This is a genomic window from Hyphomicrobiales bacterium (assembly GCA_039989895.1).
GTDB lineage: Bacteria > Pseudomonadota > Alphaproteobacteria > Rhizobiales > JACESI01 > JACESI01.
The window spans coordinates 173,014-230,684 of record JBDXGY010000004.1 but is presented as its reverse complement, the minus strand read 5'-3'; the positions used below and the strand labels follow the sequence as shown (position 1 = coordinate 230,684).

General features: G+C 47.8%; 52 protein-coding genes and 1 tRNA gene (2 of these 53 only partly in view). 23 read left to right on the top strand and 30 right to left on the bottom strand.

The genetic code is table 11. The features are described 5' to 3' along the window. The 12 genes from ABJ081_04425 to lgt form a co-directional block, all read right to left on the bottom strand. A protein-coding gene (locus ABJ081_04425) for a hypothetical protein (protein MEP6355908.1) crosses the window boundary here: on the bottom strand, positions 1–438 show its 5' end (the start). The gene continues 1,647 nt to the left of window position 1, outside the view; only the first 438 of its 2,085 coding nucleotides appear in the window; the start codon lies at positions 436–438; the stop codon falls past the left edge of the window. Position 439: 1 nt separating this feature from the next. After that, positions 440–3,253, bottom strand: a complete 2,814-nt coding sequence (locus ABJ081_04420; protein MEP6355907.1) for a DUF4159 domain-containing protein — start codon at positions 3,251–3,253, stop codon at positions 440–442. Continuing rightward, entirely contained in the window at positions 3,253–4,164 is a 912-nt protein-coding gene (locus ABJ081_04415) for a DUF58 domain-containing protein (GenBank protein ID MEP6355906.1), read from the bottom strand. Before ABJ081_04415 ends, ABJ081_04420 begins: the two co-directional genes overlap by 1 nt. Further along, complete coding sequence (locus ABJ081_04410) at positions 4,164–5,174, bottom strand: MoxR family ATPase (protein MEP6355905.1); 1,011 nt, start codon at positions 5,172–5,174, stop codon at positions 4,164–4,166. The genes ABJ081_04415 and ABJ081_04410 overlap by 1 nt, the downstream gene beginning before the upstream one ends. 222 nt (positions 5,175–5,396) lie before the next feature. After that, positions 5,397–5,783, bottom strand: coding sequence for a YchJ family metal-binding protein (locus ABJ081_04405; protein MEP6355904.1), 387 nt, complete (start codon positions 5,781–5,783; stop codon positions 5,397–5,399). After that, positions 5,783–6,511, bottom strand: a complete 729-nt coding sequence (gene pth / locus ABJ081_04400) for an aminoacyl-tRNA hydrolase (GenBank protein MEP6355903.1) — start codon at positions 6,509–6,511, stop codon at positions 5,783–5,785. The genes ABJ081_04405 and pth overlap by 1 nt, the downstream gene beginning before the upstream one ends. A 27-nt stretch (positions 6,512–6,538) precedes the next feature. After that, on the bottom strand, positions 6,539–7,192 hold the full coding sequence (locus ABJ081_04395; protein ID MEP6355902.1) for a 50S ribosomal protein L25/general stress protein Ctc: 654 nt from the start codon (positions 7,190–7,192) through the stop codon (positions 6,539–6,541). Positions 7,193–7,377: 185 nt separating this feature from the next. Next, complete coding sequence (locus tag ABJ081_04390) at positions 7,378–9,720, bottom strand: nitrate- and nitrite sensing domain-containing protein (protein MEP6355901.1); 2,343 nt, start codon at positions 9,718–9,720, stop codon at positions 7,378–7,380. A gap of 299 nt (positions 9,721–10,019) precedes the next feature. After that, complete coding sequence (locus tag ABJ081_04385; GenBank protein MEP6355900.1) at positions 10,020–10,952, bottom strand: ribose-phosphate pyrophosphokinase; 933 nt, start codon at positions 10,950–10,952, stop codon at positions 10,020–10,022. 214 nt (positions 10,953–11,166) lie between these two features. Next, on the bottom strand, positions 11,167–11,952 hold the full coding sequence (pgeF, locus tag ABJ081_04380; protein ID MEP6355899.1) for a peptidoglycan editing factor PgeF: 786 nt from the start codon (positions 11,950–11,952) through the stop codon (positions 11,167–11,169). Then, complete coding sequence (locus ABJ081_04375; protein ID MEP6355898.1) at positions 11,942–13,003, bottom strand: SAM-dependent methyltransferase; 1,062 nt, start codon at positions 13,001–13,003, stop codon at positions 11,942–11,944. Before ABJ081_04375 ends, pgeF begins: the two co-directional genes overlap by 11 nt. Beyond that, positions 13,000–13,821: a prolipoprotein diacylglyceryl transferase gene (gene lgt / locus ABJ081_04370; protein ID MEP6355897.1), complete on the bottom strand. Its 822-nt coding sequence runs from the start codon at positions 13,819–13,821 to the stop codon at positions 13,000–13,002. Before lgt ends, ABJ081_04375 begins: the two co-directional genes overlap by 4 nt. A gap of 101 nt (positions 13,822–13,922) precedes the next feature. On the opposite strand from lgt, the gene ABJ081_04365 reads away from it, so the two are divergent. The 5 genes from ABJ081_04365 to ABJ081_04345 all read left to right on the top strand — a co-directional run bounded on the left by ABJ081_04365 (position 13,923) and on the right by ABJ081_04345 (position 17,120). Beyond that, entirely contained in the window at positions 13,923–14,177 is a 255-nt protein-coding gene (locus ABJ081_04365) for an accessory factor UbiK family protein (protein MEP6355896.1), read from the top strand. A 501-nt stretch (positions 14,178–14,678) separates the two neighbouring features. Beyond that, positions 14,679–15,182, top strand: coding sequence for a YbjN domain-containing protein (locus ABJ081_04360; protein ID MEP6355895.1), 504 nt, complete (start codon positions 14,679–14,681; stop codon positions 15,180–15,182). Between the two features lie 15 nt (positions 15,183–15,197). Then, complete coding sequence (proC, locus tag ABJ081_04355) at positions 15,198–16,028, top strand: pyrroline-5-carboxylate reductase (GenBank protein ID MEP6355894.1); 831 nt, start codon at positions 15,198–15,200, stop codon at positions 16,026–16,028. 76 nt (positions 16,029–16,104) lie between these two features. Continuing rightward, positions 16,105–16,782, top strand: a complete 678-nt coding sequence (locus ABJ081_04350) for a TetR/AcrR family transcriptional regulator (GenBank protein MEP6355893.1) — start codon at positions 16,105–16,107, stop codon at positions 16,780–16,782. Continuing rightward, positions 16,779–17,120, top strand: coding sequence for a tRNA-binding protein (locus ABJ081_04345; GenBank protein MEP6355892.1), 342 nt, complete (start codon positions 16,779–16,781; stop codon positions 17,118–17,120). The genes ABJ081_04350 and ABJ081_04345 overlap by 4 nt, the downstream gene beginning before the upstream one ends. 13 nt (positions 17,121–17,133) lie before the next feature. Here ABJ081_04345 and ABJ081_04340 read toward each other — a convergent pair whose 3' ends face one another. From ABJ081_04340 to ABJ081_04330, 3 genes are all read right to left on the bottom strand, one after another. Then, the gene (locus ABJ081_04340; GenBank protein ID MEP6355891.1) at positions 17,134–18,432 is read right to left on the bottom strand and encodes an ATP-binding protein; all 1,299 of its coding nucleotides are present in this window, start codon (positions 18,430–18,432) and stop codon (positions 17,134–17,136) included. 158 nt (positions 18,433–18,590) lie between these two features. Then, the gene (locus ABJ081_04335; GenBank protein ID MEP6355890.1) at positions 18,591–19,292 is read right to left on the bottom strand and encodes a response regulator; all 702 of its coding nucleotides are present in this window, start codon (positions 19,290–19,292) and stop codon (positions 18,591–18,593) included. A gap of 137 nt (positions 19,293–19,429) precedes the next feature. After that, entirely contained in the window at positions 19,430–19,942 is a 513-nt protein-coding gene (locus ABJ081_04330) for a MarR family transcriptional regulator (GenBank protein MEP6355889.1), read from the bottom strand. A 205-nt stretch (positions 19,943–20,147) separates the two neighbouring features. Here ABJ081_04330 and ABJ081_04325 point away from each other — a divergent pair, with 205 nt between their 5' ends. After that, on the top strand, positions 20,148–21,026 hold the full coding sequence (locus ABJ081_04325; protein MEP6355888.1) for a branched-chain amino acid aminotransferase: 879 nt from the start codon (positions 20,148–20,150) through the stop codon (positions 21,024–21,026). Between the two features lie 66 nt (positions 21,027–21,092). Here the strand turns inward: ABJ081_04325 and ABJ081_04320 are convergent, their stop codons facing one another. The 4 genes from ABJ081_04320 to uvrB form a co-directional block, all read right to left on the bottom strand. Further along, positions 21,093–21,641, bottom strand: coding sequence for a BA14K family protein (locus ABJ081_04320; protein MEP6355887.1), 549 nt, complete (start codon positions 21,639–21,641; stop codon positions 21,093–21,095). Positions 21,642–21,902: 261 nt separating this feature from the next. After that, positions 21,903–22,283, bottom strand: coding sequence for a hypothetical protein (locus ABJ081_04315; GenBank protein MEP6355886.1), 381 nt, complete (start codon positions 22,281–22,283; stop codon positions 21,903–21,905). A gap of 200 nt (positions 22,284–22,483) precedes the next feature. Next, complete coding sequence (locus ABJ081_04310) at positions 22,484–22,882, bottom strand: hypothetical protein (GenBank protein ID MEP6355885.1); 399 nt, start codon at positions 22,880–22,882, stop codon at positions 22,484–22,486. Positions 22,883–23,316: 434 nt separating this feature from the next. Then, complete coding sequence (uvrB, locus tag ABJ081_04305) at positions 23,317–25,962, bottom strand: excinuclease ABC subunit UvrB (protein MEP6355884.1); 2,646 nt, start codon at positions 25,960–25,962, stop codon at positions 23,317–23,319. Between the two features lie 163 nt (positions 25,963–26,125). On the opposite strand from uvrB, the gene ABJ081_04300 reads away from it, so the two are divergent. Next, positions 26,126–26,959 (top strand): DUF4105 domain-containing protein, encoded by an 834-nt coding sequence (locus tag ABJ081_04300; GenBank protein MEP6355883.1) that lies wholly within the window; start codon positions 26,126–26,128, stop codon positions 26,957–26,959. A 54-nt stretch (positions 26,960–27,013) separates the two neighbouring features. Here the strand turns inward: ABJ081_04300 and ABJ081_04295 are convergent, their stop codons facing one another. Together ABJ081_04295 and ABJ081_04290 are read right to left on the bottom strand one after the other, a co-directional pair. Next, positions 27,014–27,538 (bottom strand): DUF1499 domain-containing protein, encoded by a 525-nt coding sequence (locus ABJ081_04295; GenBank protein ID MEP6355882.1) that lies wholly within the window; start codon positions 27,536–27,538, stop codon positions 27,014–27,016. A 44-nt stretch (positions 27,539–27,582) separates the two neighbouring features. Continuing rightward, on the bottom strand, positions 27,583–28,743 hold the full coding sequence (locus tag ABJ081_04290; GenBank protein ID MEP6355881.1) for a PQQ-dependent sugar dehydrogenase: 1,161 nt from the start codon (positions 28,741–28,743) through the stop codon (positions 27,583–27,585). A gap of 240 nt (positions 28,744–28,983) precedes the next feature. Here ABJ081_04290 and ABJ081_04285 point away from each other — a divergent pair, with 240 nt between their 5' ends. The 3 genes from ABJ081_04285 (at position 28,984) to msrP (ending at position 31,797) form a co-directional block, all read left to right on the top strand. After that, positions 28,984–30,186 (top strand): pyridoxal phosphate-dependent aminotransferase, encoded by a 1,203-nt coding sequence (locus ABJ081_04285; GenBank protein MEP6355880.1) that lies wholly within the window; start codon positions 28,984–28,986, stop codon positions 30,184–30,186. Between the two features lie 9 nt (positions 30,187–30,195). Further along, entirely contained in the window at positions 30,196–30,633 is a 438-nt protein-coding gene (locus tag ABJ081_04280) for a GNAT family N-acetyltransferase (protein MEP6355879.1), read from the top strand. Positions 30,634–30,777: 144 nt separating this feature from the next. Continuing rightward, a complete protein-coding gene (msrP, locus tag ABJ081_04275) occupies positions 30,778–31,797 on the top strand; it encodes a protein-methionine-sulfoxide reductase catalytic subunit MsrP (protein MEP6355878.1) in 1,020 nt (339 codons plus the stop codon). Between the two features lie 106 nt (positions 31,798–31,903). Here msrP and ABJ081_04270 read toward each other — a convergent pair whose 3' ends face one another. From ABJ081_04270 to carB, 4 genes are all read right to left on the bottom strand, one after another. Continuing rightward, positions 31,904–32,794, bottom strand: coding sequence for a LysR family transcriptional regulator (locus ABJ081_04270; protein ID MEP6355877.1), 891 nt, complete (start codon positions 32,792–32,794; stop codon positions 31,904–31,906). A gap of 21 nt (positions 32,795–32,815) precedes the next feature. Continuing rightward, complete coding sequence (trxB, locus tag ABJ081_04265; GenBank protein MEP6355876.1) at positions 32,816–33,778, bottom strand: thioredoxin-disulfide reductase; 963 nt, start codon at positions 33,776–33,778, stop codon at positions 32,816–32,818. A 321-nt stretch (positions 33,779–34,099) separates the two neighbouring features. Next, positions 34,100–34,576: a transcription elongation factor GreA gene (gene greA / locus ABJ081_04260; GenBank protein ID MEP6355875.1), complete on the bottom strand. Its 477-nt coding sequence runs from the start codon at positions 34,574–34,576 to the stop codon at positions 34,100–34,102. A 43-nt stretch (positions 34,577–34,619) separates the two neighbouring features. Then, entirely contained in the window at positions 34,620–38,027 is a 3,408-nt protein-coding gene (gene carB / locus ABJ081_04255; GenBank protein MEP6355874.1) for a carbamoyl-phosphate synthase large subunit, read from the bottom strand. Positions 38,028–38,404: 377 nt separating this feature from the next. Here carB and ABJ081_04250 point away from each other — a divergent pair, with 377 nt between their 5' ends. Beyond that, positions 38,405–39,340, top strand: coding sequence for a neutral zinc metallopeptidase (locus tag ABJ081_04250; GenBank protein ID MEP6355873.1), 936 nt, complete (start codon positions 38,405–38,407; stop codon positions 39,338–39,340). Positions 39,341–39,390: 50 nt separating this feature from the next. Further along, positions 39,391–39,894: a DUF2937 family protein gene (locus tag ABJ081_04245; protein MEP6355872.1), complete on the top strand. Its 504-nt coding sequence runs from the start codon at positions 39,391–39,393 to the stop codon at positions 39,892–39,894. Between the two features lie 438 nt (positions 39,895–40,332). Here ABJ081_04245 and carA read toward each other — a convergent pair whose 3' ends face one another. Next, positions 40,333–41,532 (bottom strand): glutamine-hydrolyzing carbamoyl-phosphate synthase small subunit, encoded by a 1,200-nt coding sequence (gene carA / locus ABJ081_04240; GenBank protein MEP6355871.1) that lies wholly within the window; start codon positions 41,530–41,532, stop codon positions 40,333–40,335. 306 nt (positions 41,533–41,838) lie between these two features. On the opposite strand from carA, the gene ABJ081_04235 reads away from it, so the two are divergent. The 8 genes from ABJ081_04235 (at position 41,839) to ABJ081_04200 (ending at position 50,726) form a co-directional block, all read left to right on the top strand. Continuing rightward, positions 41,839–42,288 (top strand): GatB/YqeY domain-containing protein, encoded by a 450-nt coding sequence (locus ABJ081_04235; GenBank protein ID MEP6355870.1) that lies wholly within the window; start codon positions 41,839–41,841, stop codon positions 42,286–42,288. Positions 42,289–42,295: 7 nt separating this feature from the next. Next, entirely contained in the window at positions 42,296–42,742 is a 447-nt protein-coding gene (locus tag ABJ081_04230) for a hypothetical protein (protein MEP6355869.1), read from the top strand. Positions 42,743–42,855: 113 nt separating this feature from the next. Beyond that, a complete protein-coding gene (gene dnaG / locus ABJ081_04225) occupies positions 42,856–44,835 on the top strand; it encodes a DNA primase (GenBank protein ID MEP6355868.1) in 1,980 nt (659 codons plus the stop codon). A 303-nt stretch (positions 44,836–45,138) separates the two neighbouring features. After that, positions 45,139–47,115 carry an RNA polymerase sigma factor RpoD gene (gene rpoD, locus ABJ081_04220; protein MEP6355867.1) on the top strand — a complete coding sequence of 659 codons (1,977 nt, stop codon included), beginning with the start codon at positions 45,139–45,141 and terminating at the stop codon, positions 47,113–47,115. 37 nt (positions 47,116–47,152) lie between these two features. Then, positions 47,153–47,446, top strand: coding sequence for an HlyU family transcriptional regulator (locus tag ABJ081_04215; GenBank protein MEP6355866.1), 294 nt, complete (start codon positions 47,153–47,155; stop codon positions 47,444–47,446). 142 nt (positions 47,447–47,588) lie between these two features. Further along, entirely contained in the window at positions 47,589–48,068 is a 480-nt protein-coding gene (locus ABJ081_04210) for a TerB family tellurite resistance protein (GenBank protein ID MEP6355865.1), read from the top strand. A 172-nt stretch (positions 48,069–48,240) separates the two neighbouring features. Continuing rightward, positions 48,241–48,771 (top strand): hypothetical protein, encoded by a 531-nt coding sequence (locus tag ABJ081_04205; GenBank protein MEP6355864.1) that lies wholly within the window; start codon positions 48,241–48,243, stop codon positions 48,769–48,771. A gap of 155 nt (positions 48,772–48,926) precedes the next feature. Beyond that, positions 48,927–50,726, top strand: a complete 1,800-nt coding sequence (locus ABJ081_04200) for a hypothetical protein (protein ID MEP6355863.1) — start codon at positions 48,927–48,929, stop codon at positions 50,724–50,726. A gap of 48 nt (positions 50,727–50,774) precedes the next feature. Here the strand turns inward: ABJ081_04200 and ABJ081_04195 are convergent, their stop codons facing one another. The 4 genes from ABJ081_04195 to ABJ081_04180 form a co-directional block, all read right to left on the bottom strand. Further along, complete coding sequence (locus ABJ081_04195) at positions 50,775–51,920, bottom strand: type III PLP-dependent enzyme (protein ID MEP6355862.1); 1,146 nt, start codon at positions 51,918–51,920, stop codon at positions 50,775–50,777. Then, positions 51,917–52,810: a polyamine aminopropyltransferase gene (gene speE / locus ABJ081_04190; GenBank protein ID MEP6355861.1), complete on the bottom strand. Its 894-nt coding sequence runs from the start codon at positions 52,808–52,810 to the stop codon at positions 51,917–51,919. Before speE ends, ABJ081_04195 begins: the two co-directional genes overlap by 4 nt. Before the next feature lie 3 nt (positions 52,811–52,813). Beyond that, on the bottom strand, positions 52,814–53,410 hold the full coding sequence (gene speD, locus ABJ081_04185; GenBank protein MEP6355860.1) for an adenosylmethionine decarboxylase: 597 nt from the start codon (positions 53,408–53,410) through the stop codon (positions 52,814–52,816). Between the two features lie 163 nt (positions 53,411–53,573). Next, entirely contained in the window at positions 53,574–54,356 is a 783-nt protein-coding gene (locus tag ABJ081_04180) for an SIMPL domain-containing protein (GenBank protein ID MEP6355859.1), read from the bottom strand. A gap of 221 nt (positions 54,357–54,577) precedes the next feature. Here ABJ081_04180 and ABJ081_04175 point away from each other — a divergent pair. The 3 genes from ABJ081_04175 to ABJ081_04165 all read left to right on the top strand — a co-directional run. Next, positions 54,578–54,654: transfer RNA gene (locus tag ABJ081_04175), tRNA-Ile, on the top strand. Between the two features lie 170 nt (positions 54,655–54,824). Further along, positions 54,825–55,610, top strand: coding sequence for a hypothetical protein (locus ABJ081_04170; protein ID MEP6355858.1), 786 nt, complete (start codon positions 54,825–54,827; stop codon positions 55,608–55,610). Positions 55,611–55,814: 204 nt separating this feature from the next. Next, positions 55,815–57,671, top strand: the 5' portion of a protein-coding gene (locus ABJ081_04165; protein MEP6355857.1) for an alginate lyase family protein. 393 nt of this gene lie beyond the right edge of the window; 1,857 of the gene's 2,250 nt are visible here — the first part of the coding sequence; the start codon lies at positions 55,815–55,817; its stop codon lies beyond the right edge, outside the window.

Genomic DNA, 57,671 nt, shown 5'->3' with positions numbered 1-57,671 from the left:
CAAAAGAATTGCGCCTGCTATCCGATCTGGTGGCACGTCGGAAAACTCGCGTTCCAACGCACCAAATAAAGCGGTGCCTTCACGCGCCTTATCGCGCCCATTCGTTTCAACAATACGCACATCAAGGTTTGGAATAGCTGCCAGCCGTGTTTCCAGTTTCTTGACTGCTTCATCGGTCTGGCTTTTACGATCATCAAGGCTTTGGCTGTCTGAACGATCAATTACAACTGCTGCAACGCTTGTGAGCGGCTCGCGGTCTTCTTGTATCAAGACAGGGTTTATGAGTGCCAATACTCCAAACGATAAGGCAAGCGCTCGCAAAAGGGCACCACGGGTGCGTGTTAAAATAAGCAAGCTAGCAATCAGGATAGCGATTAAGGCAATTATGCCGATATAGGGCCAAGCCAAGAGAGGGTCGATGTCCATGCGCCAGATCATGTTATTGACCCAATCGTTCGAGCAGTGCGGGTATGTGAACCTGATCTGCTTTGTAATTGCCTGTGAGCGTGTACATCACAATATTAACGCCAACGCGGAAGGCATAAATGCGTTGATTTGGATTGTTGGGCAGTGTGGGCAAAAGAGGCTGAGCGTTTTCGTCCGTCGCCCATGCGCCAGCGAAATCATTCGCGGTGATGATGATTGATGAGACACCATCAGCTTGAGAACGACTTCCTTGATCTTCGGTGTCGCCGTTTTGCGTTGCCTCAACCCACAAAGGACTGCCCTGCCAACGACCGGGAAACTCTTGTAGCAGGTAGAAGGCGCGGGTGAGAACATGATTTGAGGGTACGGGTTCAAGTGGCGGAATATCGAGATTTGCAACGATCTGGCGCAATTTTGCATTGGCGGGTGTGACACTGGTGATGCCAACATCGAGTTGATCACGGGTGTCAAACAACACCGTGCCGCCCTGTTTCATGAAGGCATCAACACGTGCCATTGTGTTGGTGTCGGGTACTTCTGCGCGGGCATCAATCGGCCAATAGAGGAGCGAGAAGAAGGCGAGTTCATCTTTAGAAATATCAACCCCAATGGGTGGCCCGGGTTCTAAGGCGGTGCGCAGGCCTAAGAAATTGGTCAAACCGAAAAGCCCTGCCTGACTGATCTCATCGATAGCATCATCGCCGGTGACAACATAAGCAAGGCGGGTTGTTAAAGTTGCATCAAAAGATATGTCGTCGTTTACTTGCTGCGCGTGGGTCTCGATTGCATTTTGCGTGATGAGAAAAAAGCTGCCCAAAAGCAACGTCGAGGCCAGTGGCCGCATGCGCTGGAGTATGCCACGCGAGAACAATCCTGCCATCGCTGCTACAATGAAGCTGTCGAGTAATAATAAAAGCAAAGCAATGGTGAAAAAGGCGGGCCGCAGATCCTTTGTTCCTTCTTCTTGAATGGATGAAATTGCTGCCGTGGAAATTAAGCTCTGTGGTTCAAGCATTTCGAGCTTTGTATCCTTTTTTATAAGATTAACAGCAATCAAGCTTTCTGATTTTCCATAAAACCCTGGCGGCGTTGTACGAGTGGCTGTTACATCCCTAAGCTTTGACAGCTCAATGGGTTTGGCGGTTTCAATCGGTGCGGTGAGGTGGCCATAAGCATTGAGTGTTTGGAATGGTGGAAAGGTTTGCGTTTGATTTGTGCGTTCATCCGCAATAGCGCTTGCAGGCACTGATGAGAAGGCTGTTAGTTTGACCAGCATATCGACAAAAGCGCCCGATATAGGAAGGTTCGACCATGTGGCATCAGCGGTGACATGGAATAAAACGAGCCAGCCTTCGCCCACCTGTTCAGCGGTCACAAGCGGCGTGCCATCTTCAAGCTCTGCCCATGTCTTCTTTAATAAATCAAAATCAGGTTCTGCCAAAACCTGACGAGTGACTTCAATGTCATCGGGCAAATTCATGCCTGCGAAAGGACCAGCTTCAGAAAATCGCGCGAGCTTTTGTGGTTCTTCCCATGTGAGAGAGCCGCCAAGATTGCGGTCGCCAGCGCGCAAGCGCACAGGTGTCAATTTATCTTCTGATGCCGCCAAACGCGGCCCTGCAAAGCGCACAATTGTGCCGCCCTTACTCATAAATTTGCGCAAGCGGTCTGTCTGATCCACAGGAATAGTGCCAACGTCTGCTAGCACAATCATTGAGACACCTGATTGAAGCAGTTCGGGTATGGCCTCAGTCAAATTGGGTGTTCCTGAATCACGAATATCTGTGAAAGGTTCCAGCGCGCGGCGAATATAATAAAGCGGCGAGAGCAGGGGTTGTTGTGCTTGATCGTTTTTAACGCCAGAGACCAGACCTATTGAACGCCTGCGTGAGCGGTCATCAATCAGATAGGTCGCACCGATGCTTTCTATTGTATTGCCGTCCTCCCCAATCAGGTTAAGGCGTGTGATTTGATTTCTCAACTCAATCGGCAATTCGATATCAGCATGGGTTTCCAAGGCACTGTCTTTAAAAAATACTGGCACATCGGCTAATGATAGGTTGTCTTTATCGAGCGCGCGCAAAGTCGCTGGGCGGGTTGTTAGTGCGGATCGCTTGATGGTTATATTGAGCGCACTTGCGCCATTCCCCGCATGGGTGATCGCAAACCGGCTTGAGGGCTCAAAGCGGATGGCGACATCGCCGATTTGGCTCAATACTGTCGCAAGCACATCATCCCCTTGGGTTTTAAGGGGGCTTGCAAGCCAAATGACATCAACATCACCCAAGGCGCTCGTCGCGGACTTGAGGCGTGTGGCGGTTGTTGCTCGATCTTCTGGGTAGGGGGCAGGGGCTTGAGCGGTTAGGCTTTCGAGCGCTTTTTCCGGTTCTATCAGGCGTACCTCGGCATTTTCAGGTTCCGTTGTCATAACAAGGGCCACCGGTTTTTGCAGCCGAATGGCATTTTGGACAATGTTGCGGGCAGCTTTGGCGCGTTTGGGCCAATCGCGCGCGGTGGTCCAGCCATTATCAACGACGAGAAGCAGCGGCTTGTCGCTTGACGTTGCAACTGGGTTTGGCTGCCAGAAAGGGCCGGCCAGCGCAATAATAGCAAGGGCTGCAAGGCACAGGCGAATAGCCGTGAGCCACCACGGGCTTTTGTGCGGTGTATCTTCTTTTTTTGTCAGCTCTGCCAAAAGCCTTGTTGGTGGAAAGTCTTGGCGTTGCGGGCGTGGTGGCGTGAGACGCAAAAGCCACCAGATCACTGGCAAAAGAATCAGCGCGCCAAGAATCGCGGGACTTGCAAAAGAAAGCGCGGTACCAAACATTAAACGCGCCCTCCTGCCAAGCGATGATAAAGAGTCAAAACGGCTTCGCTGGCTGGCCGATCAGTATGATGCACCAAAAATGTCCAGTCTAGTTTATGACATAAATCCTTGACCGCTTGACGGCGGCTTTCCAAGCGTTCGCGATATTCATCGCGGTAAGACTGGGCGCGGCTTGCGGTTATCTTTTGACCACTTTCAGGGTCTTGAAATTCAACGCGGCCCGTATAGGGAAAACCTTCTTCTACCGGATCAAGTACCTGTACCACATGGCCGCGTGTTCCGGCTCGTGCGATTTGATGTATAAATTTTTCGAGTTCTGTGATGGGGTCAAGAAAATCACCAAACAAGACAACTTCGGAAAACCGATTGATGCCTTCGGGCGCAGGCATGCCTTGATCAGAGGGCAGCACATTCGCGCGTGAAATGCGTTCAGCGTAAATTTCAGCTGCGTTGCGCCGTGTGGTGGCGCGGGTATGACCCAAAAGGCCAGTGCGCTCGCCACCGGCTGTGAGAAGCTCGGTGATGGCAAGAGTGAGAACAATCGCACGGGCGCGTTTTGTGACGCCAGCGAGCGATGAGCCAAATTGCATTGATTTTGTCAGATCAAGCCACAGCCATGCGGTTTGGGCGGCTTCCCATTCACGATCACGCAAATAAATACTGTCCTCACGGGCGGAGCGGCGCCAATCGATCGCGGCGGCATTTTCGCCTTCCACAAAGGGACGAAATTGCCAAAAGCTCTCGCCGGGGCCTGCCATGCGGCGGCCATGCCAGCCGGACATGATGGTGCGTGCAACACGACGTGCTTCCAGCAGCAGATCCGGCAATGTCTCAGCCGTTTTCTGCGCCTCGCTCAATAGGGTGAACGGGGCGTCTGTTGCCTGCTCTAAAGTGCCATTTGCACTTACCATTAGCCAATCTTGCCTTTCAAGGATGCAATGACATCGCGCACAGAAACACCATCAGCGCGGGCGGAGAAAGACAGCGCCATACGATGCTGAAGAACTGGTTCTGCCAAAGCCAGTACGTCATCCAGCGATGGCGCAAGGCGACCTTGTAACAAGGCGCGGGCGCGCACGGTTAGCATCAGGGCTTGCGAGGCGCGTGGCCCAGGCCCCCATGCGATGTGTTTTGTCATCTCATTATTTGACTCTAGATCTGGCCGTGCAGAACGGACCAGCTCGAGGATGGCTTCCATCACGCTTTCGCCAACGGGCATCTTGCGCACAAGTAGCTGGATGGCGCGTAATTCTTTTGCATCTAAAACCGGTTTTGCAACATCAGAATTTGCGCCGGTTGTTTCCGTCAAAATACGGCGTTCAGCCTCCAGTGTTGGATAGAGCACATCGATCTGCATCAAAAAACGATCAAGCTGTGCTTCTGGCAATGGGTAAGTGCCTTCTTGCTCTAGCGGGTTTTGGGTCGCCAGCACATGAAATGGTTCTGGCAGGTCATAGCGCTGGGAGGCCACCGTGACATGGTATTCTTGCATCGCCTGCAAGAGGGCGGACTGGGTGCGCGGGCTGGCTCGGTTGATTTCATCAGCCATTAAGAGCTGTGTGAAAATTGGTCCTTTGATAAAACGGAAGGCGCGTTTTCCTTTGTCGTCTTGGTCCATCACTTCAGAACCTAAAATGTCTGACGGCATCAAATCCGGCGTAAACTGAACGCGGCCTGCATCAAGCCCCAAAACCGTGCCCATGGTTTCAACAAGCAAGGTTTTTGCAAGCCCTGGCACACCGACGAGTAAGCCATGGCCACCGGCTAAAATAGTCGTGAAAGCCCGTTCAACCACGGTTTCTTGACCAAAAATAACAGTTCCAATAGCATCGCGTGCAGCCTGAATGCGCACAGCGGCGGCGTCGGCCTCTTCGACGATATCACTGATTATCTGGGAATGCGTTTTGTCTACCGCGCTCATTCGACGCTCCTATTAATCTATTCGAATATGTTGCCAAAAATTGTATCAGTATTCTTTGCCTAATTGTTACAACTCACTGGCTTTTCAACACCATCATTTGAGTATGTGGAGGAATTGTATCCAATGTCTATGGTCAAGACCCAATGAATCCAAAAGAACCAATCAAGATTGTGGCATAATGTTGTGTACGCTCATTACTTTTAGCGTGTCTTGGCTCTCAGTTTAATCAATTTGCTCAACATAGTACCAGCGGCCCGCTTTTTTCTTGAAAAGGCTTTTCTCGCGCTGTTTGTTAATCGAGCCTTGTGTCATTGATGTGGCAACAAAGGTGACGGTACCTGTGGTCTCAGCGCTTTCGCCACCATCAGTGGCCTCTATCTCCAGCCCTAGCCACGTGCTGTTTATTGCTCGCGCACGGTAGCTGGCCTCATCAAAATCACGTTGAAATTTTGGCCAATAGGTGTCTTTGAGATAGGTGATTTCAGCTTTTACAAAGGCTGAATAGCGCGAACGCATTAATTTTTCTGCTGTTTGAGGTAAAGCTTCGCCTTTATGAAATGGCGCGCAGCAAGCGTCATAATTGCGCTTCGTACCGCAGGGACAGATCATTACTCTTTTCCGCCGAATAGTTTTTTCAACATATCTGACATCGGGCCGGATTTTGGTATATTTTTTTGATTGTTTTTTCTTGCCTGATGAATATGGCTTTGATTTTTTTTCTCGTGCTTTGCGGCTTTGTTTGTTTGTCCGCGCGCGCTTGGCGGTTCATTGGAATTTAGCTTGAGCGCCAATTTGTTGGTAAAATTGATATCTTCCCCATTGGCCAATGTGTCCATGGTGAGGGCAAGGGTGTCAAGCAACGGTTCGAGCCATGCATGATCTGCTTTGGCAAAATCACCCAAGACATAGCCTGAGACACGATTTTTATCGCCGGGGTGGCCAATGCCAAGCCGTACGCGGCGGTAGTCTTTACCGATGTGCGCATCAAGTGATTTGATACCGTTGTGTCCGCCAGAGCCGCCTCCCTTTTTTAGCTTCACTTTGCCCGGGGCAAGATCAAGCTCATCATAAATGACGACAATATCTTCAAGCGGAATTTTGTAAAACTGACAGACTTCACGAACACAGCGGCCAGAATCGTTCATGAAGGTTGTTGGTTTTATAATGAGAGTTTTGACACCATCAATGGAGCCGTCTGCGACCATGCCTTGAAATTTGGAGCGATAGTCTGAAAAGCCATGGCGGCGATGAATTTCATCTGCCGCCATGAAGCCAATATTATGGCGATTTTTGGCATATTGAGCGCCCGGATTGCCCAGTCCTACAATGAGAAACATGGTTCACTCCTATGCTCGAAAAGAGAATTACTCTTCGCCGTCTTCTGATGCGTCACCTTCTTGATCTATTGCAGCGACTTCATCTGATTCTGCATCGTCGTCTTTGAGGTCTTCTTTGATGCCCGCTGGTGTTGCGATCGTTGCGATGGTGAAATCACGATCTGAAATTGCCGAGACAATTCCTTCAGGAAGATTGACGTTAGAAATATGGATGCCATCACCGAGATCAAGCCCTGCAAGATCGACCACAATATTTTCAGGAATGCTTTCAACAGGACAGTTGAGTTCGAGTGTATAGCGAACCACGTTTAAGACGCCACCTTGCTTGATGCCTGGTGATTCTTCTTCGTTCTCGAACAATACAGGCACTTCAACCGTGATGGTGGCGCCTTTGGTGATCCGTAGAAAATCGACGTGAATTAGGAAGTCTTTGACGGGATCAAGTGCGTAATCTTTTGGGATCACTTTAATTTTTTCACCATTCACATCAATGGTTCCAACCGTGGACATAAAGCCACCGGAATGCAACTTGAGGAAGGTTTCTTTGTAATCGATGGCGATCGGTACAGCAGGTTTTTTGTCGCCGTAAATTACAGCCGGAACTTTTTTGTCCCGACGTAAAGCACGAGCGGCCCCCTTGCCAACCCGGTCGCGCATCTCGGCTTTGAGTTCATAGCTCATGAGATACACTCCAAATTGTCTGGTATTAAATGCGAAGCGGCCAATGATAAATGACACGCTACGTGCTGGTTCCTCCAGGGGTGAACAACAGCTTCGCGGCTTATACTGTAAGGATAAAATAAATGCAAACGGGGTCGCCGTGAAATATACCGACGACCCCGTTTCTGGATTTTATTTTTTGGTTTTTATGCCGCTACTTCTTCTGTTTGCTCAAAGAATTCCTTGCTTTTAATTGCTTCAGCAAATTGTATGCCCATGTCACAGTCGTTTTCGCGCACAAGAACGCCTTGAATGATACGGCCACTGGAGAATTCTATCGATAACTTTGAACCAATATTCAAACCATCGATGCGCTCAATAGCCAAGCCAGTGTCACTGACATTGATTGTTGCTGACTGCAGGCGACGGCCATCATTGTTGATTACAACAATTTTCTTCATTTGAGTTCTAAGCGCTGTGCGTCTCTCCTTGACATCTGTTGTGATGTCTTTGAGGAAAATAGTTACTTCTTTAGAGAGCTTTTGTGTGAGGGCTGATAGTACTTCGGAGGCCTTTGTAAGGCCATCTGCTTCAGCGGACGTTTTTTCTATAGAATGCGTTACAGATTCGACATTCGTGGCCACTTTCCCGGTGTCATCGGATACGGAATTGATGGACTGGGCTATTTCTTCCGTCGCGCTTTGTTGTTCGGACACGGATGATGCGATGGTCTTTGTTAGTGTCGTTATATTTTCCATTGCTTCTGTGATGCTGCGGATTGAGGTCACAGCATTTTGAGTGGAACCTTGAATGCCGGATATTTTTTCAGAAATATTCTGTGTTGCATTTGCTGTCTGGTTTGCGAGGCTTTTAACCTCGGAGGCGACGATGGCAAAACCTTTACCCGCTTCGCCGGCACGAGCAGCTTCAATGGTCGCATTAAGTGCAAGCAGGTTTGTCTGCTCCGCGATGTCACTGATCAAACTAACAACTGAACCTATTTCATCGGCAGCATGTGATAGATCAGAGACGTTTTTGTCGGTCTCATTTGCCTGTTCTGAAGCAGAGGTCATTAGTGTGCTAGCGCGGTTTGTTTGTGAAGTGATTTCGCGAATTGAAGCTGATAATTCTTCAGTTGCTGCCGCAACTAACTCTACATTTTGTGAGGCGTTGTTTGTTGCGCCATTAGCGCTTACGGCTTCTTCTGTTACTGATTGTGCCACTATTGAAAGTCGGTCAGCTGAGCCATTCAAGTTCTTGGTTTGGCTTGCGACTTCAGTGATGGACTCATTGATAGTCTCTCTAAATTTATCGACAATCTTTTCAATATAGCTTTGGCGTTGATCTTCTTTTTCACGTTCAAAACGGACATTTTTTTCCAGCTTGCCGCGTTCGATGATATTGATTTTAAAAGTATTGACAGCTTTGGCCATGCTTCCAATTTCATCTGTCCTATTAATATCACCAATTTCAACATTGGTGTTGTTTTTCGCAAGTTCCAACATGGTGCTAACAAGGCGTTTGATCGGTGGAGCAATTGATGAGTAAACGAAGTAGGAGATGAAGCAGGTTAATGCAATCAAGCCCACAAGAATCACGATCAAAATCCAGAATGATTGCATCGCGGCATCTGCTTTGTCGTGAATGTAAATTTCTATGTCATCAATCACAACATCTTCGACCGTTTTAATGGCTTCAATACGTGCTGTGCTTGCTTTAAACCATTGTGGTGCAGTGACCGCGGATATATCGGCACCATAAGGTGCTCCAAAAGCTATGTTGCGAAGTGCCGCGACATCATTCACGACTGAACCCGATAATACCTTTTCCATCAGTTCTATTTTTTGGTCTGTCGCATATGTTTTGAATGTATTAAATTGAACATCCTGTATAGCGCCGAGGCGGATAAACTTCCGATATATGCCCTCTTTAAAGATGCCAGCGCCAAACCCAGCAGCACCCATTGCGCGTTCAATGCCTGATTTCTCTTTGGCTTGTAAGAGGGCGGTATAAGCTAACGTCAACCTTAGAACACTGGCATCTTGCATGATATAAGTTGTATCTTCAATCATGCTGAGCAACTGGTTTATCAAGGGCGTATAATATTGTGCCATTTGCGGCACAGTTAGCTCGAAGCGATCAATTCTTCCGCGCATTGCCTTTAGTTCGCCGAGTTCTTTTTTGATACTAAAGTAAGTTTCCTTATACTTTGGAACGTCATGCACTTCCTCAGCGATGAGGGCATTGAGATTAAAGTCATTCAGTTTTGAATCTGTAAGTTTTCTCTGCTGACCAATTTCAGATGCAAAGTTTTTCCCCTTTGAACTGATAAAGCCTGCAGATACTCCACGTTCTCTTTGCAGTTCATGGACTGCATTGGAAATGAAAGGCGCCGCCTCAAGAATATGGGCGATGGTGGTGGCTTGGCGGGCTTTGTCATATTCGCTTGTAAGTTTGGATGTGCTTACGATTATAAGAGCTACGATCGGGAATAGACAGACGAGTGCAAGACGAAAGACGATGGATTTATTGAGTAAAGCTCGGGACATAATTAAGTTCACTTCTCAGTTTATTAAATATATCTAATATCGAATTTTGCATTTCTCATTCGTCACGTGTTTGGATTTCAACATCATGGAATTAGAAATTAATTTAAAGCGTGATTGGGCTATATGGAGTCTTAAGGTCTGGTATTATTTTTACTGTATAATTAGGGTCGATAAATTCAATTTAGATATATGAATGTGTTTAATTGCAAAATTAGGTAGTCTTATTAGTAATAATAAGAGGGTGTATTATTGTAGTTAATTAATCATTACGAATGTAGATTTTTTAAATCAGTTTCATTTTATTTGAACAAGGAGCTTATCGATTGCTCTTCATAGGTACGGTGAATTGCTTCACCTAATAGAGGCGCGAGTGAAATTGCGCGAATATTAGGTGCATCCGATACGGCTTTTGTTGGTTCAATGGAGTTTGTAATTGCCAGTTCTTTGAGTGCCGACTTGCCAATTCGCGCCGCAGCACCGCCAGAGAGGACACCGTGGGTGATATAAGCTGTGACGGATGTCGCGCCTTCGATCAACAGGGCCTCTGCAGCATTGCACAAGGTGCCGCCGGAATCGACGATATCGTCAACCAATATACAATCTCGGCCTTTGACATCCCCAATGATGTTCATGACTTCGGACTCGCCAGCTTTTTCACGGCGCTTATCAACGATTGCCAGTGGTGCGTCTAGGCGTTTTGCCAAAGCGCGCGCACGCACAACGCCCCCTACATCAGGGGAGATAACCATGGCTTTGCCGGTTTCGTAACGTTCTTTAATGTCTCGTGCAAAAACGGGGGCAGCGAAAAGGTTATCTGTTGGAATGTCGAAAAAGCCCTGAATTTGCCCCGCGTGAAGATCAAGCGTTAAAACGCGATCTGCGCCGGCTTCAACTATCAGGTTGGCAACGAGTTTAGCGGATATAGGCGTGCGGCCTGATGTGCGGCGATCTTGACGAGCATATCCGAAATAAGGAAGCACTGCAGTCACGCGTTTTGCTGATGAGCGGCGCATGGCATCACATAGAATAAGCAGCTCCATGAGATTGTCATTGGCAGGATAGCTTGTCGATTGAACGATGAACACGTCTTGTCCGCGAACATTATCTTGCACTTCGACAAATATTTCTTGATCGGCAAAGCGTCTGACATCGCAGCCCACCAGTTCCGTATCGAGATATTTGACAATATCTGCTGCAAGGGTGCGATTGGCATTTCCACAGACGATTTTCATGACGACTGGCTCACTTTGCGTTACACTGCTGTGAGGGACTCATACCCTCGAAGTTATCGGCGTTTAACCATGTGCGAAGGCGGCTGTAAACTATCAATGATATAGAATTGTCATAATCCCCGTTTTCACGTTAAAAAATGCTATTTTGTGCGGAAAATGGGCCTTTATGTCGGATTATTGAGACAACAAAGGGGTTGGGGTTCAAGCTCGCACATCATGTCTTTAATACAATCGCGCTGAGCAGACGGCCATAATCTTTTTCATGTCGGTGGGTGGTGCGTCGGTACGAGTAAAAGCGCTCATCGTCTTCATAGGTATCAAGCCCAAGATCATAAGCACCTTTGATTCCATTTGCGCTCAATCGGTCTATGATATAGCGCGGCAAATTGAACAAGGCATGGTCGGCGCGGGGGCTGGGTTTTAAGTATTGGGTGTTGTTGGGGGCAAGTGCGGTTAGGGCATCAGTAAATTCCGGCCCCACTTCATAGGAAGCCTGAGCAATGGTAGGACCGAGGACGGCGACGATATTTTGACGTTTGGCTCCGAGCTTTTCCATGGCATTAAGGGTACTTTCCAACACACCGCCTGTTGCTCCGCGCCATCCTGCGTGAGCCGCTCCTATGACACGGGCTTTATCATCAGCAAAAAGAACTGAGCCGCAGTCGGCGGTAGCAATACCAAGCATGATGCTGGGGCGATCGGTCACCAGACCATCCGCTTTGGGGCCTTCACCGGCGGGCCAAACGTCAGTGACCGCAACAACATCACTGGAGTGTATCTGATAGGGGGTTGCGAGTTGGTCGGCACTCACACCAAGGTCGGCTGCACAGCGCGCGCGGTTTTCAAGCACGGCTTCACGGTTGTCATCTGATCCAAGCCCTATATTTCTGCTGGCATAAATGCCGTTTGATGCCCCGTCTTGACGGGTGAAATAGGCATGATCTATGCCGCTTAATGCTGACAGCGCATCTGCTCTTATGAAAGAATTTTTAGAAACCATGAGGAGTGATGTCGCTTCTTGTGATTGTCATTACCTTGAATAGGTTCCCCATTTTTTCTGGAGCTGCAAGTCGTTCGACGTCGGTTTTGATCTTTTCCTGTTGTCGCGTGGTCAAATTTGCGCCAAGCGCGCCAGCGCGTTCTAATAATCCCATAGCGAGTAAAAAAGAACCCTGTGTTGTTGCCTTTGCACGTAAGCCTGCTTTTGCTGCGATTTGTTGAAAGGGGTCAAAATCCACATGGGCGGTTAGGTCTGCGCTACCTGGGTCTTCCAGCGGATTGGCATAGGCATGATTTTTTATGGCTTGAAATGTATCGCCAAAGCCGCTTTTTAGATGGCCGTAATCGATCAAGAGGGCGGCGCCATTTTGTGTTTTGATACGCTTTGAAAGATCAGCCACTATTTTTTGTGCGCTCATTGATGTCTCGAATATATCATTGAGCTTGGGGTTCAGCGTTGTATTAAATTTTGATGGTTTCAAGCCCCACGTGAAAGTGTTTTTTGGTGATAGTCCGATAGCGCGTTCGGCCCATTGTCCTTCAACGAATTGGTATTGATTGATCGGCAAGGCGTCAAAAAATTCATTGGCGATTAAAATGAATGCATCATCGCCGATGTCATCAGTGTTTTCATGCCATGTCAGAGGAGTGTCAAATACGGATAATTTGTCTTTTTGTATTGTTTTCAAGGTCGGGCTTATCTCAATTAACCGGACATGCGCGGCCTTGGCGCAGGGCGTGCTTAGTTTCGTTATGGTGCGCAGGATATCAGCCATCAAGGTGCCGTGCCCTGGACCAGCTTCAATTAGATAAAAAGGAGAAGGGCCACCCAGCTTTTGCCAGGTGTCGATGATCCATATGCCAATCAATTCGCCGAAGAGTTGGCTGATTTCCGGTGCCGTGATGAAGTCACCCTTGCGGCCTATTGGTTTCTTGGTTGTGTAATAACCATGGTTAGGGTCCGTGAGGCAGATCTGCATATAGGTTGCCAGATCGAGCGGCCCTTCATCTTGTATGAGGCTTCTAAGGCGATCATTGAGCTTTATCGTCATGCGGATTTTTGGCCAGATTTTTTTGATGCTATAATAAGGGCAATGCCACCGATTAAAACCGGCGTGGATAATATCATGCCCATGGTGATAAAATCACCAAATAGGAAGCCAAGTTGCTGGTCTGGCTCACGATAGAATTCAACGAATATGCGCGATGCTGCGTAGCCAATGCCGAAAACACCTGCAACAAGGCCAGGGCGGATTAGGCCGCCTTTGCTATGGGTGAGGGTGCGAATAACAAGCCATAGAACAATACCCTCTAGTGCGGCTTCATAAAGCTGGCTTGGATGGCGCGGAAGGTCGCCGCCACCTGGAAACACAAAAGCCCATGGTACATCTGTCGTGCGGCCCCACAGCTCTGCATTGATGAAATTGGCAACGCGCCCGAAAAAGAGGCCAAAGGGAGCCGCTGTCGCCATCACGTCGCAGAATGATAAAAAGGAGAGGCTATGCTTGCGGGTGTATAAAATGATCGCAACCACCACACCAGCAAGCCCGCCATGAAATGCCATGCCGCCGTTCCATACTTTGAAAATTTCAAGAGGGTTTTGAAGATAGAAGTCGGCATTATAAAACAGCACAAACCCCAATCGTCCGCCGACGATGACGCCAATCCCAGCCCATAGAAGAAAGTCTTCGATGTGCTCGCTTGTGATGGATGAACCTTTTTCACCCCATAATCGCTCGGTGTTGCAAATGCGCTTCGCGTAGGCGTAACCCAGTAAAAGTCCAGCAACATAGGCCAAGCCATACCACCGGATGGCTATAGGGCCAATTTCAAGGGCAATGGGATCAATAATGGGATAGGGAAGAGACATGAGCGCCTTTATGAAATAAGTGATTAGAAGTATTGGCAAGCATTGATTGAATGGTTTAGACAGTTTGTTTATAATCAAGCAAGAGACAATGAGGAAACTTGATGGTCCAGCCAACAAATAAAGTTCTCGATGAATTCGCGAAATTGATGACTGACGCTGCTGATGTGGCGCAAGGATTTAAGCGTGAAGCAGATACAGTGGTCAAATCACAACTTGAGCGCTTTTTAAGTGAGCTCGATCTTGTGACCCGCGAAGAGTTTGACGCGGTTCGGGCTATGGCCATAAAAGCGCGCGAAGAAAATGATGCGCTCTCCGAGCGTTTGGCTGCTCTTGAAGCTAAGCCCACAAAAAAATAATATTTAAAGAAATAAGTCCTAAAACTGATCCAACCGTGTTGGACCGTCTCGATGATGGCGACTGCGCGCACGGCCTTTGTGCTACCCCCACGGAGCGTTTGGCTTTAGCTGAACTGTCGTAAGTGCGAATTATCAGCATGTTTGGCGATCATTGAAGAAAAATGAGTGAAAAAATAAATTCTAAATTATTTTTATAAAATCGTTGGTGAGCCTCGCTTTCGAGTCTCACCTATGGTTGCAGGGCGATCGTGGTGCACTTTTTAAAAGTTAATTTCCACAGGTTGTCGACGTTTTTCTACGAAAGCCATTGCCCGCGAGTCCGCGTGAATCCTATATTGGGTGAGAAATTGATTCGCGATTCCAGTTGGTTAAGTGGATCATATTATTATTTGCTGAAAAGCCAGGCTTTAAGCGAATCAGTAGCGTTGCGTTTAAAATAAATTCTCTAACTGATGCTGTGTTCGATGGGAAACCGTTGGTGCAGATAGGAAATTTGACCCTATGAGCCTACTTGACCTTCACTTTGAAGACCGTCCTACCCATCCCGTTGACGTTATTGAGGCTGTTGCCGCCGTTCATGACTGGGCTTTTGAGCGCGCTGCTGATGATGAAATCACTATTTGTGTTTCTGGAAAATGGGCAGAATATCACGTTTCTTTTTCGTGGATGCCAGAAATTGAATCGCTGCATGTTGCCAGCTCGTTTGATTTGAAAACGAAGAATTGCCGCAATGATGAAGTTGTCCGTCTTCTAGCCTTGATCAATGAGCAGATGTTATGTGGCCACTTCGATTTGTGGAGTAAAGAGGGATTGGTTATTTATCGCCAATCACTGTTGCTCGCAGGTGGGGCTTTGCCAAATTCGGAGCAAGTCAAAAGCATGTTGAATTCTGCACTTGAGGCATGTGAATGCTACTTTCAAGCGTTTCAATTTGTACTTTGGGCTGGCAGTGATGCTAAAGAGGCGCTAACTTTTGTTATGTTTGAAACAGAAGGTGAAGCCTAAGGGCGGACACATCCAATGACACTTATTAGTTCTGATCGTCCTGTCGTTCTTGTTGGGGCCGGAAAAATGGGCGGAGCGATGCTTTCAGGCTGGCTGAACAAGGGCACGCCTGGTAATCATTTCTCGGTGGTTGACCCTTATCCTTGTGATGAAATGCAGGCGATGTGCCGAGCTAAAGACGTTGCTTGTCTGTCGAGCGTGCCGGATGATTTGACGCCCAGCGTTGTAATTGTCGCGGTTAAGCCGCAGATGATGCAAGATGTTTTGCCAAGCCTCACCCCTTTGGCTAAGGCTGATCCTGTTTTTGTTTCTGTTGCTGCGGGCATATCAAGTGCCAGCTTTGAAAAAGTATTTGGTGGCACGGCGGCGATTGTGCGCGCTATGCCTAATACGCCCGCACAAGTAGGGCGCGGGATTACAATCGGCTATGCGACCGCCCATGTGAATGAGGCTCAAAAAGAAGCTGTTGCTGATCTTTTAGCGGTTTCGGGTGCTTTTGATTGGGTTGAGGCGGAGGCTTTGATTGATGCGGTAACGGCGGTGTCTGGTTCCGGTCCGGCGTATGTTTTTTATATGGTTGAAGCAATGGCGGCGGCTGGCGTGAAAGCGGGCCTTGCGCCTGATCTTGCCATGAAGTTGGCACGAGCCACGGTGGAAGGGGCAGGGGAGCTTCTTTATCAATCTGATCTTGATGCGGCCACTCTTCGGCAAAATGTTACATCCCCAGGCGGCACAACGGCCGCTGCCCTCAATGTTCTGATGGCTGAAGGTGATGGTCTTGGGCCTCTCATGACCAAGGCCATTGGAGCTGCCAAGAAGCGTGCAGAGGAACTTGGCGAAGAGTGATTGTTTGCCAACACCATTGATATTGCCGTCTAAACGCTTAGGTTTATGATATATCCGTTAAAACGAAGGTGTATCTATGGCCACTGCAAAAACCTGTGCGAAAATTATTACAAACTTTCTCGATTTATTGGCAACTCATAGTTGGGATGAGGTCACGCTTGCGAAAATTGCTGAAGCTTCAGATGTGAAATTATCGCAATTGCGTGAAACTTTTGACGGTAAAGTGGCTATCATTGAAGCTTTTACACGCCAGATTGACACTGAAGTGCTTGATAATATCGATGAAGATATTGCCGAAGAATTACCACGTGAGCGGTTGATGGATATTCTTTTGTCACGGTTTGATGCACTGGCTCCTTACAAAGCTGCCAGTGCCTCGCTGGTCAGTGCCGCGCGTCGCGATCTTTCTCTTGCTGCGCAGTTAAACCGCGTGACTCTCATTTCCATGACATGGATGCTGAACGCCGCCAATATTGATACTTCGGGTATCGACGGTGCGATGCGAGTACAGGGGACAGCGCTGGTTTTTGCCCGTGTTATGAATGTTTGGCTCAAAGATGAGGAAGGGATGGCTAAGACCATGGCGGCCCTTGATCGTGAGCTGCGGGCTGGTGAGCGCAATATGCAGCGCTTGAACAGTTTGTCGCGTGTGTTTTCACCTCTAAAACGTTTTAACACCCGCCGTGGTGCTAGCTCTGTTCACTCACAAAGCCCTGTTGATGCGGTTATGGAGGAAAGTTCTTCTGTGTCATGAGCGATGAGATTACATATGATGACTTTTTAAAAATCGATATCCGCTTAGGCACCATCATTGAGGCTAAAGAATTTCCTGAAGCGCAAAAGCCTGCCTATAAACTTATGATTGATTTTGGGACAGAGATAGGGGTCCGCAAATCATCTGCCCAGATTATAGAGCATTACACGCTAGATACATTGGTTGGGCGTCAAGTGATGGCTGTAGTCAATTTCCCACCCCGCCAGATTGGCCCTTTTATGTCTGAAGTGCTCACGCTTGGGTTTACGGATGATAGTGGCCATGTGGTGCTGGCTGGTGTTGGACATGGATCGCCAAACGGCAGCCGATTACACTAGGTGATGGCCCTGTTTAAACAGGAATACGAATTGTTGCCTTTAGGCCGCCAAGTTCGCTGTCATCGAGTATAATATCGCCACCATGTGTGCGTGCGACATCGAGCGCAATAGCAAGGCCAAGACCAGTTCCCGCTTGGTCTTTATTTAAATTGCGGGCTTGATCGATGCGATAAAAAGGCCGAAACACATTGGCACGCTCTGCTTCGGGGATGCCTGGGCCATCATCTTCAATTGTGATTGTCAGCCATCCATTTTCGTGTAGGCCGTCAATTGTTAAAATATTTGAGAGTTTTATTGCATTGCTCCAAACATTGGATAGGCAGCGTTTGAACGCTACTGGTCTTAAATGAACCATTGGCTCTCCTTTAAAGGAGCGCGTTACTTTTTTATTTTCCAGATTTGCATGGCGACATAATTCATCAATCAGGTTCTCAATATTGATGTCTTTACTTTGCTCATCGATGTCATGCCGTGCGAAGGCGAGATAACCTTCAAGCATGGCCTGCATATCAGCGACATCTTGTTCCATATCAGGAATTTCTTTTAAGTCGGGCAATACTGCTAGTTGTAGTTTAAATCGCGTCAAAATGGTGCGCAGGTCATGGCTGACACTGGCGAGCATGGTTGTTCGCTGCTCTAGCTGGCGCTGGATACGGCTACGCATTTTAATAAAAGCCCTACTAGCGCTGCGAACTTCCATTGCACCGGCTGGCTTAAAGCCGGGATGATCACGGCCCTTACCAAAATCCTCAGCAGCAATTGCGAGCTTTTGTATGGGCCTTATCTGGTTGCGCATAAAGATAATGGCAATCACAAGAAGCACCAAGGAAGTGCCAACCATCCATGTTAGAAATATATATGAATTCGATGCATAGGTTTGTGAGCGGCGTGCGAAAATCTGGACCACTTTGTCGTCAAGTTGAATACGGATCTCGACGAGCTTTGATCGCCCGACCGTGTCTATCCAAAACGGCTTGCCTATTTTCTGGCGAATTTTTTTGGACAAGGTTTTGTCGAGAAAAGTGAAAAATGGCTTTGGCGCAACAGTTGGCAAAGCATTAGGCGGCAGTATTGCAATAGTTAGATCGAGTTGCTCACGAGCGATGCGAATAACATTTTCTTCGTTCTCTCGCCCGGGATAGGTCTCCAAGATTTTGAGTATAGCTGAAATATCACGGGTGACGGCCGCTGATAGTCTGTGTGTCACTGTACTCCAGTGACGCTCCATGAAAACAAAAGCTAACACTGATTGTAAGATGACAATGGGCGCAATAATGATGATGAGCGCGCGTGCATAAAGACTGCGCGGCATGAGCCTTCGCCAAGCCGACTGATATGTCCGTTCTTGCGGTATCAAAGGAGATGGTTTTCTATTCACGCGCTGATCCATTGCTTATCTTTCGCAAGCAATGGACAGTTTTGCAAATTTTGCTTTGCAAATTTAGCGCGAATAGATTGCCACTCAACGTTTTAGGTGTCCGTCAAAAGCCTATATCCAATACCGCGTACAGTATGAAGATATATAGGATTTGCTGCGTCAATCTCTATTTTGCGCCTTAGTCTATTGATTTGCACGTCAACTGTGCGCTCGCCTGCACTGGTTGGATTGGCTAAAAGTTCATGCCGTGGCACGCATTCACCAGCGGCCTGACAGAAAATACGCATCATTTCCTTTTCTCTATCCGTGAGCTTGATGACACTGTCTGAACGCCTCAATTCTCCCTTCTCCAGATTAAAGGTGAAGGGACCAAACCGGACCATCTCGATAGTCGCGCCGTCTGGTGGGCCGCTTCGGCGCAGAATATTATTGACACGCAGCAAAAGCTCACGCGGCTCAAAAGGCTTTGATAAATAATCATCAGCGCCGGTCTCTAATCCGGTTATGCGATCATCAATATCTGATTTTGCTGTCAGCATTAAAATTGGGATATCGGATTCTCTACGAATTGATGTGGTGAGAGAAATGCCGTCTTCCCCTGGCATCATAATATCAACAATTAACAGGTCGAACGCCAGTGTATCCATGAAACGGCGGGCGACTTCAGCGTTTTCAGCTGTGGTTACGCGCAAACCTTGGTCTACCAGATAGCGCTGCAAGAGCGACCGAATCCTATCATCATCATCAACAACAAGCAGATGAGGCGCTTCATCGGTTAATGTATCTGGTGTCATAACGGAAGGTATTGCGCGTTCCTCTCGTCGGTTGATAATCGGATCGAAAAAATCCACTTGGTATAGTATCTTTGCACGAGGTGCTTGCCTAAATAAAGTCGGCATTGGAATGTCCCCTTGAAATTCCAAGCCGCGATTTACTTTTCTTCGAGTTTTTTGATCGTCTCCTGATCCGCATCGTTAATCAGTAGGTGAAGAAACTGCTTCGCGGCTTCTGCCCCAACCGGCCCTAAAGACGTCATTGCCTCCTCGATGCGGCGAGACTGTGACCGCGAAAGCTCTAATGCAAGTTGTCGCCCACTTTGTGTTGGAAAAAGTAAACGCGCTCGTCTGTCTTCGTTGCTAGTGTGTTGTATAATATAATCAGTATCCAACAATTGCTTCAATACGCGTGAGAGGCTTTGTTTGGTGATGTCAAGAATATCCAGTAGCTCCGTGACCCTGATACCAGGTGCGCGATTGACGAAATATAAAACCCTGTGATGCGCGCGACCGAAGCCGAATTTAGCCAAAACGATATCTGGTTCTCTGGTGAAGTCGCGATAAGCAAAAAACATGCGTTCAAACACATCAAAGCGAAACCCGTCATCATTTTCCATTGCTGTGGTTACAATGCTTTTAGGCTGTTTTGGGGATGAATTTTCGGTCATTCAGGGCTACGCTCATTTATGTAAAAAATACGTCAGCATTATTGACATATATACGCTACATGATACTTTTGCCAGAACAAATTTATCATTGGAAGTCGAGATTTCACGTACACCTTGTACAAGGTATTTTTCCGACCCTGTTTTTGTAAATATGTTTTTGGTGGTTTGAATCCGGTTTTGAGCGGATATGAAGGGTGTACAATTTATGGCGAACGTTCCTTTCGATCAGTTGAATGGTGTAATTTGGTACAATGGTGAGTTTGTGCCATGGGCGGATGCTAAGGTGCATGTGCTGACGCACGGTTTGCACTATGCAAGCTCGGTGTTTGAGGGTGAACGCGCTTATAACGGCAAAATTTTCAAACTACGCGAACATACCGAGCGGCTTCATATGTCTGCCGAACTTTTGGGTTTTGAAATTCCTTATTCAATTCAAGAAATTGATGATGCTTGTAATGAAACCTTGGAGCGGCAAGGTTTGAAAGATGCTTATATTCGACCTATAGCGTGGCGTGGCAGCGAGATGATGGGCATTTCGGCTCAAAACAATCGTATTAATGTCGCCATTGCTGTATGGGAATGGCCGTCTTATTTTTCGCCCGAAGAACGGCTTAAAGGCATTCGCTTAGATCTTGCGAAATATCGCAGACCAGACCCGCAAACAGCACCAAGTGAAGCAAAGGCGGCTGGGCTTTATATGATTTGTACGCTCTCCAAACATGCGGCAGAAGCGAACGGTTATGCCGATGCGATGATGCTCGATTGGCGTGGGCGCGTTGTTGAGGCGACTGGCGCGAATATCTTCTTCATCAAAGATGATGTGATTCACACGCCAGAACCGGTGGGTTTTTTGAATGGCATAACCCGGCGAACAGTGATCGACCTTGCACAAAGGCGGGGTATGGAACTGGTTGAACGTGCGATTATGCCAGAAGAATTGCCTGATTTCGAGCAATGCTTTTTAACTGGGACCGCTGCTGAAGTGACACCCGTATCGGAGATCGGGCCGCATCATTTTTCTGTAGGCCAGCAGATTGAGACTTTAATGACGGATTACGACGTTGAGGTTGGTAAAACGTCATAATAAAAAAAGCAGCAGTTTGACCTGCTGCCTTTTTATTTGTCTTTACTTTACCGCTTTACAAGCAGTTTAAAGTTTGCATCTGCGATATTTACCGCTGTAGGCCAAATAGCGACCGGTATTTGGATTAAACGAACGATATTTGCGTGAACAAGCCGCGATATAATCAGCCGAGAAATTCGAGGAAGAATGTCCGTGATAATGCTTGCCTGAATTTGAAATAATCGAACCTGCTGTAAGACCGATTATGCTGCCGGCTAAAAATGAGCCGCCGCGGAATCCACGGTTGCTTCGGAAGCCACGACTGCTGCCACGAAAGCTGCGACTGCCGCCACGAAAGCTACGATTGCCGCCACGAAAACTGCGACCGCCACGGAAGCCACGACTGCCACGGAAGCCACGACTACCACGGAAGCCGCGACCTCTAGATTGCACATTTTCAATGTTGCTAGAATCGACTTGTGCAACACCACTTAAATTAGATGATAGATGTTGAATACCATTCGCTTGGCCGGTTGTTGGCGCAAAGACTGCGAGCATTCCAACTGTCGCAACAGCTGCTAATGATGTTTGTCCGACACGAACGGTTTTTTTGAAAAATTGTCGAATTGTTGTCATTGGAGAATTCTCCTTTTTGTGAGCCGCTGGTTACGGCATTTGCCTCTTAATCGCCCAATTTTGCATCGTGATTGAGAGGATATGATATAACAATATTAAGAAGTGGCTGAACGTAGTCTGAATGCTTGGTTAAGATAAAAAAGCTTCTTGATAATTGCCTTTAGAGGATTCTGTAAGAAGCTTTTTATGCTTGTTTATTGATGTTTATAAAAGTTAGGTGCCGTCGCCACAGGGCAGATTTATAAGGGCGCCTTTATATAATCAACGATATTTTCTGTGTTTATGTTTGCTTGTTGAATGTCGATTATTGCGTTTATTTTTACGATTGCCGTGGCGATCGTCGTCCTCAAAATGATGGAATGCACCGTTGTAGCCGTGTTTGGCCGCACCGCCGGAGCCGATGAATTCACCACGGAAACCGAGAAGGCCTTTGTAACCCCTAGCGCTTGGATAATAGTCACTTCTTTTCCCGCCGCTTTTGCTGATAAAGTGCACAGGCTCAATAGATGATGTTGATATCACACTATTTAAGCCGCTAGGGGAGACTGTGAATGCATTTGCTGTGTGTGCAGAGCCAAGGGCGAATGAACCAATAGCTAGACCTGCAACGATACCGGTGATTGTTTTAGTTGTCTTTGTCATTTGTATTCTCCTTGTTCCACATCTTAATGACGAGGTGTTGTCTTTAAAATACCAACACTGGACTGAACATGACCTGAATGTATGGTGAGTGCATGAACAGTTTTTTTTCTTACTTATTTATACTTCTAAGAAGCTATTTTAGATCACCTCGTTTTTAAAAATGATTGCCGACCGCTAAGGTCGGCAATCGATTTGTACTCTTAAAATTTAAAGCCGAAGCCTTTGTGACCGTGGTGTTTGAAACCGTGTTTAAAACCGTGATGGCGTTTAAATCCGCGATTGAAACCACGGCCTCCTCTAAAGCCGCGACTGCTTCTAAAGCTACGTCCACCTCTAAAGCCACGCCCGCCTCTGAAGCCACGTCCGCCTCTGAAGCTACGGCCGCCTCTAAACCCACGACGTCCACCGCGAAAATTCACTTTTTCGACTGTATTAGATGGGGCTACAGTGCTTGATGCTGCCACAGTACTCAGGCCGCTGGGCGCTGAAATGAAAGCATTTGCTGTTTGGGCGCTTCCAAAGGCTGCTGTCCCTAGTGTTAAAGCTGCAATGATACCGGCTTTAATGGTTCCGGCTATTTTGTTTGTTGTCTTTGTCATAAGTCGTCTCCTTGTTCCGCATCTATGTGTGTTGCTGTGCAGCTGTCGGTTTGTTTCGTTGTTTTATAAGCCGTTAGCTGCTGGCCTTGTTAAACAGTTAGGTAACAATGAAGCAGATGTAAGGGGGCATGACGCGTGTGTGATCAGGGTTGATGAGGGGGAATGTGTGCGTTTGTGATCGCACTCACGGTCGAACCGGCGCTAAAGCGCCTGACCTGCGTGGGCGCGCCGGATAACCGGCGGCTCGGCCTTGCCTCGCAATCGGGCCTATGGCCGATTAGGGTGCCTGACTGATCTATCCGTATACCCCATTCAATCGGCCATAGGGCCGATTGCGAGCGAAGAGCGAGCCGTCGCTTGACGACGCACATGTGTAGGCGTTGGCGTAGCCAACTGCCGTGAACTCAAACAAACAGACGCAAACCCGACCTTACTCACCGTCTTCCTCGTTTGCCGCCGCGTTGTCCTGCTCTCCCACCGGAACTTCTTGCCCGCTTCTCCTTCGCGGGATCTTTCCTATCCCCCTGATAGCCACCTGATCGATCATCGACTGCTGCCTGCCTTGCCATGGGGTCGTCGGCCAGCATGAGCTCGGTTTCTTGCAGGCGTTTGATTTCATCGCGCAGGCGGGCGGCTTCTTCAAAGTCTAGATCGGTGGCTGCCGCGTGCATGTCTTTCTCTAACGTCTCGATATGTTTTTCCAAATTGTGGCCGACCAGTGCGCCCTCGTCAGCAAAGCCTGCATCTGGCGTGACATGGTCGCCTTCATAAACACTGCCCAGAATATCACCGATGTTTTTCTTGATGCTTTCCGGTGTGATGTTGTGGGCTTCATTATAGGCGATTTGTTTTTCACGCCGTCGCGCGGTCTCGCTCATGGCGCGTTCCATCGAGCCGGTGATCTTGTCGGCATAAAGCACGACGCGGCCATCGACGTTTCGAGCGGCGCGGCCAATGGTTTGTACGAGAGAGGTTTCTGAGCGCAAAAAGCCTTCTTTGTCTGCATCCAATATTGCGACGAGCGCGCATTCGGGGATATCAAGCCCCTCGCGCAAAAGATTAATGCCTATCAGCACATCAAAGGCGCCAAGGCGTAAATCGCGCAGGATTTCCATGCGCTCCAGCGTGTCGATGTCTGAGTGCATATAGCGCACGCGTACGCCTGCCTCATGCAAATATTCGGTGAGGTCTTCCGACATGCGTTTGGTTAGCGTCGTGACGAGTGTGCGATAGCCTTTGGCCGTGGTTTCGCGGATTTCACCCAACACATCATCGACCTGAGAGGTGGCGGGGCGCACTTCGACGGGAGGGTCGGTGAGGCCGGTTGGGCGAATGACTTGTTCGGTGAAGACGCCGCCGGTTTCGTTCATCTCCCAAGGGCCGGGTGTGGCCGAGACATGGACCGTTTGCGGACGCATGGCTTCCCATTCTTCAAAGCGCATGGGGCGATTGTCCATGCAGCTTGGTAAGCGGAAACCATATTCCGCAAGTGTGGCTTTGCGCCGGAAGTCACCTCTGTACATGCCGCCGATTTGCGGGATGGTGACATGGCTCTCATCAACAAAGACCAGCGCATTATCGGGCAGATATTCAAACAGGGTGGGCGGAGGCTCACCCGGTTTGCGGCCTGTCAGATAGCGTGAATAATTTTCAATGCTTGGACAAGAGCCCGTCGCTTCTAACATTTCAAGATCAAAACGGGTGCGCTGTTCCAGCCGCTGCGCTTCAAGAAGGCGTCCGGCGTTGTTCAACTCATCAAGGCGTAGGATGAGTTCGGCCTTGATGCTCTTCATCGCTTGGTTGAGCGTTGGGCGCGGGGTGACATAGTGCGAATTGGCGTAAAGGCGGACGAATTCTTTGTCGTCGGTTTTTTGCCCTGTCAGCGGGTCGAATTCGGTGATCTGTTCGACCTCGTCGCCAAACAGCGAGACCCGCCATGCGCGGTCTTCATAGTGGGCGGGGAAGATGTCTATTGTGTCGCCTTTAACGCGGAAATTACCGCGCACGAATGCGGCGTCATTGCGCTTATATTGGAGCGCCACGAGATCAGCCAGAAGCTGGCGCTGGTCGATGCGGTCGCCAAGCTTGATGTCAAAGGTCATCGCCGTATAGGTCTCGACCGAGCCAATACCATAGATGCAGGAGACGGAGGCAACGATGATGCAATCGTCGCGCTCTAGTAGCGCGCGGGTGGCGGCGTGGCGCATGCGGTCAATCTGTTCGTTGATTGAACTTTCTTTCTCGATATAGGTGTCGGAGCGCGGGACATAGGCTTCGGGTTGATAGTAGTCATAATAGGAGACGAAATATTCAACCGCATTATCGGGGAAGAAACTTTTGAACTCACCGTAAAGCTGGGCGGCTAGTGTTTTGTTGGGTGCGAGGATGAGGGCGGGGCGCTGGGTTTCTTCAATGACCTTGGCAACGGTAAAAGTTTTGCCTGAGCCGGTCACGCCAAGCAACACCTGATCGCGCTCGCTTTGCTCTGTGATGCCTTCAACAAGTTCGGCAATGGCGGTTGGTTGATCGCCTTTTGGTTCGAAATCGCTTTCAATGGCGAATTTATGACCACCCTCTGTCTTATCAGGGCGGAGAGGGCGATGGGGTATCCAGACATCGCCTTTCATCTCTTCGCGGCCATGTTCGATGAGGTCGGAGAGAGCTTGAACCGTGGCCGTGGCGCCTGATGTTGTGGTTAGATTTTCGGCTTCTTCTAATGATACATCAAGGCCGGATACGGGGTTTAACCCACCAGCTGTGCGCTCTCTAGCTGTGGCTATTCCGCCCATCGAAGTGCGGCGTGCTGTGTTCAGGGCTTTGGGTTTTTTATTGCTCTTTTTCACGGGCACTTGTTTGTCCGTGCCTGGCCCCATGTCATCAAGAGTCGGTTTTTTTACGCGAGATGAAGGAGAGGGTGCAGGCACGGGTGATGATGCAGCAGCGTCTTCGGTGATTTCATCTGCCCAATCAGAAATAGATGATGAGCCTATATCCACGGGCGCACCGTCAAAAGCAGCCTGTGGTGCTTCGCCAAAGCCTTCATTCTTATGCTTATCTGATTTGCGCTTATTATCCGTCATAGGGGCAATATGGCGTTTTCATTGACTGAGGCAAATGTTTATTTTTGCTTGGCCATTATATGCTCTCAATCATAACAGGTTTCTAGGAGGCTTCCCAATTATAGTCTATAGATAGGAGAGTGGGTGCGGACTCACGGTCTTTGTACTTTTTGGGTTGGCTTTTATGTTTCGAAAAACGATCTTTGCGATTTTGACTGTAGCTTTCGTTTGGGCCTGTTTTGTGGTTTTTAAAACACCACAGGCTGATCGAGATTGGGCGCCTGAGATGTCGCGCCTTTCTGGTGTGAGCGAAAAGGATAACATGGTTCACTTTGCCAACCTGCGCAATTGGACATGGCGGCGTGATGATGAGGCTGTTCGGTCATGGCAAACAGCGTCATTCGATTTTAGCAAAGTATCGGGCTTACGATTTTATATTGAGCCATTCCCAGCTTATCGCGGTATTGCCCATACGTTTCTAGTCTTTGAGTTTGAAGAAGAAAGTGGTTATGCGCCTATCGGTGTCTCGGTGGAGGCGCGGCGTGTTAACGGTGAGAAGTTCTCAGCTGTGGGCGGAATTTTCAATCGCTTCGAACTGATTTATATCTGGGGTACGGAAAAGGACTTGGTGTCGCAAAGCTGGAGTATCCGTGAGAGTCAGCGCGGATATCAACTCAATGTATCTGCTGAACAAGCGCAATATGTGTTTCGCGCGATGGTGAGAGACACAATCATGCTTGAAAAAATGCCACGGTTTTATAATTCACTCTTCCATAATTGTACAAGCGAACTTGCGAACTCCATCAATGAAAAAATACCGGATACTCTGCCATGGGATATATCTTATATTCTGACGGGGTTTACGGATAAATTTCTCGCAAAAAAAGGATTTATTGAGGGTGCTGTGAGCGACGAGGGCGTACTTCTTAAACAACAAAAACTGCATGATGCGGTTACTTCAGCAGCGGCTTTAACCCCGTTGGCTTTTTCTAAAGAAATAAGACAATCAGCTTTATGATTTAAGCGACACGGCCAGATGCTTGCCTGTGTGACAGACTAGGGTATGGCCAAGCTATTTGTTGCGATCTGTCTCTTGTGAAATGAGCTTGTCCAATTCCGCCAGCCACTTTTGTGCACGCAGTCTATTTGTATCGAGATCGAAATAGCCAAGTTGTGAGCGTGAATAAAGGGCAAAAGTGGAGCCATTATCGGTGGGGAAAAAGGCAACACTAACCGTATCTGGAAACTTAAAAAAAGGTGTGCGGACAATGAAGCGTAAGACATTGTCACTGTTCTCTACGATTTCGATGTTGTCTGTACCAATCGTAGCAATGAACCGTAGTTTCAATGTCACGGCATCTACCTGATAATTTTTGGCTTTTTGATCCGACGGTTCAAGAGTGCACACACTTGGCGGACAGATGAGATGTTGGTTTGGCTTTGGTGATTTTGTCAAGCGTGCAAAGTTGGTAGGGCCCAAATCTGGTGACCCTGCGAGGCGCTGCCAAAAGGATTCTGGGGAATGAAAGAAAATAGCAATTGGCACTACAACAGTCACACCGAGTGCGGCCCATAGTATTTTCTTGATGCGGCTCATAGTTGTAAAAGACCTTTTAGGTGACTCTTTATTATTATTTTTGTCTAGCCTGCTGGTACAAGCTTTAAAAGCATGCCTTCATCATCGTCTATTAATAGATAGATCGCACCATCAGGGCCATTATTAACATCCCTTATACGTCCATAAGCGCCTGCAAGTAAACGCTCTTCACTAACTATCTTGCCTCCTTGCATTTTGAGTCTTGACAACATTTGAAATTTTAAGGACCCGACGAGTAAATCGCCATTCCACTTTTCGAATGCTTCGCCTTGATAAAATGCCAAGCCAGACGGTGCAATTGATGGGTCCCAGAAGTGACGCGGTTGCTCTAGGCCTTGCTTTGTTGTGCCTTCGCCGATTTTCAATCCTGAATAGTGACGGCCATATGAAATGATCGGCCAACCATAGTTTTTAGCAGCTTGAGGTCTGTTGATTTCATCGCCGCCCCGTGCCCCGTGCTCTACAGTCCAGATGTCACCTGTTTTGGGATGAATAGCAGCGCCTTGCATGTTGCGATGGCCGATGGACCAGATTTCTGGCAGGGCTTTTGTCCCATTAGCAAAGGGATTGTCTGGTGGGATACTTCCATCCTTGTTGATGCGAATGAGTGAACCGGCATGATCAAACGGATCTTGCGCGCGTTTTCCTTTTCCTCGATCACCATGAGTCACAAACAAGGTGCCATCTTTGGCGAAGACTAGCCGCGAACCGAAATGCAAGCCAGAACGGGTTTTGTTTTTTTGTCGGTAAATGACAGTCATATTTTCAAATATCTGCCCATTGAACTTACCTCGAGCCACTGCTGTGCCTGCCCCCTTTTTGCCGGGTTCAGAAAAAGACAGGTAGACATAGTTGTTCGATGAGAAATCGGGATCTATGGCAACATCAAGTAATCCGCCTTGTCCTTTGGAGGTTACTTTGGGAACCCCTTTTATAGGCTTTGTAAGCACACCATTGTTCAAGTGCCGCATTGTGCCGCCGCGCTCTGTAATCAACATGGAACCATCAGGCAGAAATTCCATACCCCACGGCGTGTTGAGTTTATTGGTTAAGACCTCAACCTTGATTTTATAATCTTGCGATGGGTGTATCTGTGGCTCTTGCGCATAGGCTGGCTGGTGCATGAATAATGGAAGGATGAGTGCCAATATTACGGCGCTCATGCGTTCGCGTGTGTGCCGTTTTATATATGCGGCTAACAACATGTGTTTCTCCATGGTGGTGTTTATGGCATTTGATTTAGACAATATTGTGCCGTTCTCATATTCTGGCTGTGATTGGCCAGCATTTTTGTTCTTATAAAATTAGGCGTTTCGCTCACATGATTTTTTAACTCTATACATCAGAGAAAATGATGGAAACTATGTTTTTACAGGCTTGTATTCAAGCTACTTCAGGCGTAGGGTCCGCGCGGATTAAATCATGATATATTGGAGACCCTCGTCATGGCCTTTCTTTCGGACACTCTTTCACGTGTGAAGCCTTCTGCAACGATTGCTGTGTCAGCTAAAGCGCGTGAGTTGAAAGCTGAAGGGCGTGATATCATTGGCCTTGGCGCTGGTGAGCCGGACTTTGATACACCTGATAACATCAAGGCGGCAGCTATTGATGCAATTAATCGGGGTGAGACGAAATATACGCCTGTGCCTGGTATCATTGAGTTGCGTGAGGCGATTGTCGCGAAATATAAGCGCGAGAACGGTCTCGACTATACCGCCGATCAGGTGATTGTTGGCACGGGCGGCAAGCAGATTTTGTTTAATGCCTTTGCGGCCACTTTGAACCCCGGTGATGAGGTTATTATTCCCACACCTTATTGGGTGAGCTATCCTGATATGGTTCTCCTTAATGGTGGTGAACCGGTTTTTGCCGAAGCAAGGATTGAAGATAACTTCAAACTCAGCGCTGCTACATTGGAAGCTGCTATCACGCCAAAAACCAAATGGTTGATTTTTAACTCTCCATCAAACCCATCAGGGGCGGCTTATAGTCATGATGAATTAAAAGCGCTGACAGATGTTTTGTTGAAGCATCCTCATGTGTGGATTTTAACCGACGATATGTATGAGCATCTTTGTTATGACGGTTTCAAATTTGCAACACCGGCAGAAGTTGAACCAAAGCTTTATGACCGCACGCTGACCATGAATGGTGTCTCAAAAGCCTATGCTATGACAGGTTGGCGTATTGGTTATGCAGCCGGCCCCATTGAACTGATTAAGGGCATGACAAAGGTGCAAGGTCAGTCAACATCTGGTGCTTGTTCGGTAGCGCAATGGGCGGCAGTTGAAGCACTGAACGGGACACAGGACTTTATCCCAGAACGTCGTGATGCTTTTGAACAGCGTCGTAATCTCGTGGTTTCTATGCTCAATCAGGCAAAAGGAATTGAATGCCCGATGCCTGAAGGCGCGTTTTATGTTTATCCGTCATGTAAGTCTTGCATCGGCAAGACGACAGAAAGTGGCAAGATAATTGAAACGGACGAGGATTTTGTAACCGAGCTTTTGGAACAAGAAGGCGTTGCGGTGGTGCATGGGTCGGCTTTTGGTCTTGGTCCAAACTTCCGTATTTCCTATGCGACTTCGACAGAAGCGCTGACGGAAGCTTGTGAGCGTATTCAGCGTTTTTGTAATTCAATACGCTAGAGGCTTGTTTTGACGCTTCGCTTTGAGGTTGGCAAGGAGGCGGCAATGATTGTCCGCGCTCATGCCATTCGTCAGGAGGTTTTTGTTGTTGAGCAAGCAATTGACCCATCGATTGAATGGGACGCGCTGGATGATGGGGCGTTTCATTTTATTGCGGTTGATGAGAAAACGGGTCGTGATATTGGTACAGCTCGGGCACAGATCTATGATGACATCATCAAACTACAGCGCATCGCTATTTTAAAAGAAATGCGCGGGCGTAACGTAGGCTTTGATCTTGTGAATTTTATGCTGTCATGGGGGCGAAAACAGGCAAATATTAGCAATGCTAAGCTCGATGCTCAGAGTTATGCAGTTCCTTTTTATGAAAAGATCGGCTTTGTGGCTTATGGTGAACAATATGAGGAAGCGGAGATTCCGCATCGGCATATGCAGCGGCCTTTATGAAAGTGTTCACGTGTTCGTAACGTAATGTTGATTAAACTTTCCACTAAATGTTGTCGCTGTTGGGCGCTTGTTCAGTTTCCTCGACGTATATTATAATGAATAAAGAGCGTATTTTGACGCTTATACACTGTTGTGGAGATTGTTATGCTTATCAAAAAACCTCGCGGCTGGGAAATCCCTGAAAATCAGGCAACTCCTGAAAGTGACTATCTGAACCGCCGCCAGCTTGTGGCGGCTGGAGGCCTTGCTGCGGGTAGCCTCATACTTCCAGATCAAGCACAGGCTCAAAGCACAGTGGGTGACTGGATTGATTCAATTTTTGGAAGCGAAGAAACCGCGAGCGATGCAAAGCCGGATCCCACATTGAAATTTTATCCCATGCGTCGCAATCAGAAATACAAACTTGATCGTGAACTGACCCCGCAAGACGTGAATGAATCCTACAATAACTTTTATGAGTTTGGCTCTCACAAACGCATTGCCCGTGCAGCACAAGCTTTGCAGACACGGCCTTGGACCATCACCTTTGATGGCATGGTGGAAAAAGAACAAACGGTCGATATCGATACATTGATCCCTAAGATGAAACTCGAAGAACGGCTTTATCGCCATCGTTGTGTCGAGGCGTGGTCTATGACGATTCCTTGGTCTGGTTTTCAAATGTCTGAATTGATCAACTTTGCTAAACCTCTCTCGTCAGCAAAATATGTGCGTATGGAAACATTTCACGATCCAGAAATGGCTAGCGGTCAGCGCGCGACCTATCAGCCTTGGCCTTATGTTGAGGGCTTGACCATGGCAGAGGCCATGAATGAGCTGACATTCCTTGTAACGGGTACATATGGCAAGCCAATGGCCAAACAATTTGGGGCGCCGCTGCGTCTTGCTGTGCCATGGAAATATGGTTTCAAATCGATCAAGTCGCTTGTGAAATTTACATTCACGGATAAGCGCCCGGTTAGCTTTTGGGAATCATTGCAAGATGCAGAATATGGTTTCTGGGCGAATGTGAATCCGGAAGTCAATCACCGTCGCTGGAGCCAAGCACAAGAGCGCGTTTTGCAAACCGGCAACAAAGTGCCAACGCTCATGTTTAACGGCTATGGCGAGTATGTGGCTGATCTTTATAAAGATATTCCAAGCAGTGAGCGCCTTTATACATAAGATTTGAGCCGCAAACTTTCTTCATCATCATCCCAAGACTTGGTCTTGGGATGTGCATTTTGGTGCTGTCTATTTAGACCACAAGGTCAAGCCTTGGTTGAGCGCCTTAAAACGCCCATTTTTGTGCTTCGGATACGAGAAAATCTCGGAAGGCTTGAACGCGTGCGGATGAGCGCATGTCTTCAGTGTAGACGAAGTAGGAATCAAAGGACGGCACATCGCCAGTAACAGGAAGCTGCACAAGCCCTGGTTCTTTGTCGACAACATAATCAGGTAGCAAAGCAACGCCAACACCGCGTTGGGCCGCTTTTTTCATGGCTTGCAAATTATTGACGGTGAGGGTGGGCGTGCGTTCATTGCGCCCTTCCATATTGACGCGCAGCATCCAGTTTAGGTCTTTAAGGTGGTCTGGCGTTGGTCTCCCAAAGGCGACAATACGGTGTTTATCTATATCTTTGAGATCGGTAAAAGGACCGAAGCGTTTGAGATAATCTGCTGAGGCATAGAGGTGAAAATGGACCGTGAAAAGCTTGCGTTGAATGAGGTCAGGTTGTGTTGGTTGATGCAGGCGAATAGCAACATCTGATTCACGCTTATTGAGATCGAGTTCTGTATCAACCAATTGTAGTTGTAGGTCAATTTCCGGATAGAGATCAATAAAGTTATTGATCCGTGCGATAAGCCATGTGCTGCCAAGACCGACATTGGTGGTGACACGCAAGGTGCCTGTTGGCCGTTCCTTGCTATCTGTCAGCCGCATTTTAGCCGCTTCCAAATTCATGAAGACATCATGGGCAGTACGAAAAAGATCATCGCCTTGTTCTGTTAAAACAAGGCCACGGGCATGACGATTAAATAAAGTGACGCCAAGATCGTATTCAAGGGCACTGACTTGACGACTTACTGCTGACTGGCTGAGATTCAAGGTGTCACCAGCATGGGTAAAGCTACCTGCTTCTGCTGTGGCGTGAAAAATTCGCAGTTTATCCCAATCCATCTTTATGTGTCCCTAAAGTGGTTATTCTGCTGCTTCTTCGGCAAGTTTAGTTTCGTTCTCAGCGATAAATTTTTCTGCTTCAAGTGCTGCCATACAACCCAAACCCGCTGCCGTTACAGCTTGTCGATAAATATCGTCCGTCACATCGCCAGCTGCAAAAACGCCGGGAATATCTGTGGCGGTTGAGTCTGGGGCGGTCCAAAGATAGCCATTGTCGCGCATCTTCATTTTGTCTTTGAAAAGGCTAACTGCAGGTGCGTGGCCGATGGCTATGAAAACGCCGTCTATGTCGATTGCGCTGATTTCACCAGTTTTTGTGTTTTTGATATTAAGACCGGTCACCGAAGGTGGGATTTTCTGCTCGCCAGTAATCTCTTCAAGGGCGCTGTCCCACATCACTTCAATCTTTGGATTTGCAAATAAGCGTTCTTGTAAAATCTTTTCAGACCGCAATTCGTCACGACGATGAATAAGGATTACTTTCTCTGCGAGATTGGCAAGATAAAGCGCCTCTTCCACGGCTGTATTGCCGCCGCCGACAACGGCAACTTTTTTGTCACGATAGAAAAACCCATCGCAGGTAGCGCAAGCTGATACCCCAAAGCCCATAAACGTTTGTTCTGATGGAATGCCAAGCCATTTTGCTTTGGCGCCAGTTGCAATGATGACTGTATCAGCGGTGTAAGTCTCGCCGCTATCGCCTACAGCTTTGAAAGGGCGGCTTTGTGTATCAAAGCTGACAATTGTGTCACTTACCAGTTTGGTCCCGACATTTTCAGCTTGTGCTTTCATCTGTTCCATCAGCCATGGCCCTTGAATGGGATCGGCAAAGCCAGGATAGTTTTCAACTTCAGTGGTGATGGTCAGTTGGCCCCCTTGTTCTATGCCTGTCACAAGGACAGGCGCCAACATTGCGCGTGCTGCGTAAACAGCTGCTGTGTAACCAGCGGGGCCGGAGCCAATAATGAGGACTTTGGTGTGCATTGGTCAGCTCTTTATAATTGTTATCGTTTGTCTCGGTGATAATGCCTTTGTCATGGGCGTGGTCAAGCGCACTGGGGGACAAAACCCAATTGGCTGTGGATGTTGTTTGATAAATTGAGCTTTTGGGGGAATCCTACAAGGAACTATTGTTCAAAATAGCGTCTAATCTTAGATATTATTTCGGGCATGGCGTCCAAGGTCTGACCGTGAGCAGCAATCAGAGTTGTGTGGTGCGGCTTAATCAGGCCTTTCTCTTCAAGCTTTTCCTTGTATCTCTTGTCATATTGAATGCGAATGCAGGTTAATTAAGTGGGACGGGTCCTAGATATAATTCACTTCAAGGATTTCATAGGCTTTTGTGCCACCCGGCGCGGTTACTTCGATTGAATCACCGACTTCTTTGCCTATCATAGCGCGGGCGATGGGGGATGAGATGGAAATTTTTCCCAGTTTCAGATCCGATTCGAGATCACCAACAATTTGGTAGGTTTTTTCCTCGTCGGTATCTTCATCAACCAGTTTCACAGTTGCTCCAAATCTGATGATACTGCCCGTCATTTTTGAAGTATCAATTATTTCCGCACGGCCAAGTTTGTCCTCAAGCTCCATAATGCGACCTTCATTCATGCTCTGGGCTTCTTTAGCAGCATGATATTCGGCGTTTTCAGAAAGGTCACCATGGGCGCGCGCTTCTTCAATCTCGCTGATGATGCGTTGACGTATATTCTGCTGGCGATCTTTCAGTTCTTCTTCCAGCATTTTATAACCGCTAATGGTCATTGGTACTTTTTCGACCATTGGACTTCTCCTATTTTGTCTTTTGTGGGTAGATGATCAAAGCTTATGAGAAATAAGATTGTAACGAACGTACTTCGACGTCGTCATTGGCATATGCCTCAATACCTTGAGCAGCGGCTACCGAGCCCGAGAGTGTTGTGTAATACGGAACTTTATTTAGAAGAGCAGCCTGACGCAGTGAGCGACTATCTGCAAGTGCTTTTGAGCCTTCGGTCGTATTAAACACCAGTTGAATCTCACCATTTTTAATTGCATCGACCACGTGCGGGCGGCCTTCAAGCACTTTATTGATGCGCTTTGCGTCAATTCCGTGTTCTTGCAGATAAGACTGGGTGCCGCTCGTTGCGATGATTTTGAACCCTGTTTTTTGCAACAGTTTCATCGCATCGAGAATGAGCGGTTTGTCGTTTGAGCGTATAGAGACAAATACATTGCCAGACGTTGGCACATTGGCGCCGGCGCCAAGTTGTGATTTTGCAAAGGCGATCGGGAAGCTCTTATCAAGACCCATGACTTCGCCGGTTGAACGCATTTCGGGGCCAAGCACAGTGTCAACGCCTGGGAAGCGAGCAAACGGGAAGACCGCTTCTTTGACGGCAACATGGCTGAGTGGTTTATCGGAGAGATTGAAGCTTGCAAGTTTTTCACCAGCCATGATGCGGGCGGCTATTTTTGCAATAGATTCGCCAATCGTCTTGGCAACAAAAGGCACGGTGCGCGAGGCGCGTGGATTTACTTCGATGACGTATATTGTACCATCTTTGACCGCAAACTGGACGTTCATCAAGCCCCCCACTTTAAGGGCCAAGGCCATGGCGCGGGTTTGTTCTTTCAGTGCTTCAATGATGTCATCAGGCAATGAATGCGGCGGTAGCGAACAGGCGCTATCACCGGAGTGAATGCCAGCTTCTTCGATATGTTCCATAATGCCGCAGACAAAGGTATCTTCACCGTCGCATAGACAATCAACATCTATCTCAGTCGCATTGGTTAGATAGCTGTCGATCAAGACGGGTGTGTCACCTGAAACAATAACTGCCTCATTGATGTAGCGTTCAAAATGGGCATCATCCCGGACGATTTCCATGCCGCGCCCACCCAAAACATAAGAGGGACGAATGACGGCTGGATAGCCAATGCGATCGATAATGGTTTTCGCTTCATCGCGCGAACGGGCAATGCCGTTATTGGGTTGTTTGAGGTCAAGATCATTTAAAAGCGCTTGGAAGCGATCACGGTCTTCTGCCAGATCAATTGCATCTGGCGTGGTGCCGAGAATAGGAATGCCTGCGGCTTCTAGATCGTTCGCTAGCTTGAGCGGTGTTTGACCACCAAATTGCACGATGACGCCATGCAAGGTGCCGGCTTGTTGCTCTGTGCGCAAAACTTCCAGCACATCTTCCGTGGTCAGTGGTTCAAAATAAAGGCGATCTGATGTGTCGTAATCGGTCGAAACTGTTTCGGGATTACAGTTTATCATGATGGTCTCATAGCCAGCATCTGAGAGAGAGAAACAGGCATGACAACAACAATAATCGAACTCAATACCTTGGCCGATGCGGTTGGGTCCGCCGCCTAGGATCACAACCTTTTTGTGATCAGATGGATGCGCCTCTGAACGCACACTACCGGCAAAGGGAACCTCGTAAGTGGAATACATATAGGCGGTTGGCGAGGCGAATTCGGCAGCGCATGTATCGATGCGTTTATAGACGGGATGCACGTTGAAATTCTCGCGGTGCTTACGGGTATCCTCTTCTGTGATTGAGCATATTTTGGCAAGCCGTGCGTCAGAAAAGCCCATGGCTTTAACAGCGCGCATGGACTTTTCAGTTGTCGGCAGGCCGTGTTCGCGCAGTTTGTTTTCCATGTCTACAATATCGCGCATTTGCTCTAAGAACCATGGATCAATTTTGCAGAACGAGTGGATGAACTCATTATCCCATCCAAGACGCATGGCTTGGCCGACTTGCAACAGACGGTCGGGGGTTGGTGTGCCGAGTGCAGCGCGGATCGCGTCTTTTTCTTGACCCTCTCGGTAGCCTTCGATTTCAATGTCATCAAGACCATCAAGGCCAGTTTCAAGACCGCGCAGGGCTTTTTGTAAGCTCTCCGTAAAGGTGCGGCCAATTGCCATGACTTCACCAACAGATTTCATAGCTGTGGTGAGATTTGCTTTTGCACCGGGGAATTTTTCAAAGGCAAAGCGCGGAATTTTAGTAACCACATAATCGATGCTTGGCTCGAAGGATGCGGGTGTCGCGCCGCCGGTGATGTCATTATCAAGCTCATCGAGCGTATAGCCCACAGCAAGACGAGCGGCTACCTTGGCAATCGGGAAGCCGGTTGCTTTTGAGGCAAGCGCGGATGAGCGGGAAACGCGTGGGTTCATTTCAATGACGACGAGACGGCCATCAGCCGGGTTGACCGCGAATTGTACGTTTGAACCACCGGTTTCAACGCCGATTTCACGCAGAACTGCGATCGAGGCATTGCGCATCATTTGGTATTCTTTGTCGGTCAAAGTGAGGGCGGGCGCGACGGTGATACTGTCGCCAGTGTGTACGCCCATCGGGTCAATATTTTCAATTGAACAGATGATGATGCAATTGTCCGCTTTGTCGCGAACCACTTCCATCTCGAATTCTTTCCAACCAAGCACACTTTCTTCAACCAGAACTTCGTCTGTTGGGGATGCTTCAACGCCGGAGAGCACGAGATCATAAAGTTCTTCAAGCGTATAGGCGATGCCGCCGCCTTGACCGCCCATGGTGAAGCTTGGGCGTACGATGGCGGGAAGGCCAGTGATTTCACTCGCCTTCAAAGCTTGCATTTGAGCGGTGAGGCGGTGCTCTTCACGACGGTTGCGTTCGCCTTCAAGCCAGCGATCTTCGAAGGCTTTCAAGGTTTCTTCAATCTTATCTGAGGCGTCGTTTTGTCTTTCAACAGCCGCGCGGCGTTGCTCATATTCGTCTTCAAAGCGTTTTTTGAGGTCTGATGTGTTCACAAAAGCAGCGCGGGGTGTGTCGAGGCCGATTTTCTGCATGGCTGTGCGGAAGAGGTCGCGATCTTCGGCTTTGTCGATCGCTTCGGCAGTCGCGCCGATCATTTCGACGCCAAATTTTTCCAGCGTACCCATGCGACGCAAAGACAAGGCGCAGTTAAGCGCGGTTTGGCCGCCCATTGTTGGCAAAATAGCGTCGGGGCGTTCTTTCTCGATAATTTTGGCAACAATGTCTGGTGTGATCGGCTCAATATATGTTGCATCAGCCAATTCCGGATCTGTCATGATCGTGGCTGGATTGGAATTGACGAGAATAATTCGATAGCCTTCAGTCTTGAGAGCTTTGCAGGCCTGTGTTCCTGAATAATCAAACTCGCAAGCCTGACCGATCACAATAGGACCGGCACCGACGATGAGGATGGACTTTATATCTGTACGTTTTGGCATTAATAACTGCTCATTTAGCGTGTGTGTTTCGCAAAAAACCCGGACGCGGGAGAAGCGGCCGGGTGGCTTGTTCAAATTTTCTGGCTAAGGCCTTTCTATAGGCAAAGCTGTTCGAGTTGGAAAGAGGTATTTGACTGTAAATGATGATTTTCAAGCAGATAATCCACCGCAATCTCGCAATTGCTAAATAAATCCTATTATCGATAGGGAAAATTGCTTAGTTGACGCGCTTTGACTCACGATTCATTGGCTTTGTCATTTTTAGGTCTTTTTGGTTTTCTTAATGTCATTTGATGGGCTAGGTGGCATTTTTTGGCGACAAATCGCTGTGTGCTCGTTATAAATTGTTGTGTGAGTAGTAAATCAGAGGAAGTGATATGCGCTGGAAGGGTCGTAGACAGAGTTCTCAAGTCGAGGATGTTCGAGGCCGTGGCCGTATTAGTCGAGGCGGGCGCGGTGGTTTGAGACTACCAAGGGGTCGGCGCGGTGTGCGCCGTGCTGGTGGCGGGAGTACAATCGGACTGATTATCTTTGGGCTGATTGCTTATTTTGTATTTGGCATTAATCCGCTCACTTTACTTGGTGGCGGCGGAGGCACTGGTGGGCTTGATGGTCTTTTGAGTGGCGGTCAGCAACAAATACAGCAACAGCACACTGGCAGCCAAGTCGCTGATGATGAGATGAGCCAGTTTATGCGGGTTGTACTTGCGGATACGGAAGATGCTTGGGAACAAGCGTTTGCTGCCCGCAATGCCCAATATCAAAAGCCTGTTTTGCAGCTCTTCACTGGTCAAACGCGCTCTGCCTGCGGGGCTGCGACCTCAGCATCTGGTCCGTTTTATTGCCCAGCAGACAGCAAGGTCTATATTGATTTGAGTTTTTATGAGGAGCTTCGCCGTCGTTTTGAAGCACCCGGTGATTTTGCGCAGGCCTATGTGCTGGCGCATGAGGTGGGTCATCATGTGCAAAACCTGATCGGTGTTTTGCCAGAGTTCAACAAACGTCGTCGTTCCATGAGTAAAGCAGAAGAAAACGCGATGTCTATTCGTGTTGAGCTTCAGGCTGATTGTTTTGCGGGTATCTGGGCGAATTATGCGTCAGGTAAAGGTTACCTAGAAGCTGGCGATATTGATGAGGCTCTTAATGCTGCCACACAAATTGGCGATGATGCGATACAACGCCGTACGCAAGGCTATGTTGTGCCGGAAAGTTTCAATCATGGCACATCAGAACAACGAAAACGCTGGTTTGGCCGTGGCTATAAGACTGGTGAACTAGAGGCTTGTGATACGTTTAATTCAGCTCAGCTTTAGGTTTGTTTTGAGTTTTTGACCTAGAATTTGAACATGAAGAGGAATTTCATTTGTTCGGAAAATTGGTTGTGATCGTTATGGGCTTTGTGGGGGCTGCGCTATTTTGTCAGGCGCCTGAGATTGCTACGCAGTATCAACAACGTCTTGGCGGAGCAATCGATGAATTGCGCACAGTGATTGAGCGTTTTGATGCGGATGTTGCCAAAAACGGGCTAGACCGTACTTCCGCCTTGCAGCTTTATAATAAATCACCAGAGAAGTTTTTGCATGATCGGGGAGCTTCGATGAGTGTGGCGATTGAGCGATTTGATGCTTTACGCACACAAGAGGCGGCATTTAAAACCACGAGTGACCTCAACAAACCGATTTATGTCTTTCGCGAAGCGGATCAAAAAGTGCTTAAAGGTGTGCTGGATGATTATATGGTCGGTCTGCCAGCAACCTCAAGCGGTGCTGTTTACGGGTCTTTCGGGGCGCTGTTGGGCTTGTTGTTTGGCGGGCTTTTGTTGAAGTTATCGGGACTTGATACCCGCCGCAGCAGGCGTCAGGCCTAAGATTATCAACTTTTTGTTTTTTCGGACGAAACTAGATCATCTGCCTCGACCTGTTTCCTATGCGCTCTCTCGGATAGCCATGAACTGAACAGGGATACACAAAACGGCACACAATATGTCAGACCCATCGTTAAATAATTAATGTTCTCAAAAGTCCATATGGCGGACCATTGATTGATTAAATTAAGAATGGTGCCAACCACAACGGCAATATAGAAAGCGCGTAAAAACATGAGTGCCCTTTGTTCATCGTAACTTAGTGGGAAATCGTATACTTTTTTTAGAGCTCTTTCGACCCTGATTTTAGTGGGCCTGTAACAACGGCATCCCCGCGCTTTGATCGCGATGTAGATCAAATCTATGCGCAGCTGACATTTAAATATTAATTGAAAATGGCTGATGATATTATCATCGGCCATTTCATTTTCATCTCAGCTTTTAAGCCTTCTCATGTTCCGGCAAGAGAGCTTCCTTGCGGCGTGCGCGCATTAGGTTGACGAAGCGGCGGAAGAGGTAATGAGAATCTTGCGGGCCGGGGGAGGCTTCGGGGTGATGTTGGACGGAGAACACCGGCTTGCCTTCTAGTTGCAGCCCGCAATTTGAACCATCAAACAGGGAGACATGGGTCTCTGTAACGCCATCAGGCAGGCTGTCGCTATCAACCGCGAAACCGTGGTTCATGGAGACGATTTCGACCTTGCTGGTCGTGTGGTCTTTTACTGGATGGTTTGCGCCATGGTGGCCTTGGTGCATTTTTGATGTCTTCGCGCCAAGGGCAAGACCCAGCATTTGGTGACCGAGACAAATGCCGAATGTTGGAATGTCGGCGGCAACAATCGCTTTGATTGTTGTAAGGGCGTAAGCGCCGGTTGCGGCGGGATCACCCGGGCCGTTTGATAAAAACACACCGTCTGGTTTGAGCGCCATTACTTCATCGGCAGTGGCGCTTGCGGGCAGGACGGTGACCTTGCAGCCAAGACCGGCCAAAAGGCGCAAGATGTTGCGTTTGACACCGAAATCGAGAGCCACAACATGATAAGGTGTGTCTGATGTTTTTTTGTAACCTTCATCCCATACCCATGGTGTTTCCGACCACTCGTAAGAATTTTCAGAAGTGACGGTTTTTGCTAAATCCGTTCCTTCTAATCCAGACCATTCGGACGCTTGTTTTTTAAGCGCATCGATGTCGAAATTGCCGTCGGCGTTATACGCGATGACTGCATTGGGCATGCCGTTTTCACGCACCAGATTGGTGAGCGCGCGGGTGTCGATGCCGCAAAGGCCGATGATATTTCGCGCTTTTAGCCATTGATCGAGGTGGCGGGTGGTGCGGTAGTTTGAAGGCTCTGTGATATCTGCTTTGATGACACAGCCACGCACGCCGCTTTGGCTGGCTTCATCCACTGTTTCCATGTCTTCGTCATTGGTGCCTACATTGCCGATGTGAGGAAAGGTGAAGGTGACGATTTGACCCGCATAAGAGGGATCGGTCAGAATTTCCTGATAACCGGTGATTGCGGTATTGAAACAGACTTCTGCGACGGCTGTTCCTTCTGCGCCAAGTCCCATGCCTTGAATGACGGTTCCATCAGCCAGCACCAAAAGTGCGGTTGGTGTTGGGTCTTGCCATACGCTCATAGTGTTTACCTCAATAGTGTGCCGGTATCAGTCAGTTCCAAATCTGACGTGTTATTCTGGTCGTGTTTCACCTTTATCGCCCCATTTGTTTGGGGGAAAGACCCTCATGTGAGGGTGCGAAAAGCGCGACGTTCCAGAGATCAAAAGTGTGATAAGAGAAAGAAATTCGCACGTCAACTTTTTGATAAAATATAAAATTAAATAATATCAATGACTTACAAAAATTAAACTGGTTGCCTGTGGAAACAGCCCTCATTAATATCGGTGAAGTTTAATTCTACAGTCAAACAAAGTGAGCATTAGCGTATGCGTGATGAAATTTCATCGGCCCTAAAATCGGCTATGCAAGACCGCAATAAATGCGAAATCAACACCCTTCGATTGATTACAGCAGCGATTAAAGATCGTGATATCTCGCAACGAAATGGCGGCGATGGACGTATCAGCGATGAGGAAATTCTCGAGGTGCTCTCCAAAATGGTGAAGCAGCGAGAGGAGTCAGCTACGATTTATGAAGAGGCTGGGCGGCTAGAGCTGGCTGAAGGTGAGCGCGAGGAGATTACAGTCATCCAGCGCTTTTTACCCAAACAAATGGACCCGGATGAAACAAAGACCGCATGTCATAACGCGATATCAAGCTGTGGTGCAGAAGGATTGCGGGATATGGGTAAGGTGATGGGTGAGCTGAAAGGCAAATATCCAGGACAAATGGATTTTGGTAAGGCATCTAGTTTTGTAAAAGAATTGCTCGGATAGGCCATTTATGGGGCTGTTGATACCGCTCGTTTGTTTTTTTATAGCCTTTGGGTCGCTTTGGCAGGCCTATCGGGATCCGCAGGTGCCGCTTCCTGCCTTGTCTCAAAATGCCACAGCACTGGTGTTTTTTGCTGTTTTCATTGGGCTAGGCTTCTTACTGATAGAGCAAATGTCCTTGTCCTCTCATGGAGGAAATGATTTTTACCTGATTGTGGGGTTTTGTTTCTGTTGGGCAGCTCTCAGCTTGTTGTGGGTTATACGCAAAATACCGCGTGATAGTGATAGCGAGACGCCTGTCACCTATGTGGTCAATGAATATGCCATTTTAGAAACGGATGATGAATCCCTTTTTGATATGCAGGTTATGCGCCCTTGGTACTTAGAACCGTTTGATTATGTCGACCGGTGCCTTTTGAAAATCGCCGGGCTTTGTTTATTGATCGAGATTCTTTGAACCAAACCAATTATACCCGTAATTCACAGTTAGATTCTTTAAATCACAACAAGCATTGATGGATTGCAAAATCTACTATGGCTCTTTCTTTAAAGTATCGGTAGATATTCACTATGGCGCGCTTTACTCCTCAGCTTTTGGATGACATCCGAGATAGACTGACGCTGTCTGACATTGTCGGGCGGCGGGTGAGCTATGACAAGCGCAAAAGCCAGCCGCAAAAGGGTGATTTTTGGGCTTGCTGTCCGTTTCATAATGAAAAGACACCGTCATTCCATGTGGATGACCGCAAGGGGATTTATCATTGCTTCGGTTGTGGGGTGCACGGGGATCATTTTCGTTTTCTGACAGAAAAAGAAGGCCTCTCCTTTCCTGAAGCGGTAGAGCAGCTTGCTGATGAGGCAGGGGTTGAACTGCCAAAATCTGATCCGCGCATGATTGAGCAGGAGAAAAAGCGAGCATCCCTTTATGATGTGACAGCACTGGCGCAGCAGTATTTTCTTGAGCAACTGCAAGACAAAGAGGGTGCGGCGGCGCGTGGCTATTTGCAGCAGCGCGGACTGAGCTTGGAGACACAACGCCGCTTTGGAATAGGTTTTGCCCCGCGCAATCGCTCTGGCTTGAAGCAGTATCTAGCAGCCAAAGGGATTGAACACGGTCAGATGGTTGAGGCGGGCTTGGTGGTGGCGGGGCCTGATATTCCGGTATCATATGACAAATTCCGCGATCGCATCATGTTTCCGATCCTTGATCTGCGCGAAAGGGTGATTGCATTTGGTGGGCGGGCGATGTCAGCGGATAATCCGGCCAAATATATGAATTCACCTGAAACGCCTTTGTTTTCAAAGCGTTCTATCCTTTATAATGCCGCGAGTGCGCGTAAAGTTGCCTTTGATAAAGGCCGCATTATCGTGGTTGAAGGCTATATGGATGTGATTGCGCTTGCGCAGGCAGGGATCAATGAGGCTGTCGCGCCTTTGGGCACGGCTTTGACAGAGGATCAACTGCGGCTTTTGTGGAAGATGGCTGACGAGCCGATTTTGTGTTTTGACGGCGATGAAGCAGGTATTCGCGCAGCCAGCCGGTCTATCGATGTGGCCCTTCCTCAATTGGCACCAGGTAAAACCATTCAGTTTACAATGCTGCCAGACGGTCAGGATCCTGATGATCTTCTCAAGATTGATGGTGTTGACGCGATGGAGGATCTTTTGGGATCCGCGCGCTCGCTCTCCGATATGATTTGGGTGCGGGAGACTGAAAAAGGTGTTTACAATACACCAGAGCGTAAAGCGGCTCTAGAGGCTAAAATCTCAAGTCTTATCCGTTTGATTTCAGATCCGAATGTGCGTCGCTATTATGAGCAAGCTTTTCGTGAGCGCATGCAGGTATTCTTCAGGCCAAACAGTGGGGGGCGTGCTCACTCCTATGGTCGTGGTAATCAAAGGGGCAATCAAGGGGGCTACCGGTCGTCTTATGATGGTTCTTATCAAAATAAAGGACAGGCAGGCGGTCGGTTTGGCGTTGGCCAGCATTTGGGATCTCAAGTCAGCGAGGAATTGCGCAAAACCGCGCTGACAAGCCGTAACTATGGCCGTTTAAATACGCCACTGATTGCCCGCGAGCTTGTGTTGGTTGTTACGCTCTTGAACCATCCGGTATTGCTCGGTGATCACCTTGAAGACTTCGCGGAACTTAGCTTTAAGAACCCGTCTTTGAAGCGCATTCAAGGAGCGCTTATTGATTGTTACTCTGATGGGGAAGATATTTCGGCGGCTCAATTGCGTGAAAAAATGATGGAGCGGGGCTTGCTTGACGAGATTTTACACCTCGAAAATGCCCTCTTGAGCCTCCCATTTTGGCAAATTGGGGTAAATGCACCAGATTCTGTGGCAGAATGCGGCTGGAAACAAGCTCTGGCCTTGCATCACCGCGCACATACATTAAATAAAGAGTTGAGAGCAGCCGAGAGCGCTTACGCAAATGACGAAAGCGAATTAAATCTTGAAAGGCTGCTGGACGTGAATGCACAAATTGTCAATGTCGATGGGACTGATATTCTCATTGATAGTCTGGATACTATGTCGGCAGTATGAACCACTTTGAGAGAGTGAGCCATATCAATGATAATTATGAGCGTTATAAATTGGATTCTCACCAGTCTTGATGAATTGGGGCTGCGATGAGTACGGGTTATGGAGATCAGTTCGCGAACAGAGTTAATAGTGACTTAATACACATGAACTAAACACTAGGCGATGGGTTTTTAATCTGTCGCTACTGTGCGTTGTGGAGTGCATAAGTGCTGACTCATATTGGTGAATGAGAATAATTATGGAGAGTTGGCCTGATGGCAGCTCTAAGTGGACATCAGTCTGCGTTTCATTGGAGAAATTTTAATGGCAACTAAAGCGACGGCAAAAAAAGAAGCGTCCGAAAATCAAGCGGATACGCCTGAGGGCCCGTTACTTGACCTGAATAATGCTGAAGTCAAAAAGATGATTAAGGCTGCAAAAATGCGCGGCTATGTCACTTATGATCAACTCAACAAAGTCATGCCGTCGGATGAGGTTACTTCAGAGCAAATTGAAGACACTATGTCCATGTTGTCTGAGATGGGTATCAATGTGGTTGAGGATGACGAAGAGGAAACGGAGTCAGAAGGGGGCGAGCTTGTCGAGGCGACAAAATCATCTGCTGTCACGACAACCAAAAAGAAAGAGCCGACCGATAGAACCGACGACCCTGTGCGCATGTATTTGCGTGAGATGGGGTCTGTTGAGCTTTTGTCACGTGAGGGCGAAATTGCCATTGCCAAGCGTATTGAGGCTGGCCGTGAGGCAATGATTGCGGGTCTTTGTGAAAGCCCATTGACGTTTCAGGCGATTATTATCTGGCGCGATGAATTAGCGGAAGAGAAAATTCTGCTACGCGATATTATCGACCTTGAAGCTACTTATGCAGGCCCTGACGCAAAAAATGTTCCCTCTGCGCCCACAGAGGAAGAGAAAAAAGAAGAAGAAGAAAAGAAGGCTGAAGCTGAGAACGCGGAAAGCTTAGATGCAGATAATGACGATGAAGATGACGATGATGATGATATGGAAAACAGCATCTCTCTTGCTGCGATGGAAGCGGAGCTGAAGCCTGAAGTTGTTGAAAAATTTGATGACATCGCTTCCAATTATGCCAAATTACGCAAACTGCAAGATAAGTTGGTTGAGAGCAAACTAGCAGATAAAAAACAATCAAAAGCCGACGGCGGTAAGATGCAAGAACTGCGTGAGCAGATTGAAGCAGACGTGAAGTCGCTGTCCTTGAACCAACATCGTATCGAAGCGCTGGTTGAACAGCTTTATGATATCAACAAACGTCTGATCGGTTTTGAAGGTCGCCTGTTGCGGTTGGCTGAATCTTATGGCGTGAAACGTGAGCAATTCATTGAGCATTATCAAGGCTCAGAACTTGACCCAAACTGGCTTGATAAAATTACCGGTCTTAAAGGACGCGGCTGGAAAGAGTTTTCAAGTTCTGAACCAACCCGGATCGGTGACCTTCGCGGTGAGATCCAGATGCTGGCCTCTGAAACTGGTCTTGAAACCATTGAATTCCGTAAGATTGTGCACATGGTGCAAAAGGGCGAGCGCGAAGCGCGTCAAGCCAAGAAAGAAATGGTCGAAGCTAATCTGCGTCTCGTGATTTCGATTGCGAAGAAATACACAAACCGTGGCCTGCAATTCCTTGACCTCATTCAAGAGGGTAATATTGGTCTGATGAAAGCGGTTGATAAATTCGAATATCGTCGTGGTTATAAATTCTCGACCTATGCGACATGGTGGATCCGTCAGGCGATCACGCGTTCAATCGCTGACCAAGCGCGCACCATTCGTATTCCGGTGCATATGATTGAGACGATCAACAAGATTGTGCGCACCTCGCGCCAGATGCTGCATGAAATTGGCCGCGAACCAACGCCGGAAGAATTGTCATCGAAGCTTGCGATGCCTTTGGAAAAAGTACGCAAGGTTTTGAAAATTGCCAAAGAACCGATTTCGCTGGAAACGCCGATTGGCGATGAGGAAGACAGCCACTTGGGTGATTTCATCGAAGATAAAAACGCTATTTTGCCGATTGATGCGGCAATTCAGGGCAACCTTAGGGAGACAACAACCCGCGTGTTGGCTTCTCTTACCCCGCGTGAAGAGCGTGTTTTGCGGATGCGTTTTGGTATTGGCATGAACACAGACCACACGTTGGAAGAAGTTGGCCAGCAGTTTTCTGTGACCCGTGAGCGTATTCGTCAAATTGAGGCGAAAGCCTTGCGCAAACTCAAGCACCCAAGCCGTTCACGCAAGTTGCGTTCTTTCCTCGATAGCTGATAACGAATAAGCCGTTACCAGTTGAAAGGCTTTCGGTATGTCATTTTTAAAAAGGCTTTTTGGTGGCACGGATAGCAACACTCAAGGCGAAGGTTTTGGGAAGAATAGTTCTCCTAGTGTCTCTTACAAGGGTTATGAGATTGTAGCTAAGCCGAAAGCCGAGGGCGGGCAATTTCGTCTTGCAGGCAAGATCACTAAAGAGATTGACGGGACGCTCAAGGAACATTTTCTTGTTCGGGCGGACGTCTTTTCTAGTCTGGAAGAGGCCGTGCGGGCTACTGAAAGTAAAGCCAAATATTTAATCGATGAGCAAGGCGAGTATATTTTTTAGGGATAATACGCCCTATTAAGCCTGCGCATGATCTGTTCATGGTGCGTTAATAGACACTGTGTTTTTCTATTTAGACTTGAACTATCTTTGTTTATGGCGTTATTCCAACGCTTGTTGGTGAGTGAATATTTTGGGGGTGGGGATGTCTCTTGATATAGAAAATTTTTTGGATGCGTATGCAATCGCTGCACCGCAAATTTTTTCTCATTCACATTATAGAAGATCGTTAGCGCGTCTTGTTATGACTGTGCTGATGATGCGTGAAGATCGAAAAATCAGAACACAAGAAATAGAGCTTATTAAGAAAATAGCCCGTGCAAAATTCGACCTTGATGAAAAAAATGGTCAGGCTTTATGTGATGAGCTTTGTGCGGATAATGAGCACGAGCCGAGCCTTGATGAGCTGGTCGCCTATATTAAAGAAAATTCAACACCCATTGAGTGCGCTGATTGTATTCGTGAAATGTGGGAAATCGCGGTGTGTGATAACGAGCTTCATGTTTGTGAAAATAAATTTGCGCAACGATGCGGCAAATTGCTAGGCGTCGATATGGATGAAGTTACTTGGTTGAAAGAACTTGCCGTTGTCGTCCATTCAGATGATGGTAACGCGGCTTCTTAGATAACTTCTGCATTTATTACTCTTTTCTATATCTCCTCACATTTCAATAACGGATTATTTAATGATCGGTGATTGGAATTTTGTTTTCTCATTCCTACCTGTTGTTTGTAATTGAGCCGCAATGTTCTGCGGTTACTGCTTCCTCCCATGTTTTATATTTAAGGAACATCATATGCTAACAGCAACTTTGGACCGGCCTGTCTCCGGTATTTCGATTAAACAAATTCTTATAACAGCACTCATTGCGGGCGCGGTTTCTCTGACTGTTTGGGAAATTTGGGCCAAAGTCTTTGCACCTTTTTATATGGGCGGTTCTTTGTCGCCGGTCGGTCTGGTTAAATCATCGCTCGGCATTGGCAAGGAGACCTTTGCAGCTTTAGGTGCTGCTAAATCCGGTGCGGTAGGCACTGCCGTGGCCAATGGCGTTCATCTTCTCACTGGCCTGATTGCCTTTCCGCTCGGCTATATTATTGGTGCGCGCCCGATCTCACGCGCTGTGATGCCGCAATTGCCTTGGTTTGTGACAGGGGCGGTTTATGGCGTCGCGCTTTATGTGTTTGCTATGTATATTATGGCGCATTTATTCGCAGGCTTCCCACCGTTCTTCGGTTTCAACGCGCTTTCACAAGCATCCCTCATTGGTCATACGCTGCTTGGTATTTCCATTGCCGGTGTTGTTGAAGCACGTGATGGCGCTGCTTAAAACGCGAGATATTTTCAAGTCTAACAAAAACCCCGCATGGTGCGCCCAGCGGGGTTTTTTATTTCGGGGTTAGTTTGCCCCAACACCCGCATCGCATTTGCATCACCTCTTGAGGCCCGTTACTCTTGATGCGGGATCAAGAAGGCGGATGATGCATGGCTGAATTGAAGATTAGCTCTAAGGAAGACTTTGAGAAATGGCTTGAGGGAAAACCGCGTGAGGTTTCAATCACCTTAGCAAGCCGCACTGCGCTGCGTGTCTTTCCGCTGGTTGGTGATACCGCGCATCTCAAAGATTTTGATAAAATCATTGTTTCGCCCACCTTATGGGCGAATACTTTATCATGGGTCGCGGCGAAACATCCGACCCATGATAAAGATTGGGATTTTGTCTTCGCCACCACTGACGCCGCCAGCGCCGCCAACGACGCTTCGGCTGTTGCACGCACCATCAAGATTGCCGCCTCCGCGCTTGCTGCCAATGCCGCCGCCTCCGCCTACGCCACCCACCGCGCCGCCGCCTACGTCGCCACCTACGCCGCCTACGCCACCCGCGCCGCCGATCACGCCACCGCCGCTATCGCCGCCGCCACCCACACCACTCACGCGGCCGCTATCTTTTGGGAAGTGCTGACAGAGGATTGTCGTTGGCTTGAGAGTAAGGGAGATGACGCTACCGCCACTCTAGCAGCTCAGCCTTTGTGGCCTGATGGGGTGCCAGCGTGGATAGAAGCTGATGGGATGCCAGCGTGGATAGAAATTGAGTGGGGTGATCTCGTTCGCGAACTGCTGGAGGCGGATGAGAGCTGGCAGGTCTCTATCAATTGGTATGAAGCGCGCCTTCATGGTCGCCCAACAATCATGGCTCCTGATGATATTGTCGAAAAACTCGATCTCAATATCGCCCAGATGGATAAGAAACTGTGGCAAGGCGAACCATCTGCCCTCAACGCTGAAATGCAGCGCTTGATTGATGAAGCCTTGGCCGAGGCACGGGAGAGGGAGGGTGAGGAAGACGTTGGGGATACTGAGATTCCAGCGCTTGAGGCGCTCACCACAATTGGTCAAGGCAGATTAGGCAATAATTGGGTGCAAGATGATGATCTATACCGGATTGTCTACGATGAAAACGAAGATGATGTTGCAGCCACCCGCAGCAAAGTAACACAACAACTTCATGCTCCATTACGCCAAAAAGCTCGTGATTTTGCCAGAAGATGTGAAGGCATTGAGGATATTGTTGGGTGGGATAATTTTGAAGACGCAATATCTAAGTTTGTTGCCTTAGTAGATAAACCGCTTAAAGAAATTCCTCAGGAAATTGCACTGCTTTATGATGCAACGATTACGCTTGCGTCATTTTTGCAATATAATGCTGACTTAAAAGCTGTACCCGTCGGAAATAAGTCGCCACTTGATCCTGATATTGTGCGCATGTTCTCCGATCTCATCAGAACGGCCGCCCCGTGGGTTCGTAATTTTCCTACGGCAAGAGAACTTGATGATAACACTGGTGCCTTTTTAGATGACCCCAAGCTTTTTGCCCCTCAGGCGGCTGTGGTTTTTAAAAGCGCGGGAGAGCATGATCTTATCTCTGCAGAAGATAGAGATTTGATGATTTCGCTTCTACAAGCTTTGGAGAGAGAGGGTTATCAAGCGGTAAAAGCTGGTACACGCAGCACCCAATCAGCGAAGAATTTCGTTATTACTGTGATCACGACCTTTGCGTTAAGTGCAGTTTCTGGCAATTACGGCGCCAAATCTCCTATGATTGGCAAAGCCGGAGACTGGCTTGTTGAACGCGAAGTTCAAGTGACGGAGTTTATGGCTAATGAATCTCCAGATATTCAGGAAGCATTGCAAGCGTTATTTGCTGATCTGAAAGATAACAAAAATAAACAAAATGATGATGTGGGACCACGAGGTATTTTACGGCGACGTGAGGATGATCGGTAGCAAATTAATCTCCTCGTCATCCCAAGGCGTGTTCTTAACACTCCCGCCTCAAATCACCACCTGCTTTAAAGGGGCAAATCCGTTGAAGCCGTTTGAGGCATAAGTTGTTGTATAGGCGCCGGTGTTTTCAATGAAAAGCTCATCGCCGATTGTCAGTGACAGGGGCAGCGGGTAGGGGTTTTTTTCGTATAAAATATCCATGCCGTCGCAGGTTGGTCCCGCAATGACGCAAGCGCTGGTCTCGCCGTCTTCATCGCGATGGCGGAAGGGATAGCGGATCGCTTCATCCATGGTTTCCGCCAAGCCGCCGAATTTGCCGATATCAAGATAGACCCAGCGTGTGGGGTCGGTTTCTGATTTTTGTGAAATCAGCACAACTTCGCTTTTGATGATGCCCGCATTGCCGACCATGCCGCGCCCCGGCTCGATCATGGTTGCTGGAATGCGGTTGCCAAAATGACGCTTTAAGCTGTCATAAATCGCGGTGCTGTAATTGTCGGTGTCGGGAATATCGCTCAGATATTGCGTTGGAAATCCGCCGCCAAGATTGACGCTTTTAAGTTCCATGCCGCGCTCTTCGCACTTTTTGAACAGGACCGCTGATTGGGCGATTGCCTGATCCCATGCATCAATGTTGGTTTGTTGTGAGCCGACGTGAAATGAGATGCCATTAGGCTGTAACCCAAGCTGGCGGGCGCGATCGAGCACTTCTAAGGCCATGGATGCATCACAGCCAAATTTGCGCGACAGTGGCCATTCGGCGCCCTCGTTATCGGTCAAAATGCGGCAGAAGACAGAAGCGCCGGGGGCCGCGCGTGCGACCTTTTCAACTTCGGCAATACAATCAACCGCAAACAGCGTGACGCCGAGGCGGTGTGCTTTGGCGATGTCGGCTTCTTTTTTGATGGTGTTGCTGAAAGACAGTTTGTCAGCCGCCGCACCGGCCGCGAGCGCCATTTCGACTTCTGTGATGGAGGCTGCATCAAACGAGGAGCCGAGGCTTGCCAAGAGGCGCAGAATTTCAGGCGCGGGATTGGCTTTGATCGCGTAATAAATCGCGGTTTCAGGCATGGCGCGCTGGAAGGCTTTGAAATTATCGGCCACAATTTGCGTGTCGATCACGATGCAGGGGCTTGGCGCGTCGTTCTTGTCAAAGAAATCATAGATGCGGTTGTGGATGGCTGCATGGGTCATGCGCGTCCCCTTTCAACGGCATCATGAATGAATTTGGGTAGCGCGAAGGCGGCTTTGTGCACCTCAGGGGTGTAATAGCGTGTTTCAAAATTAGCCGCTTTGAAACGCTCAGCCAAAACATCAACGGGGATGTCTTTTAAAGCCGCATTATCGCTCGCCCAGCCAAGCGCCATATGGCCGCCGATATAGGTTGGGATGGCCGCTATATAAGCGCTTGCATCTTTGAAGATTTGAGTGAAACGCTGGATCGAGGTTACAAGCTCGTCTTCTTGTAAGAAGGGCACGCCGCTTTGTGTGACAAGCACGCCGCCTTGGTTGAGGCAGCGGTGGCAATTGCGGTAAAATTCTTGCGTGAAGAGTACAGCGCCCGGGCCGATTGGATCGGTTGAATCAATCATGATGACATCAAAGCGGCGGTCTGTTTCAGCGACAAATTTTGCGCCATCATCAATGATGAGATCAAAGCGGGGATCGTTGAAGACTGGTGCATTGAAGCTCGCAAAATGTTCCTTAGAAAAATCGACCACTGATTGATCAATCTCAACCTGTGTAAGGCGTGTGACCTCGTTATGCTTCAAGGCTTCTTCGGCCATGCCGCAATCGCCACCGCCGACAATTAAGATTTCTTTTACAGCGCCGTGCGCGAGGATGGGCACATGGGCCATCATCTCGTGATAGATGAACTCATCACGGCTTGTGACCTGCGTTATGCCATCAAGCATCAAGACCTTGCCGAAAAAAGGATTTTCGATCAGCTGCAAATGCCATTCATCAGTTTTTTGCTCATAAAGCACTTGGTCTGCCTTGAATGAGAATTGAACGTCGGCATGGAGCGTTTCGCCGACCCAGCCGCTGCGGACTGGTGCGTTTTGGTTGGCTTCATCTGTCATGATCTAAAGGCCTATCAGGGGACCATTTGCCGTGGCGGTGTTGGCGGAGCCATTTAACACATCTGTGCCACGTTTTAACTGCTTCACTTCAACGCGGCCTGCATTAAAGGCGTGCGATAAGATGTCGATGCAGGTTTCTGGCTTTGTGTCGCCGCACATGAAGACATCAAAGGCTGCATAGCCATTTTCGGGCCATGTGTGCACCGAGATATGGCTTTCGGCCAGAACAGCCACGCCGCTCACGCCGGTCGGCTCAAAAGGGTGCAGGTGAATGTGCAAGAGTGTCGCGCCAGCCTGTTCAACACATTCCAGCATAGCACTTTTGATGCGCACCTGATCGTTCAGACCTTCGGCGTCATAAAGGTCAATAATAATATGTGAACCAGCGAAAGTTTCCCCGTCTTTGGTCACAAAATAATCGAGTGAAGGTTCACTCGTGGAAGATGATTTTTCAACCGTATTCTCATCATGCTTATGCTTTGAGAATGACGTTAAATTCGTAGTCGTATTGTCTTCCGTTTGGGTGGTGCTTCTCGGCTCAATATCGGTTAGAGCCTCCAAGTCCATCCCCAATTGGAAGAGGGCGTCGTCGTTGCGCATGTCGCTCTCCCCAACCAGTAGATGTCCCGGAGTGGGGCTGAGCCCTTACGGACCAGCCTTCGCGGTTGGCGCTCCATATCGGTTTTTGTTTTGCGAGACAACACTTAATTTGCTTTCGAGGGGCAAAAAATGCGTTCCCACAATATTATGACCGGTATAGAGGTTATTGCTCGATTTCCCATTTGATTGCGACAGTGAATGAGAGTTGCTGTTCGCCGCCTGATACTGGGGTTGGTGCTGCTTCAAGTTTTGCGGTGCGCGCATAGCTTTGCACCTTTGGTCGGTTAATGTGGCGTGTGCCTTCTGATAAGGATACAAGCCTGCCGATTTTAACACCTGCGGCTGATGTGTATATTTCGGCTTTACGCTTTGCATCAAGCACGGCGGCGCTGCGTGCTTGATCAAGCAGTTCTTGTTTGTTGGAAAGATCAAAGCGAATGTTGCCCAGCTGATTGGAGCCGAATTGAACAACTTCAGTGATGGTTTTTCCCAGTTTTGCAAGATCAATTACTTTTACTGTGACGGTATTGTGCACTGTATAGCCAACAATCTTGGGTGCTTTTTGAACCTCGCCTGGTTTGGGGCGATAGTGATTGTAACGCGGTTGCACCGAAAAATTGGATGTTTGTATATGTTTTCTTTCAATGCCTATTTTCGTCAAAACACCGAAGATGTCTGCCATCTTCTTGTTGTTTTGATCCAAAGCCTTTTGTGCAGTTTTAGCCTCGCTGATCACACCAGACGAGATATAGGCAATATCCGGTTCGGCATTGACGATGCCGGTTCCTGATACTGAAAGTACAGGCACGGGGCGATGTGTTTCTGCGGCATGGGCTGATTGATTAGGTAGGTGTGTTGAAACAGTTGATAGAACAGGGAACAACATCAAGAAAACTATTGCCGTGGCAAGTTGTAAAGATAATCGTTTTGCGAGCTGTAATGTCATGTATGAATGTCCGTTCTTCTTCTGATTATTTGTAAAGTCTGAGGGTAGATTTTCTACCGCGCTTGTGGCGAGATTTTGATTTTGTCATATGATTTGTGGTTACGGCTGTATTTTGGCGTATAATTCACCAAATGCTAGATTTATTTTAGTCGCTCGCTTGTTTCCTGCACACTTCATGGTATAGCGAGAATATTCTGGCTCAAAGAGGCGGAATATTGGTAGGGCGTGTAGCTCAGTTGGTTAGAGCCGACCGCTCATAACGGTCTGGTCGGGGGTTCGAGTCCCTCCGCGCCTACCATGACCTTGCTCTTTTCTAGCTGGAGCGTTCGAAGATTCATTCTTCGTGTTTCATCATTTTATTTATCTTGCTACAGCCTTATCCTTCCTTTATTCACGTGTAACGTATGGAAATATTGCTATTTATGTTTTCGACATTTAATTTTAAGCACGAGATAGTCGGAATAAAAAATGGATAATGATAATCTTCCAGTTGTTATCTGCATGAAATGGGGTGAATTATATTCATCCGATTACGTCAATGTTCTTTACCATGCAGTTCAAGCAAATCTGAATATTCCCCACAAATTCGTTTGTCTCACAGATAATGAAGACGGGATCGTTGATGGTGTGGAATGTTATCCGATTCCTGACCCTCTCGTCACAGATGCTTTTACACGCCGAGGCTGCTGGCCGAAGTTAGTTTTGTTCCAGCCTGACCTATACGGTCTAAAGGGGCGGGCGCTTTTTATTGATTTAGACACAATTATATATGGTGATTTAAAGCCACTCATAGAAGCCGAAGGTGAAATAATCCTAATTCGTGAGTGGAGACGTTTTGTGGATTATTTTCGTAGTTGGCAGATTAACGGTCAAACGAGCATCTTTGCATTTAATCTTGGCGAATTGAGTTATTTGTATGAAATTTATGCTGCAGATCCTGTGGGGGCTTGTAAGCAATTCAGAAATGAGCAGCGATTTGTAACTCATTATGTAAAGAGTATGAAATTTTGGTCACACCCCACGGTTATTAGCTTCAAACGCCATTTAATGGCGCCGCCGCTTATCAATAGATTCGTGAAGCCTAAAGAGCCATTAGAGGAAACCAGTATCTTGGTTTTTCATGGAATTCCCCGTCCGATCGATGTTGTCCCGGATAATCAACAGGTTTGGGGTAGTTTCTTCCGGTATGGCCGTGGTGCAGTTAAGTACGTGCGTGACTATTGGTTGAAGCACGGTGGCAAAGACCCAGAGTAACTCGATGCTTCAGAAATGCTGAAGTAATACTCAAATTAAGCGATTATATAACGATAACTGCGGGCTCAGATAATGACCTTGCTTGTATTGCTCACATAGTATTATTTTGGGGAGTGAGCATACAGGCTGTTGTATAAACTATCTGGCCTAAAGAAGGAGGACTTCTCCTATATAAAATTAAAGATGATATATAGGAAAAATCCAATGCAGAGATGGGGTTCATATTTTAAAAAAATAAGAACAAAGCTATTTTCAAAAGCTAAATATTTTTTTAAACGAGTAGGCATTGGGAAGTTCGCAGAAAAACCCTCGGTACCTGAAAATTTAAAGCCTATAGGCACGATCTCGGAGCTAGCGGGTAGTCTTTCGTCTATTGCTGAGCCAATAATCAAGCGGAGTGTTGAGCAGTATTATTCTAATTTGTCAGATGATTTTGCTCTTTGCAGAATAATTGGTAACGATTTAGTGCCTCGTCATGAAGATGGCCAAACTTATAAAAACCTACAATTTACATTGGAGCAAGAACCGCATTTAACCAACTGTAAAAAAATGTGGGTGCTGAATCGAATAACATCTCACGATACTGAAAGTCGTTTAATAGCATTGCTAGAAAAACATGATCAACAGTACGAGCGTATACCGTTTGATCAAGATAGATTTAAGCGTATTGGGTTTGACTTTCAAAATGTCCCGGATAGTTCTGTTTTCTTCGATGGAACGTTAGATAATTTACCGTCAGCTGACCGCGATAGAATAATCGTTCAGACCTACAATTCCAAAAATAATTACGCAATGAATAGTAATAATGCTAGAAATTTTGCCTTAGAATTATGTCGATCTAATGCAAAATGGTCATTACCATTTGACGGAAATTGTTTTTTTACGGAGCAGGGGTGGGAAAGCCTTGTTAAGAAGGTAAAAAAAGAGGGACATAATCGATATTTTACCGTTCCTATGGAGAGGCTTTTAGATAATCAGCAAGCCTTAAACGTTGACAGAGTTCCAAACTTAACGGAAGAGCCGCAAATAATATTTCGCAAGGATGCTAGCCTCTCGTTTAACCCAATACATCCCTACGGCCGAAGACCGAAAGTAGAGCTATTGGTGGCGCTTGGTGTTAAAGGCCCTTGGTCCAAGTGGAAGTTATATCCTTATGACATGGAACAGCGTCGAGTCAGTAACGAGGGGCACCGTGTCGGCACGGCAGGTTGGGTTTCACGTTTGTACTCAGGAAAATGCCATTTAGAAGAAAACACCAAACTTGCTTTTATTGAGCGAGGTCAGACTCGCACCTATTCTATAATTTCAAATATAAATAGGCTGGAGAAAGAAGCATCTTTTTTCAACTCTTCAAAACCCTCTTTCTATGATTTGGAGGCGCTGAAAAATTGTAAGGCTAGCAAACAGGTGCTTTTCAAGATGGCAGACGATGCGCTGATGCGAGGGCCATATTCTGTCACTGATAAACCAAACCCTGGTCCAAGTGGAAACTTGCATGACTATTTCCATGCAGCACCTTATTGGTGGCCTAACCCCAACACTAAGACGGGGTTACCTTATATTTACAAAGATGGTGAGCGTGTGCTTGGTACGGAACTGTATGGACAGGGTAGCGATTCATATGATCGCTCGCGCTTGCAGCGGCTTTTTGAAGATACGCTTGTTTTAGCTCTTGCGAACGCAGTGAAGCCAAACGTCAAATATAAAGAACATGCTTTGTTACTGGTAAGAACGTGGTTTATAGAGCCGAAGCATAAGATGAATCCTCATTTGGATTTTGCACAAGTGCGTATGGGGCAGAACCAAAATCGTGGGACTGGAAGGGGAATAATAGAAACAAAGGATTTCTACTTTTTTCTGGATGCGATCAAACTGCTAAACGATGAGAACGTTATTGTTGGTGTGCAGGATTGGTGTGATCACTTTTTCAATTGGCTGAAAACAAGCCCGAGTGGAAAAAGCGAAAGCGCGCAGATGAATAATCATGGAACCTATTATGATCTGCAAACTGCTGCTTTTGCCGCGTTTTTGGGGAAATTTGAAGATTTGCAGCAGATCAAT

What these genes read in the sequence shown, in the direction of transcription:
- ABJ081_04285 (MEP6355880.1), top strand. Translation starts at nt 28,984, where the DNA reads ATGGCCTTTCTTTCGGACACTCTTTCACGTGTGAAGCCTTCTGCAACG.
- ABJ081_04340 (MEP6355891.1), bottom strand. Translation starts at nt 18,432, where the DNA reads ATGCCGCGCAGTCTTTATGCACGCGCGCTCATCATCATTATTGCGCCC.
- speE (MEP6355861.1), bottom strand. Translation starts at nt 52,810, where the DNA reads ATGACAGATGAAGCCAACCAAAACGCACCAGTCCGCAGCGGCTGGGTC.
- speD (MEP6355860.1), bottom strand. Translation starts at nt 53,410, where the DNA reads ATGCGCAACGACGACGCCCTCTTCCAATTGGGGATGGACTTGGAGGCT.
- carB (MEP6355874.1), bottom strand. Translation starts at nt 38,027, where the DNA reads ATGCCAAAACGTACAGATATAAAGTCCATCCTCATCGTCGGTGCCGGT.
- ABJ081_04215 (MEP6355866.1), top strand. Translation starts at nt 47,153, where the DNA reads ATGTCATTTTTAAAAAGGCTTTTTGGTGGCACGGATAGCAACACTCAA.
- ABJ081_04170 (MEP6355858.1), top strand. Translation starts at nt 54,825, where the DNA reads ATGGATAATGATAATCTTCCAGTTGTTATCTGCATGAAATGGGGTGAA.
- ABJ081_04195 (MEP6355862.1), bottom strand. Translation starts at nt 51,920, where the DNA reads ATGACCCATGCAGCCATCCACAACCGCATCTATGATTTCTTTGACAAG.
- dnaG (MEP6355868.1), top strand. Translation starts at nt 42,856, where the DNA reads ATGGCGCGCTTTACTCCTCAGCTTTTGGATGACATCCGAGATAGACTG.
- carA (MEP6355871.1), bottom strand. Translation starts at nt 41,532, where the DNA reads ATGAGCGTATGGCAAGACCCAACACCAACCGCACTTTTGGTGCTGGCT.
- pgeF (MEP6355899.1), bottom strand. Translation starts at nt 11,952, where the DNA reads ATGGTTTCTAAAAATTCTTTCATAAGAGCAGATGCGCTGTCAGCATTA.
- ABJ081_04300 (MEP6355883.1), top strand. Translation starts at nt 26,126, where the DNA reads ATGTTTCGAAAAACGATCTTTGCGATTTTGACTGTAGCTTTCGTTTGG.
- ABJ081_04405 (MEP6355904.1), bottom strand. Translation starts at nt 5,783, where the DNA reads ATGATCTGTCCCTGCGGTACGAAGCGCAATTATGACGCTTGCTGCGCG.
- ABJ081_04390 (MEP6355901.1), bottom strand. Translation starts at nt 9,720, where the DNA reads ATGTCCCGAGCTTTACTCAATAAATCCATCGTCTTTCGTCTTGCACTC.
- ABJ081_04420 (MEP6355907.1), bottom strand. Translation starts at nt 3,253, where the DNA reads ATGTTTGGTACCGCGCTTTCTTTTGCAAGTCCCGCGATTCTTGGCGCG.
- ABJ081_04345 (MEP6355892.1), top strand. Translation starts at nt 16,779, where the DNA reads ATGAGCGATGAGATTACATATGATGACTTTTTAAAAATCGATATCCGC.
- ABJ081_04360 (MEP6355895.1), top strand. Translation starts at nt 14,679, where the DNA reads ATGAGCCTACTTGACCTTCACTTTGAAGACCGTCCTACCCATCCCGTT.
- rpoD (MEP6355867.1), top strand. Translation starts at nt 45,139, where the DNA reads ATGGCAACTAAAGCGACGGCAAAAAAAGAAGCGTCCGAAAATCAAGCG.
- ABJ081_04325 (MEP6355888.1), top strand. Translation starts at nt 20,148, where the DNA reads ATGGCGAACGTTCCTTTCGATCAGTTGAATGGTGTAATTTGGTACAAT.
- ABJ081_04410 (MEP6355905.1), bottom strand. Translation starts at nt 5,174, where the DNA reads ATGAGCGCGGTAGACAAAACGCATTCCCAGATAATCAGTGATATCGTC.
- ABJ081_04365 (MEP6355896.1), top strand. Translation starts at nt 13,923, where the DNA reads ATGGTCCAGCCAACAAATAAAGTTCTCGATGAATTCGCGAAATTGATG.
- ABJ081_04415 (MEP6355906.1), bottom strand. Translation starts at nt 4,164, where the DNA reads ATGGTAAGTGCAAATGGCACTTTAGAGCAGGCAACAGACGCCCCGTTC.
- ABJ081_04395 (MEP6355902.1), bottom strand. Translation starts at nt 7,192, where the DNA reads ATGAGCTATGAACTCAAAGCCGAGATGCGCGACCGGGTTGGCAAGGGG.
- ABJ081_04200 (MEP6355863.1), top strand. Translation starts at nt 48,927, where the DNA reads ATGGCTGAATTGAAGATTAGCTCTAAGGAAGACTTTGAGAAATGGCTT.
- pth (MEP6355903.1), bottom strand. Translation starts at nt 6,511, where the DNA reads ATGTTTCTCATTGTAGGACTGGGCAATCCGGGCGCTCAATATGCCAAA.
- ABJ081_04320 (MEP6355887.1), bottom strand. Translation starts at nt 21,641, where the DNA reads ATGACAACAATTCGACAATTTTTCAAAAAAACCGTTCGTGTCGGACAA.
- ABJ081_04295 (MEP6355882.1), bottom strand. Translation starts at nt 27,538, where the DNA reads ATGAGCCGCATCAAGAAAATACTATGGGCCGCACTCGGTGTGACTGTT.
- ABJ081_04330 (MEP6355889.1), bottom strand. Translation starts at nt 19,942, where the DNA reads ATGACCGAAAATTCATCCCCAAAACAGCCTAAAAGCATTGTAACCACA.
- ABJ081_04250 (MEP6355873.1), top strand. Translation starts at nt 38,405, where the DNA reads ATGCGCTGGAAGGGTCGTAGACAGAGTTCTCAAGTCGAGGATGTTCGA.
- ABJ081_04290 (MEP6355881.1), bottom strand. Translation starts at nt 28,743, where the DNA reads ATGTTGTTAGCCGCATATATAAAACGGCACACACGCGAACGCATGAGC.
- proC (MEP6355894.1), top strand. Translation starts at nt 15,198, where the DNA reads ATGACACTTATTAGTTCTGATCGTCCTGTCGTTCTTGTTGGGGCCGGA.
- trxB (MEP6355876.1), bottom strand. Translation starts at nt 33,778, where the DNA reads ATGCACACCAAAGTCCTCATTATTGGCTCCGGCCCCGCTGGTTACACA.
- greA (MEP6355875.1), bottom strand. Translation starts at nt 34,576, where the DNA reads ATGGTCGAAAAAGTACCAATGACCATTAGCGGTTATAAAATGCTGGAA.
- ABJ081_04210 (MEP6355865.1), top strand. Translation starts at nt 47,589, where the DNA reads ATGTCTCTTGATATAGAAAATTTTTTGGATGCGTATGCAATCGCTGCA.
- ABJ081_04375 (MEP6355898.1), bottom strand. Translation starts at nt 13,003, where the DNA reads ATGACGATAAAGCTCAATGATCGCCTTAGAAGCCTCATACAAGATGAA.
- msrP (MEP6355878.1), top strand. Translation starts at nt 30,778, where the DNA reads ATGCTTATCAAAAAACCTCGCGGCTGGGAAATCCCTGAAAATCAGGCA.
- ABJ081_04235 (MEP6355870.1), top strand. Translation starts at nt 41,839, where the DNA reads ATGCGTGATGAAATTTCATCGGCCCTAAAATCGGCTATGCAAGACCGC.
- ABJ081_04315 (MEP6355886.1), bottom strand. Translation starts at nt 22,283, where the DNA reads ATGACAAAGACAACTAAAACAATCACCGGTATCGTTGCAGGTCTAGCT.
- ABJ081_04385 (MEP6355900.1), bottom strand. Translation starts at nt 10,952, where the DNA reads ATGAAAATCGTCTGTGGAAATGCCAATCGCACCCTTGCAGCAGATATT.
- ABJ081_04335 (MEP6355890.1), bottom strand. Translation starts at nt 19,292, where the DNA reads ATGACACCAGATACATTAACCGATGAAGCGCCTCATCTGCTTGTTGTT.
- ABJ081_04205 (MEP6355864.1), top strand. Translation starts at nt 48,241, where the DNA reads ATGCTAACAGCAACTTTGGACCGGCCTGTCTCCGGTATTTCGATTAAA.
- ABJ081_04230 (MEP6355869.1), top strand. Translation starts at nt 42,296, where the DNA reads ATGGGGCTGTTGATACCGCTCGTTTGTTTTTTTATAGCCTTTGGGTCG.
- ABJ081_04180 (MEP6355859.1), bottom strand. Translation starts at nt 54,356, where the DNA reads ATGACATTACAGCTCGCAAAACGATTATCTTTACAACTTGCCACGGCA.
- ABJ081_04270 (MEP6355877.1), bottom strand. Translation starts at nt 32,794, where the DNA reads ATGGATTGGGATAAACTGCGAATTTTTCACGCCACAGCAGAAGCAGGT.
- ABJ081_04310 (MEP6355885.1), bottom strand. Translation starts at nt 22,882, where the DNA reads ATGACAAAGACAACAAACAAAATAGCCGGAACCATTAAAGCCGGTATC.
- uvrB (MEP6355884.1), bottom strand. Translation starts at nt 25,962, where the DNA reads ATGACGGATAATAAGCGCAAATCAGATAAGCATAAGAATGAAGGCTTT.
- lgt (MEP6355897.1), bottom strand. Translation starts at nt 13,821, where the DNA reads ATGTCTCTTCCCTATCCCATTATTGATCCCATTGCCCTTGAAATTGGC.
- ABJ081_04350 (MEP6355893.1), top strand. Translation starts at nt 16,105, where the DNA reads ATGGCCACTGCAAAAACCTGTGCGAAAATTATTACAAACTTTCTCGAT.